The following is a 57,671-nucleotide window of genomic DNA, read 5'->3' as shown; positions in this document are numbered from 1 at the left end:
TCATACGTTTTGGCAATATCTGCAATTGTTTCCTGTCTAAATAAACTTGTAGCGTACGTAAAATCGATTGCGTTTTCTCTATGCATCATTGAAAAATCAAATTTAGTACTATCCAAATCTAACGCTTCATTGATTTCAAGATACACATCTTTATAGGACAATACGTCAGAGACATCTTGGAAACCGAACATAATTTGAAAAATTGGATTTTTTGATAAATCTGTTGAAATATTCAACTCATTTACTATATTTTCAAATGGTAGATCTTGATATTTTTGTGCATTAATTACTTGTTCACTATTCAAACGAATGAATTCATTAATTGTCAATTCAGGGGCTACATTTGCGCTCAAAGCTAGCGTGTTAACAAAAAAACCAATCAACTCTTCCGTACCTTTTATATGGCGGTTGGCAATTGGTGTACCAACAACTACATTTTTTTGATTGCTATATGTTGAGAGTAAGATCATAAATGCACTTAAAGTTACAGAAAATAAACTTGTTTTTTCCGTTTGAGCAAGTTCTTTTAATTTAGTAATTAGTGCTTCGTCTAGCTCATACGTGTATTCTTTCCCTTTATAGTCAAATTCTCTAGGCCGAGCAAAATCAGTAGGAAAATCTAATTCTTCATAATCAGCTAACTGATCGATCCAATAAGCTTTTTGTTCTTTTAATGTTTCATTCGTTTGCACTTTCCGTTGCCAAGTTGCAAAATCTTTATATTGTAAGTCCATATCTGGTAATTTTTCGCCATGATATAACTTAGCTATCTCACCTAATAATAGATTAGTAGACCAGCCATCAAAAGCGATATGATGAATATTAAAAGTTAGAACATGTTGATAGATATTCACTCTTATTGGTATTTCTCTATCTAACTCAAATTCATACGAAAAATAGTCGCTATTTTTAATTGGTTGATGCGTAATTTCGACTTGTGTGTTAAGTACTTTTTGATGAAAATCAACAATAACTGTTCTCAAAATTTCATGTCGTTGAACTACTTCCTGAATAGCTTTTTCTAATTTTTTCAAATCTACCTTTGGATTTAAAACAATAACTATCGGCACATTATAAGCTTGCGTGCCTTCTTCTAATTGATCAATATAAAAAAGTCGTTCCTGCGCATAAGATAACAGTTGGGCTTCTTCATTAGGAAAATTCTGTTTCTCAATTTTTAGGCTTTTAGCTGTAACTCTCGAAAGGTTACGAATCGTCTTCTGTTCAAAAATTTCTTTCACAGGTAAATCAATTAAGTTCGCTAATGAAATAGCTGCAATCGAATTCCCGCCCATTCTAAAAAAGTCAGTACATACGGAAGCTCTTGGTATCTCTAATACTTCACAAAACGCTTGAGCAATCTCGGCTTCTCTGGCTGTCTTAGGTTCAATATATTCTTCTTCATACTTTGGAACTGGTAGTTTACTACTATCTATTTTTCCATTAATTGTTAAAGGTATGTCAGAAATTCGAATATAAGCTGCCGGTACCATATAATCTGGAAGCTTTTCACTAACTTTTCTTCTCAACAGCATTGCGTCCAATACTTCATCAGCAGTATAGTAAGCAATCAAATTATCTTTGCTTACTACTATTGCAACTTGTTTGATTTTTTTTACTTCTTTTAGCTGCTTTTCAATTTCTGGCAACTCAATTCTGAATCCTCTAATCTTGATTTGTTGGTCTTTTCTACCATAGTATTGATATGACCCATCTTCCAATTGACGAACAAGGTCTCCAGTATTATATAAAATTCCTGTTCCAAAAGGATTCATAATATATCGCTGATTCGTTTCGTCTAATTGATTAATGTAGCCTCTAGTTACCTGATTTCCCCCTATATAGAGATTACCTACAGCACCAGCTGGAAGTAGTTTTTGATTATCATCTAATACATAAGGTTTTACCCCGCCTATCGGCTTACCAATAGAAAGGTCCTTTGTATCATTATTTACAAAACTCAAAACAGTCGTTTCCGTTGGTCCATAACAATTATTTATTTGTATGCCTGTTTTGGCATACTTTTCAATCACTTCTAAGGTAATGGACTCACCACCACAATGAATAACTTTCATACTTGGAACTAAATTAAGATCAATCTTGCCAGCTAACGATGGTGTCATACCGATTGCCTCTACATGATAATGATTCAAGGTTTTAATAAAGCGATCAATATCATAAATTAGATTCGTATCAAGCATCACGACACTTTCACCCATTGTAAATGGACGTATCAAATCATGAATAGATGCATCAAACACATATTCAAAGAAAGCGCCATTAATCATTCCTGATTTCATTCCTGAATGTTCCATTTTTGGAACTTCTACCACAAAATTACTTAGGTTTCCATGTTCGACCATTACTCCTTTAGGCTTTCCTGTAGTTCCAGAGGTAAAAATAATATAAGCTAAATCATTTGCATTTATACGTTGATTTGGACGAGCTGTGTTATTAGGAAAGTCTTGATGCATAAATTGATCATCAATAATGAAGCTTGATTTACAGGTTTCAATAATGTAATCAATCCGCTCTTGTGGATATTTTGGACTAATTGGAACATAAGCAGCTCCTGTTTTTAAAACAGCTAAAATAGCAATAATCATTTTTTCAGATCGTTGAAGCAATAAAGGAATTTTTTGCTCCGAACCAACTTGATACTCACTGAGCAAGTAGTTCGCTACTCGGTTCACTTCATTATCTAATTCTAGATAGGTCAATGATTTGTTCTCAAACCGCAGTCCAATACTATCTGGATGGATATCGACTTGTTCTTCTATCAAATGAATGACATTTGGTTTAGGCGAAACCTGGATATGTTGAATTAGTTTTTCTTGCTCTTCTTTGGAAACAAGAGTCACATCTTTTAATCGTTTATTTTCAGAATGTAAGTACGATTCTAATAATCTGAAAAATTGATTACCTAATCTAGCAATCGTAGATTTCTTGAAAAGAGAAGTATCGTAATTCAAGTATAAAGACATTGCCGATCCATAATCTTCTACTTCAAAAGTTAAATGAAATTTAGGCGCTGAAGTTTTGTATGGATTTCTTTTGGCTTCACCAGAAAAATATTCTTGAGAATCTCTTTGCTGGTAAACGTACATACAGTCAAAAAATGGATTTCTCCCATCAGTTGCTACATTTAAATCTTTCGCAATTTCTTCAAATTGATAATTTTGATTCGAAACTGCAGACAAAATATTTTCATTCATCTTTTGTAAAAATTCAACTGTACTTTGATTCTGATCAATACTTACTCTAATTGGTAACGTATTAACAAACATTCCTAACATATCTTCTGTTTTCTCATGCACTCTGCCATTAGCAACTGTGCCTAGAATAAAGTCTTTTGAATAATATATTTTAGATAGTAAGAAGCAAATAGTCGTACATAAAACAACATATTCACTTACTTTATTTTTTTTCGAGAATGCTCTCAATTCACTCAATAATTTTTCATCAAATGTAAATATTTCTGTTTGTCCAATTGATAAGAGATTCTTCTGGTATTGATAATCAGTTGCCAACTCTAATCTTTGATATCCTTCTAAATAGTTTCTCCACCATTCAGCTTCGTTGACTACATCTTGTTGATTAAACCAATTACTGTAATCTTTATAATGATATGCAGGCATTGATAGGCTTTCATTTTCATAAGCTTCTGATAATTCTTTATAAAAAATTTCTTCACTGGTTCCATCTGTAATAATATGATGCTTATCTATAAATAAAGAATCATTGTTATCTCCTCTTAACAAGCGAACACGCATCGTATGTCCTTCTTCTAAGTTGAAAGGTATAACCAATGACTCGAAATCCGAGACAAAAGGAATAATTTTAAAATCAAGTATCCCTTCTTGCATAATTTCTTGGATATACTTTCCATCTTTTGTAAGAAATCGAGTTCTTAGTGTTTCATGCTTATCCATTAATGAAGATAGCGCTTTCTTTAATTTGTTAATGTTTACATATCCATTAAAATCTAAAATTGTTTGTTCATTATACTTCGTTTGTTTTTTATTTAGTTGATAGAAAACAAACATCCTTCTTTGAGCTGGGCTCATGAATGTTTCTGTAGTATTAATTTGTACTAGTGGGATTTCTTTCACTGAATTTTGAGCAGCAATAGTAGCCGCTAACTCTTGAATACTATCCGTACTTAAAATTAATTTTGTAGATATTTTTTTATTTGTTTGATTCATTAGTTGATTAGACAACTTGATTGCTTGCAATGAAGTACCACCAAGCTCAAAAAAGTTATCTAATACACTGACTTTTTCAACTTTTAATAATTTTTCAATTAAGCTAACTAAGATTTTTTCATGCTGACTTATTGGCGCTACAAAATTTTTTCTGGCAATAGTTACTTCCGGTAATTTTTTCCTATCTAGTTTTCCATTATCATTTAAAGGTAGCTTTTCAAGCCAGACATAAGCATGAGGTTGCATATATTCAGGTACACCCATATTAACGACTTTTTTTATTTGTTGTTCATCAAGTCGTTCATCACTTACATAATAGGCAAGAATAAATTGGTTTTTATAACCTACTACTACCGAATTACTGATTCCTTCTACTTTATTGATTTGAGCTTCGATTTCCCCCGGTTCAGTTCTAATTCCATTAATATTTAATTGAAAATCATTTCTCCCCACAAATTCATATTCATGGTTAGTCAATTTTTTCACTAAATCACCAGTTTTACACAATCTTCCTTCACCAAACGGATTCACTACAAAATGCTTTTTCGTTTCTTCATCTAAATTTAAATATTCTTTGGCTAATTGATCACCTGCAACACAAATTTCACCAATTTCGCCAACTTCTACTTCGTTAAACGACTCATCTAATACATAAGTAGTCATATTCGTTAACGTAGCGCCAATATTATTGATGTCTTTTAGCGAATCAATAACCTTAGCAGTCACAGAATGAAATTCTGATTGCCCGTATACATTAATAAGCTTCACTTTATTTATTTTCGCGTTTTTGACAAGACTGGGTGGTAGTTTTTCGCCTGCCACGGCTACAGCTTTTAGTTGAGATAATTTTGAAAAGTCTAAGCTATCTGCGAGTGATGGTGTACTTTGAAAATAATTAATTCTTTTTTTCTCAATATATTGTGAAAATGTATCAATATCTTCCAAACAGTTTGGCTCAGAGATAACCAGTTTATGTCCATTGAACAATGCTGTATAAATCTGAGTTGTTGCAACTGAAAAAACATAGTTGACCAAAAAGAGCATATTAAGTGGTGCAGCAGTTTTGATAGCTAAAAACTCAGCATACGCCTTGATATGATTTAAAACACTCTTATGCGTGTGAACTACTCCTTTTGGATTTCCTGTAGTTCCTGAAGTATAAACCAAATACGCTTTTTCATTTTCATTGACTAGAATATCCAGATTAGTTGAATTTTGTTCAAATTTTTGATTCATAAATTCATCATCAATCAGCAGTTTGGCCTTCGTTTGTTTTCGTACAAAATCAATTCTAGCTTCTGGATACTGTTTAGATAGTGCTGTGTATGCTGCACCCGCTTTCAAAACTGCTAACATTGCGACAATAATATTCTCATTTCTTTCCAACAATAAAGGAATAATGTCGCCAACTTTGATCTTTTTTTCTGTCACTAAGTAATGAGCTACAATATTTGCTTTCTCATTTAACTCTTTGTAGCTCATTGATTCATTCTTAAATTCAACAGCTATTGCATTCGGACTTTTCACAACTTGTTTTTCAAACATTTTAACTAAACTATCGGTCATAATAACGCTACCTCCCTAAAAAAAATAGTCTGAAGCTCAAAATGAGCTCAGACTATCTGATTATAATTTTTACATCAATCCGATTAAGTGGAAGACAATACCAACCACGAATAATCCAAGGATAATGATGATAGGTGATACTTTTTTCTTAAGTAACCACATACAGAACAATGTTAAACATAGTGCAGCAAGACCAGGGATCAAGCTGTCTAAGTTGTCTTGTAATGTAGTAACTTTAGAAGAAGTTAAAGATAAACCTGCTGCTTGTTGTTCCAAAGCAGATTTAATTCCTTCAGCACCAGCAGGTAATTTGTCCCACTCGATGTATGCACCTTTATCAAGTTTTACTGTAGATACTGTAGGCGCAAAGCTGATTGATACCCAACGGTTAACTAATGAACCCAAGATAAACATCCCCAGAATTGAAGCACCTTTAGTGATGTCTTGTAGTAATCCACCAGATAAATCTTCCGTGATTTTTGAACCAGCTTTGTAGCCGAATTCCTGTGTGTACCACATGAAAGCCATACGAATAATATTCCAACCTAAGAAATAGATGATTGGACCTAAGATATTACCACTCATTGCAAGAGAAGCTGCTAATGCGCCAAGGATTGGTTTCACTGTGAACCAGAAAACTGGATCTCCGATACCAGCTAAAGGTCCCATCATACCAACCTTAACCCCTTGAATTGTTACATCGTCAACAGGTGCACCATTTGCACGTTCTTCTTCAAGTGCCAATGTAACCCCTAGAATTGGTGAAGCTACATATGGGTGAGTATTAAAGAACTCCAAGTGACGTTCTAGTGCAGCTGCACGGTCTTCTTTTGTTTTATATAATTTTTTGATTGCTGGAATCATTGAGAAAGCCCAGCCACCATTTTGCATACGTTCGTAGTTCCATGATCCTTGGATGAAAGTTGAACGCCACCAAACAGAAATACGATCTTTTTTCGATAATTGAATTCTTTCTTCTGCCATTTTCGTGTACGCCTCCTTTAGTAGTTATCTATGATATCGCCTAGTGGGTCACCAGTATTTGAGCCACCGCCGTTACCTGAACCGCCGCCTTGTTTAGAAAGGGCTAAGTAGATAAGAGCAAGAGCTACACCGATTGCACCAAGTCCGATAAGAGTAATTTCAGAAACAGTTGCCAATACGAAACCAATTGCAAAGAATGGCCATACTTCTTTTGTAGCCATCATGTTGATAACCATTGCATAACCTACAGCTACAACCATACCACCACCGATTGCTAAACCGTCTGTTAACCAAACTGGCATAGATTCAAGTAAGCCTTTCACAGGACCTTCACCGATTGCCAAGATCAAAGCAGCTGGAATCGCAATACGAATACCTTGCATACAAATTGCTACAATATGCCATAATTCAACTTTTCTGAAGTTACCTTCTTTAGCAGCAGCATCCATCAAGTGAACGAAAGCCGTTGCGATTGTACGACAGATAATTGTTAATAATAGACCAGCTACAGCTAGAGGTACAGCGATCGCGATAGCTGAAGAAACCCCAGCTCTTCCTTGACCACCTAATACTAAAATAATTGCAGATGCAACAGATGCTAAAGCAGCATCGGGAGCTACAGCAGCGCCGATATTTGCCCAACCAAGAGCGATCATTTGTAAAGTACCACCTAAAATAAGGCAAGGTATTAAGTTCCCAGTAACTAAGCCGATTAACGTACATGCGATTACTGGTTGATGGAAATGAAATTCATCAAGAATTCCTTCCATACCAGCCAAAAATGCTACGATAACGACTAATATCATTTGAATAAAGTTTAATTCCATGATGTTAAGCCTCCATTTTTCTCTGATAGTTAAAACTATGCTTGTTTATTATTTTTTGTTTAGTTCTTCTTGTGCTTTTTTCAAGATTTCATCCATGTTTCCTTTTGAATCATTTGGTACTTTACGTACATCAAATTTGACGCCAGCGTCTTCAAGTTTACGGAAAGTATCAATATCATCTTGACTAAATGCCAATACTTTATTTGGTTGCACTTTACCTGGTGAATGAGCCATAGAACCAACGTTAACTGTTTCTAATGGTACGCCACCTTCAACCGCTCTTAAAACATCTTGTGGGTTTTCGAATAAAAGTAAAGCACGTTGTCCACCAAAGTGTTGGTCATCTTTAGCTAACTTGATCATTTGTTCAATTGGAACAACATGAGCTTTTACACCTGGAGGAGCAGCTTGTTGAATCAATTTTTTACGAAGTTCGTCTTTAGCTACTGCATCAGAAACAACAATAATACGAGTTGGGTTTGTTGTCTTTGTCCAAGCTGTTGCAACTTGTCCATGAAGTAAACGTGAATCAACACGAGCTAAAACATAACTAAACTTACCTGGAGTTCCAGATGCAGATTGCTGTACTTCAGCTTTTGGTGCTTCTTCTGGTTCCAACTCTTCAGGTTTAACCTTCACACCTTCTTTTGCAGTTTCAATGATATGTGCTGCAATTTCTTGCGCAGATTCCATTGAAAAACGAGAAGCATATGCTTCAATTAACATTGGCAAGTTCAAACCACTGACGATTGCCCATTTGTCTTTGTGTTCTTCAAACAATGTATTTGCTTGATTGAATGGAGTACCACCCCATAAATCAACTAAGAATAACACTTCGTCTTGATTGTCAAAAGAAGCAACAGCCTCTTCTAACTTGGCTCTCAAGTCATCTGGACCTTCGCTTGGTTTCAAAATAACTGCTTTAACGTTTTCTTGTTCGCCAAAGATCATTGAACCAGACTGTAAGATTCCTTCAGCAAACTGTCCGTGACTTGCTAGGATAATTCCTACCATACTTATACCTCCTATTTCTTTTTGTTGTAACAAAAATCAAAATTAAAAATAATTGCTAACCATTACAACAGATTGTTTGACTGACCACAACATCCAACTATGCCTTTTTTGCTTTTGCTAGTAGCTCCATCAAAAGAACTTTTCTGTCTGCAGGTACTTTGCGAATCTCTAACTCTACTTTTTGACTATCCAAATAGTTAAAAGCTTCTATATCGCGCTGATTTACTGAAACAAAATTAGTAATCATTGTTTTACCATCAGTAAAACTCATACCGCCAATATTTAATGAGCTGAGCTGTACACCACAGCGAACAATTGCTTCTACATCCTGAGGGTTGGTGAACAACAGCATTACTTTCGCATTTGCTAATAATCCACTTTGATAAACTTGAATCATCTTTTGAACGGTTATAACGTTCGCATGAATTCCTGGCGGTGCAGCCTCTTTTAACAGAAACTTTCTCAAATCATCTTTTGCCACCATATCGCTGACCACAATGATTCGTTCAACACCAGTCGATTTTGACCAAGCCGTCGCAACTTGTCCGTGGATTAAACGATCATCTATACGCGCTAATCGAATATCCATCTTCAAAACTCCTTTTTTCAAACTACTTCACAGAAACCCCTATCATTTCTGTGAAAGCAACCAATTCCTAGCACACTTATATAAAAGCAAGAAGCGTGCCAACTTTTAAACAATACACTACTGGTTCTTTAAGCTTTTTTAAACAATACACAAAAAGGATACACTTTTTTAGTGTATCCTTTTTGTGTATTGTTTATTTAGTGTGTTACACCTTGGCCAACTGATTATGAATCAAGCGCAAAATATAATAGCTTTCAACTAAAGGAATCTTGAGATTCACTCTTTCTTCCAATGGAACAATTAAATTTTGAAGCATCCTATAAAATGGGTCTTGAACTGTTTCATCCAGCTCTTCTTTCTCAGCAGTTAGCGGTTCATTTAATACGATTCGTTCGATCATTCCTGCGGTGTGCATGACCAAATTGATTTTAAAACCGTATTCCCTACTAGCCAGTCCAATACTTTCTGTCACATGCTTAGCAAAGTCCCAAATAGGATCAATCAGCTTTCTTCCATTAATAAACGTAAAGTTATCTGATATAAATTCCACGCAGGTTTCTTTCGCTGTTTCCTCGGTTAAAGAAACATCTGGTGTTTCTTCTAAATCTGCTTCAAGCAACAGTTGATCTAAAATCAATTCGATATTTTGATCAATGAATCGTTCTAGTGGAATAAATGGCGCTGCAATTTTAGGATCAGTGATTCCCGTTGTAGCAATCACTTGATAATCTGCTTGAATACGTGGTAGTTCTTTTTCTAATTCAACGATGGACAAAGCTAAAACCGTCAGTTCTGCTTCTTGTCGCTTACTTACCGCACGTTCGATCAATTCTTTGATTCTTTTTGCCGTACCTTCACCCGAAGCACAAATAGCTAAAATTGCTTTTTGCTCTTGGACTGGCTTCTCAATAACTGGTGCAGGAGAAACGGCCGCGTAACCACGAAAGTTTTTTAAGGAGTCATAAAGCGTATCTAAGTCTGTGCCTAGGACAGAAACTTTTCGAACAGTTTCTAAGACTAATGAGGTCGTCACCATGTCGACTGTTCGAATGGGAACCCCTGTATCTCGTTGAATTTGGGTATTGAATGAAGCCAACGACCCCATATCAACCAACAACACAACCCCACTTCCCTCATCAACTTCTTGAACATTTCGTTCAATGCGACTAAGTGCAGTTTTAGGATCCATGTCCAACGGCATATCGACTGCTCGAACATTATCAACATCTAAAAGTTGTTTCACCACTTGAACCATGCTACTAGCTGTGCTATTCCCGTGAGCTGCAACGACCACTCCGATTCGGCCAGTAGCTTGATTGGCTCTTAAAGAAACTAACAAGACCGTCAAATAATAATCTTCACTTTCCGGAATACGAACTTGAAAATATTCTTCAATGTATTTACGCACTTCTTTTGCAACAGCATACTCTTCTGGAAAATCAAATGTCATTTCTCGAATATTATCATTGGTATGTCGTTCTTCACCTAAATTGATTTTTTTCAAAAATGAACTGATGTGCAAACTCATTGCATAAATAAAATTCTGTTGAAATTCATAAGGTAAAGAGTTCTTAACCATACTATAAATTTGATGTGTCACTTCGATTACTTTAGGATCAACAAATTCAGCTAACTTATTGTCAGCATTGAAAGAAAAACCATGATCTTTATAGAAAGATTTCAAATGAATATTGATATCTGTCGAAATAAAATGGTTGATTGCTTCTTGATCTAAGCCATCAGATTTCAACAAAGCCGCTTTATCTCCAATAATATCGTATAAGTTATAAGGTAATTCATACGAATCTGATTGAATTTTCATCACATCATCGTTTGGTACGATTGTTAGCTTCGGTTCTAAAATTTTTGATAGCTCTGCCATTGCTACTCGGTTGCTAGCTAATTGGATCAGACCGCTTCGAATTCCTTCAGTTAAATCACTAACCGTAATCGAAATTTCGGGTGAGTTCATATGATTCAGGAATCCACGCGCACAAATCAATTGGATATTTGATTTCAATTGTCCAATATTCCCATAAGTAACGCTACCAATCAAGGCTTTGGCAACATCTTCTGTCAGAGAAATTTTTCGTTGGATTCGATTCGCTTCGTGAGCAATCATGATTTTTACCAAATCGACTTTTTCATTAGCAGGTCGCTTTTCAAAAGACGGCAACTGAATGTTGATTGGAATTCGTCTCACAAAAGTTTCTAATAAAGAAGAACCCGGGTCTTCTGTTGTTGCGCCAACGATCCGGACATTTGCTTCATGTGATTTTGTCGTCTCACCCAATCGGCTATAAGTTCCATGATCCATAAAATAAAAGATCATTTCTTGTCCTTCTGGTGGTAAGCGATGAATTTCATCTAAAAAGAGCATCCCGCCATCTGCCTGGTCGATAATCCCCATTTTTTCTTCAGCCGCGCCAGTAAATGCTCCTTTGGTATAACCAAAAAGATGACTCATCAATAATTCTGGATTATTCGCATAATCGGCACAATTAAACACAATCAATTCATTTTCTTCATCAATGACATGATTTGCTTTGGCAAAATGAAACATTGCATGTGCAAAATAGGTTTTTCCAGAACCAGTTGGTCCCGTAATTAAACAATTTAATCCTCTAGGTGGATATAAAATAGCAGCTTTCGCCTGTTCAACAGCATTTTTCATACTACCATTTTCACCGATAATTTTGGAAAAAATATCTTTTGTATCAATATGAACGATTGGTTCTTCAACTGGTAGAACATCTTCTTTGTAACTAACCACGTGCTTGCTTACAGGTTTTTGATATTCGTCTGCCTTTTGATATATGTAACGGACTGGTCTGCCATCGGACTTGACTAATTTTCCTTCACGAACTAGCTGGTTTAAATCTTTACTGCTATTTGTTCGTTGAATTCCTAATATTTCAGCAATTTCTTGAGTAGTTACTCCTTGATCTGCTTCTACTTTTGTTAAATGAGCGGTTTTTTCTTTGACATAGAGATAAATTCGGTCAATACGCTTTGTCAATTGATACGCCCCTTCCTGTGTTTCCAAATTTCCTGCTACACTATTTTCCTTACTATTATAGAACAAACATAACTAAAAATAGCTAACTACAAAACATAATACTATGGATTTCTAGAGGATTCGTCAACTATTTACCTCATGCTTTTTCAAAATAAACGAAACATTTGTTAAACAAGTATTTACTTTTATACACTATTGTTCTTTTTTCATTAAAAAAACTTTCTTTAAAAGTAACTAAAACTATCATTTTTTACAGTCAATTCACTTGTATTATTTAGTACCGCACTTGGAACTTTTTCACCAATCAGTGATGCGAATAAACATGTGCCCAGCAAGAACAAACAACCAAAATTTTTAATTTCTTTTTATATTTACTATTCACATAGTGAAAATAAAAAAATTATTTATTCAGTCACTTTCCCTATATTTATTCTATTTCTTTTATTAAGTTGAATTTTATCAAAATTGTCATTTAGAATAGCTGAATACATAATGCAAACTACAGAAGACTTCAATTGATGATGTTTTCATCAGAATCGTTGGCAACGTTTCTCTTTCATCGTCTTAGTTTATAACAAAAAACTGTAGGACAAAGAATTTTTCCTTTGTCCTACAGTCTGAGAAACCTGACGTCTGTCAAATTTCTTTTTATTCAATGATACTTGTCATACACACAATATTTTTTAACATAGATCTTACATTACAATGTTTTACCAACCCGCAAAATAACCAATAATTACTTGCATCAACCGCCCAAACCAAACACTTACCAACAGGCAGGCAACCAGCCCCAATAAAACTTCAGCTACAAACAACAACACTTGAAGCAACGGATGCCCATTTAGGTTCACTGATTTTACCTTCATCAAAAGCCCTTCTTTTGTCCTGTGACTTATTCACTCCCCCAACTTTCCTTCACCATACAATGTATCTAAAATATTTACCATAGACAAAATTTACAAACTGTTTGGTTCCGTTTTCTTTCCGCCTGTTCTTTCAATTATTTTTTCCTTCTTGGCTCTGGCAACTTCTTTGAAAAATCCGTGCGCCCTAACAAAAAATCTAAATTTGTCTCAAAAAAATCAGCGAGTGCAATCAAAATATATAGCGGAACTTCCCGTTCACCACGCTCATATTTTGAATAGACAGAATAATCACAGTGAAGATGTTCAGCTAATTTTCGAATCGTTAGCTGATGCTGCTTACGTAAATAATATAGTTTCTTCATAATGAAATCCTTTTTTGCTAATTATATAATGCGCTTTTCTCAATCGGTCAATTGTGGACAAAAAGACCACTTGTTTCAGTAAACCAGACTACACAACACGATGAATGGCTTGCTCTAACTTCCCTTCTTTCTTCATTTTATTTTGACAACCGCAAATTTGTTCTTTCTATTATTCCCTTTATTGCGAAAGAAAAATGAACATGCTATTCTTAAAGTTGATAACACTACACCAACATTTCGGAAAAAGGTGATTTTATGATTCCAAAGTATGAGCAAATCAAACAAGATTTACTAACTGAAATCAAAACAAATAAATTTGTTCCAGGTGATAAATTTTATTCAGAAGCTGCGATTAAGCAAAAGTATGCCGTCAGCTCAATCACAGCGGTTAAAGCACTCAATGAGCTAACGAATGCCGGCTACCTTTATCGAGTACAGGGAAAAGGCACTTTTATTTCACGATCAAAAGTAGCAGAAACTGTCAAATTCTCAGATCTTGAACGGAATTCATTTGATAAAGAACACGTCACTGTATTATCCATCGAAGAAAAAAATGATGCCACGATTTTGCATGAATTAAAATTACCTAGCGATGAAACCTATTACAAAATCAAACGCGTTCGTTACTTTGATGAAACGCCTTTCTTGGTTCACCTTACTCACTTACCCAAAAAGCTAATGAAGCAACCACTTGCAGATGACTTATCAACCTACACAAGTGTCTACGAACGAATCCGTTTAGATTTCGGTATCGATCTTTTTTCCCTAGCATCTGTTGAAACAAATGAAATTGTCTTTCCTGATGATCCCGAGTTGCTTCGTTTGTTGAATCTAAGTTTTAGAGAGCCTGCTGTCAAACAGGTCAAACATTCTTACCTACCAGATAAAAGTGTTGCGGAGTATATCGTTAGTTACAAACATTGGAAATATTTCAAAACAAAAATTGAAGTAGAAGCAAAATAAATTAGCGACATTCTTTAGGTACTTTTTATTTAAAAATTACTTAGCTAATAGGTCATCAAAAAATTATACAAACTTGCTTAAAAACAAAAAAGCTCCATCCCTCGCCAAGCGAGGGATGGAGCTAACTGTTTATTAAGCTTCTTGAGCTACTGGATAAACAGAGTTATTGTTTAAATACATTTTATCCGCTATCAAATAAGTTATTCGACAAGCTTTTCTTTCGTCTTGTTACTCATTAAATATTATTAGATTTAAAACATATAGCATTCAATTCGGCATTCAACAATAATAATATACGTGGGGCGTTTTAGTATGTTAACATTGCCTAATCTATAGTCCTAAATTTTTATAAACACTATCATTGTATACATACGGTCCATTTTCATTCGATTTTTTATAATCTTTATGACTTAGTGGCCAATTTTCTAAAGCATACTGTAATATTTTAGATTTAAACGATATATGAATCGCTAATGTCTCCTTAGCTTTCTTTGGACATCGTTCTCTATCCATTTTTCTTTTACCTTCACCGCCAATTGATTCTGGCAAGTTAACTACAATAATAGGTAAATCTAATTTTATAGCTTGCTCAATTTCCCAGCTAACAAATTTGTGAAGATATCGTGTTTTTTCGCCAACCAATAGTACAAAAACTTTAGAATTAGACATTCTTTCACGAAGTTTCCGCTTAATAGTTTCCTCACTACTAGTATCTAACGCATTATTTAAATCATGAGCATCATAAAAATTAAAAGTGCTACTATCATTTTGTTTCCACATTTGCATGGTTCTATAATACTTCATATCATTATCCCCATCAAATGCAACATAAGTCTTATTACGATAAGCCATTATTCTTCTTCCTCCTTCAAACTAAAAATATCTATTTTATCTATTTTATCCGGATGGATAATAATAGATAAGTCTGCTGGATATTCAAATTTGATTTTGCTGACCTTAAAGGTCCAAATCATGATTCTAAGGAGTTCATTTTCATTTATATCTCCCATACCATTCTTAAATCTAGTAATTCCAGAGCCAAATATTGGAACTACTACTTTCTTTTGAGCATAAATTGAATTTATCCGATTCCAAAATTGAATTAAAAAATCCAAGTAATCATTAACTGTTAATTGAGCATCATTGTCCTTATTAAATTTAGAGAAGGCTGTCAATACGTACTCATCATCAATAACTATCAAACTACCTAGTCGATACTTGGTAGGCTTCCCTTCCCTTTCTACATCATTTTCAATTACGCTTTCTTTTAATCTTTTATTTTCAAATATAAGTTTATCTAATTGTGCAATAGGCTTATTCCAATACTTATCAATATATTGACCATTTAGTGAGTAATGATTAATAATTTTATCATCAACTTGGGTATCATAGTATTCATTAAAAGGTATAACTTTAAGCCCTTCTTGTTCGAATAAATTTCCAGATTTTATCCATATAGAAGTACCGCTAATATCAAGTTTAATTTTTGTTCTTTTATTAGCAATCATCCAAACCGATACGTAAATAATTACACAAAGTATAATAAAAATTATTCCGCACCATAATCTCCAACCATTGGGAATTTCTATAAAAATTACGCCAAAAGAAATAACCGCAGATAATATTGCAATATATTTAGACGATTCCGCCCTAACAAGTTTATTGGAGAAACTTACCTTTTTAGTCATCTACTCACTCCTCAAAAGTACTTAATGTAAGTTTAACACAAGCGTATTCTGAATATAATATTATTTTTTATTGTGGCATCTAATTAACACATTTTTTCACAACCATATTTTAATATCAAAAAAGAGCTGCATTACACAGCTCTAATATACATTTATTTATTTTCCTGTGATAAAAGTAAAATAGCATCTGCTTTATAATACATTGGGTTTCCTGACATGGAAACTGATAAATTAGTAAAGCGACATTTGACAGAGTCCTTTTTCCTGATTTCTTCATTGGTTATTACTTGTTTTAAGCCATCTACTGTTACTTGAGTAGATTTCTTTCTAAAATCTCCGTCTAGGATAGTAACAGAATATTTGTATCCTACAATTTCTCCTGTACTAAATTTACGGGGACGTCCTTCACTATCTAAAATCATATTCCCTGTACTGTCTTTACGCTCTTCTGTCGCAAATTTTGGCATTACTTCGTCTACTTCAAACAACGTGCCAATCGCTGCTAAGTCAAAATCTCTTACTGATAACATTTTCGCCATTCTTATTTCCTCATTTCTCTTCATTTTCTTTTGGACGTTTTGTTAATTGCTTTATTTCATCTATTAGATCGGTTCGCCCTTTTTCTGTCGCACGTTTAATTAACTCACTTGCTAGTTGAGGGGAAAAAATCCCCTGCGTTTCATTGCTATTTATCAATCGTTCAAATTCTTCCAGTTCATCTTCATTCAATAACTGATTTTTTAGACAATAGAGATACGCATGATAGACAGGATATGCTCCTTGAAAAAAATACCATTTAAATTTTTGTGTCAGTTCAGAATTCATTTTCGGAGTACTAATTGTTATTGGAGCTGACTTTCCTAAAAATCGTTCCCATTTTCGCAAAGGTTGCTTCATTTGAGTATCTGAAAAAAATTTTACTTTTTCTTTTAAATAACCTTTGACTAAATCAATTAACTCTATTTCACTTGAGAGATAATAATTAACAAATTTTTGTGCTTTTTCTCTTCGGAAAGCTATCTCCACTCGTATCCAAGGAGGCATATCTTTTTTCCTAATCCCTTGTGCTTTAGCACGTTCAGCTTGTTTGTCATAAATCTTGATACGATCATCAGCACTAGGTGGTTTTAGGTAAAGCGTCATTCCCTTTTCTTTATTTTCCTGACCATAAACATCATAAGTAGTACTTTTCCCATAGAAAAATTGCTTTTTTTCACAAATTTTCAATAGTTGATTAGGTGTAAAGTAAGGAACCTCATTGAAATCATCAATGGTAGCATCAATTCTAGTCACCTTTAGCTTCCATTTCTCCTTAGAAAAAATTTGATTTAAAAATTCCTTCAATGTTATATTTTTTTCTGGCAAAAAGTGGGTGCTAAGAAAAGTCATGGCCGTTCCATCAAGTACAATCATACAATCTCCGCCTTCAATCTCTTTACCGTTCTCCGAACGGAAATATATTCGGACATTTGCATACTCTATCAACATATTGTAATCGTAATAAACTAATTTTCCCTTTCGTTCTACAAAATAATCGAAATGCATTCCTAGCAAATCCTCTACTACTTCCCTCAGCTTATTTGTATTTAACACTTGAATCTGTAGCCAATCAATCAGCGCATGTAGTTTATTTTGTACAGCCATGTTTGCACCTTTTTCTCAAGAAAAAACAGTGGGTATTTTTGCTAAAATCAAACCGATTAAAACATTGATTTGGCGGTGTCCACACATATAATTTCTCTATACTAGAGGGTGGTGTTACTATACACCCTTTTTTCACTTTCAATTTTAGAAATTTCGTCGCCAGCACCTTGCCTTAATTTTGAGCTACTCTGCTAAGGCAGTCGCTCAAAATTAAGGGGTTTGTCGCCTACAATTTCTATTAGAAAAACTTTCGTTTCTTTTTTGTGTATAATTTTTGATTTAATTCCATATTTTTTTGCTCCAATTGTTTAATTTCTACATCATGATGTTTAGACATTTTAATCAATAAACGTACAGCTTCTTTTAAATCATCAATCTCTCGTTCAATTTCAATAATTGTTTTCTGTTTTTTTGATGAAAATATCTGCAAGATTGCTCTTGTTAAACCAAGTTTATCTTTCAGATTAGCAACTTGCTGAATTTTCAAAATATCTTCTTCATTAAAAAGATATACTTTTGCTGTACTATTTCTTCCAATTCTTTTCGTCGAGACTTCAAATTTTGTCTCTGTTTGCTCCTCTATAAGCTTTCTCCAACGTTTTAAAGTAGATACACTCCCTAAACCTGAAACTTTTTCTACAACTTCTCTATACTCGTAATAATCCATACTTTCATTCTTTTCGATCTGTTCAGAAAAATACCTTATACCTGAACAAATAATTTTTTTTCCTGATTAAATAAATAATGCTTCATTTTTTTCGTATTCAAATTACACACACTTACAAGATTATCCCTTACACAAGCAAGCACTGTAATGCTATCCCTATTAATAAAAGAATAAATTGGTAGACCATTATATTCAGTAAAGGTATAGATATACTCAGTTACATCCAATTGGTTTAACTCCATAAATTTCATAAGTAACTGTTTTCCATCAAGCTTCATATTTTGACCTCCTAGTTTATATAGAAAAACTTAGCCAAATATGCTATACTTATTTCACTAAAATCATATTTAGCACTTGAGCATTCTTTCCCTACCACGGTTAGAATGCTTTTTTTATTCAATGATTTTCCTGCACCCCACATAAGTTTATTTTTGATAAATTAATAACCATTCTCTGATTGCTTTCTTACTGTATAGAACCATTCCAGAATCTAAACGTATTTCTGGACAACCGTGCAAAACCCAATCTTTCAATGTATTTACACTTATTTGGAAATGTTCCGCACAGTATTTTTGTTTAACAATGTCCCTATCACCTTTTGCAGTGTCTACAGCTTCTTTAACCATGAAATAGACTGTGTTAAAAACATCGTTCTCCTCTCGTAGTAAACTTTTTTCAAACTCTATCACTTTGTCACCTCTTCTCTAAAGAATATAAATAGTTCTAAAATTATTTTTTATATAACTTAAAGAACTACAAATAAACTTTAACAAATATATTTATTGATGTCAAATAGTTTTTTTAGATATATAAAACAACTATTTAGTGTATGAAGGTTGAATTATATTGAATATAAAGTTAAACTTTTCAAGAGGTGATATTTATGATAGAAAATTTTGGCAACAATGTTGCTCGTTTAAGAAAAGAACACGGATATTCTCAAGAAGAATTAGCTCAAAAAATAGGATTAAAAAAACAAAGTATCTCTAACATCGAAAGAGGCGTGCGATATCCTACTTTTGAAACATTAGAAAAAATCGCTCAACTGTTTAACGCCACACCTATACAATTATTCGGTACACAAAAAGAAATTGCCGTTTCAGACACTCCTGTAATATTGGATAAAATTGATGAGTATAATAGCAAGATACAAGCTGTTCTTCAAGTCCCATCAATTATTGAGAATTACGGTGAAGATATTCAGAATATATCCAATCAAATTCAATTTATCCAACGTTTCATTTACAATGAATTCAAGGTCGATGAAAATGGTGGTCTGTACTATGATGAGAATGGTCAGCCTACAGTACGTCGCAAACTTCAAACAATAAGCCAGCTCGCTTCCGAAACTAATGTTATCAACAACTTTTTTGAACGCTACATTAAATATGATGACGGCGAACCAATGTTTGATAGGAACGGAAATCCTGAGTATAATAAAAGTCTATACGAAACAGTGCCTGCTGAGGAAATTCATAAATTAGCTCAAGACATCAAGTTTATTAAAGAAAATAAAGATATTCTCTAACTATCTGTGCGCCCCACGTAATAGATAAGGAGAAAATTATGGCTACATTTAAGCAATACGAAAAAAAGGACGGTACCAAGCTTTGGCAATTTCAAACATATCTCGGTACTAATCCATTAACTGGAAGACCAATAAAAACTACTAGAAGAAACTTTAAAACAAAAAAAGAGGCCCAATTAGCATTATCCCGTTTAAAACTGGAATTTGAGACGAATAATGGATTAAAAAAAGAAGTTAACGATACTTTTACGGATGTGTATATTTTATGGTACGAAAATTATCGCAAAACTGTTAAGGAATCGACAAGTATAGCTACTGAGCGTTATATAAAAATCCATGTGTTGCCACTTTTAGGAAACTATAAAATAAAGAAAATTACTCCTAAAATGGCTCAAGAATCTGTAAATATTTGGGCTAAAAAATTGCAAGTATATAGAATAGTCCTTCAATATACTTCTAAAATATTCGACTATGCTATTAATCTAGAATTGATTGATAAAAATCCGTTCTCTAAAGTCATTCGCCCTAAAATAAAGAAAACTAGACCAGAAAAAGAAATTAAGTTCTACACTAGCGAACAAGTGGGTTTTATATTAAACTATCTTGAAAAAAAAGTAACTCAAGTAAATAATAGCAATTTTCTTTACAAGTATTTTGCTGAATGGGATTTAACGTTATATCGTATACTCGCTTTTACTGGTGTACGTGGCGGAGAAGCTTTAGCATTATTATGGGACGATATTAATTTTTATGAAAGAACATTAGATATAAACAAGACTCTTTCACAAACCAGAACTGGTTATGCAGTATTACCACCAAAGACAAAAAAATCTAACAGAATTATTTCACTTGATTCTAAAACAATTAAAATTTTAAAAAAGTGGCAATTACATCAAAAAGAATACCTGTTTCAAAACGGTACAGTAAATAACAATATTATTTTTTCTAACTTCGAAGGAAAATATTCAAATAGACAATCTTTATATATGCGATCGTCTAGAATAGCAGAATTTACGCATATGCCTAACATAGGTACGCATGGTTGGCGACACACACATGCATCTATGCTTTATGAAGCTGGTATACCCATGAGAGAAGCACAAGAACGTCTAGGACACTCAAGTCTCGAAATGACTAATTCTATCTATACACATTTAAATGAAAAACAAAAAAATGGTACTGCTGAAAAACTAGCGAAGTTTGCAAATTTTTAATATCAGCATTCAAAATGGCATTCAATTTTTATTTTTAAGTAAACAAAAAAAGCCTTACTCCTTTAATTAAAAAGGAATAAGGCTAACTGTTTATTAAGCTTCTTGAGCTGCTGGATAAACAGACACTTGTTTTTTGTCGCGGCCTTTACGTTCGAAACGTACTACGCCATCAACTTTAGCAAATAAAGTGTCGTCTCCACCAATACCCACGTTTACACCTGGATAGATTTTTGTACCGCGTTGACGGTAAAGAATTGATCCACCTGTAACAGTTTGTCCATCAGCACGTTTAGCACCTAAACGTTTTGATTCTGAGTCACGGCCGTTAGATGTAGAACCGCCACCTTTTTTGTGGGCAAATAATTGAAGATTCATAGATAATAACATGGTCTGCACCTCCTATTTATCAGTAATTGTTTTAATTTGGATATATTCTGAATTCTCAGCTTCTATGGATTGTAAACCTAATAAAAGATTTTCCAGTAGAATTTCGGCAATATTCGTTTGTTCCTGTGTCATGATTGAACTAACTTCGGTATAAAGATATCCGCCGTCTTCTTCATTCACGTCAACAATCGGATCAAAACCAGCTAATGAAGCAATCCCATTGACTGTGCTGATTGCTAATGCAGAAACACCTGCACATACAATGTCACTTCCATAGGGACCCGCATCAGCATGCCCTGTCAAAGTAAATGAAACGATTTGACCTGCGTCATTTCGCTTAAATGTTCCTTTGATCATCATTCAGGCCTTCTTTCTCAAACACTAATTAAGCGTTGATTGCGTCGATAACCACTTTTGTGTATGGTTGACGGTGACCTTGTTTGCGGTGTGAATGTTTTTTAGGTTTGTATTTGAAAGTAACGACTTTCTTTTGTTTGCCGTGTTTTTCAACAGTTCCTTCAACAGTTGCACCGTTGACTGTTGGAGCGCCTACTTTTGTAGATTCGCCACCTACTAAAATAACTTCGTCAAAGACAACTTTTTCACCTGCTTCAACGTCAAGTTTTTCGATGTAGATTGCTTGACCAACTTCAACTTTTACTTGTTTACCACCAGTTTTAATAATTGCGTACATGCTATAAAGCACCTCCTTATTTTATACTTAGACTCGCCATCCTAAGTGACAGCCAGGCTGTGCTTACTACTTATTCTGTGCGGTTGTAGCTGTGGAGTCCACAATTACAACGTTACTAGCTTAACAAAATAAACACTATCCGTCAACTAAAATTTCTGATCTTTCTGACCTCTTTAGTCGCATTTTTTTCTCTATCCTTTTATACTAAAAAAGAGTCAAACGAAAAATGAAAGTAGATGAACGCATGAACTACCCTACTACATTAGTGAAAGAAGTAAAACAACGAATGAATAATCGACCTGTCGAAGGTTTTGTCGCAGGGCAAGGTTCTCTTAAACCAAAAATAATGTTTGTTGGTGAAGCTCCAGGAAAAAACGAAGTTGAAAACCATATCCCTTTCAGCGGACAAGCAGGGAAAGAATTGATGGCCTGCCTTGAAGGACTGAAGTTAACCAGGGCAGATGTCTACATTACTAGTGCAGTTCGCAGTCGACCTTATCGTGTCGTTGAACGAATAAATAAGCGAACCCATGAAAAAGAAATCGTTTATCCAAACAGAACCCCGACTAAAGCTGAAGTGTTTGCACACGCCCCCATTCTCGACTATGAAATTGCCAAAATCAAACCTGATTTAATTGCTACTTTAGGAAATATCGGCCTACAACGTTTACTAGGAAAAGACCACACTGTTTCAAAAAATCATGGGCAATTATATGTGGGACCCGTTTTAGAATTGAACAAACAGAAAACACACTACGAATGGTCAAAGAAAACTTATCGCATTGTTCCCCTGTTTCATCCTGCTGCTATTTTTTACAATCGTTCTTTAGCTCCACTTATTAAGCAAGACTGGGAAATACTGGATACGCTCATCAACGATACAAGAAAAGGAAGCTCTGAATAATCTCAGGCTTCCTTTTTTTAGTTTAGTTATTTCTTTTATTAATTTGTTTCATATCGTGCATGTAATGCAGACAATGCATGTGCTACGGTTTGATGTTGTTCCGTGCTTTCTCCTTGCCACAAGTGTTTCATATATTTTTCTACTTCTGGTTGGAGGGAAGTATAGATAACTAGTTGGCCTCTTTCGTCTGCATTCGTTTGAAATTCGTCAAAGACAGACAGCGCCGTCAGGTCAATACTCGGAACACCACGCATCGAAAAGATAATGCCATCTTGGTCACTCAATTCAGCTAATTTTGATTTTAATTTTTCTGATGACATGAAAAACAAAGGGCCACTGATATAAACAACTGTCCAGTCTTTTAATTTTTCAGTTTCAGGTAAATCCATTCGTTTCCAATCAATTGTTTCAAGCGAAATCGTAATCGCCGCACTTTTCATGACAAAGAAAATGCACCCGCCAATGATTCCGATGACGATTGCAATACTTAAATCAAAAACAACCGTACAAATCATTGTTAGGAAAAATAGAAGAATAGAAGTCCAATATTTTTTTGAAAACAACTCGCGGATGGTTTCCCACTCATTCATTCGCCAAGCAGTAACAATCAAAACACCCGCCAATGCAGGCATCGGAATTTGAGACATCACTGGTGCGAAAACGAGCATAGATAGGAATAGAACACCGGCATGAATGATTCCAGCTAGACGTGTCTGAGCACCTGATTTAATCGCAACACTCGTTCGAGCAATTGCGGCTGTCGCAGGAATCCCACCAAAGAAAGGTAATAACAAGTTACCGATTCCTTGCGCCACTAATTCTTGATTACTATCTAATGGTCTGTTTGCCATTCTTCCAGCTGACGCCCCGCATAATAAACTCTCGACCATTCCTAAAAGTGCAATGCTGACTGCCGGAACTGCTACTTGTTGTAAATCGGCAATCTGAAAATCACTTAAAACTAAACGATTGCTACTAATTATTGTCTGTGGAATTTTACCTACCGTCGCCACAGGCAAATGAAAAATCAACATAGCACCTGTCGCAAGAATAATTGCTAAAAGCGAGCTTGGCATTTTTTGTGCCCAGCTTTTCGGATAAAAAGCCATTCCCAGAATCACTAAACTTCCCATGAACAAGGCGCTCCAATTAACTGTAAACCCTAACGTCTGATAACTGCTTAATTTTTCAATCACATTCGCGCCTTGTGAATGAACACCAAATAAATTATCCACTTGGCCCAAACCAATAATGATTGCGATTCCTGACGTAAAACCGGTAATTACCGGTGCCGGAATAAAAGAGGTTAATGTTCCCAACCGAAAAATTCCGGCAATCAACAAGAAAATCCCAGCTAAGAAAGTCGCCAGCAACACACCATGGATTCCTTGCGTTGCTACAATGGACATTAAGATTGCTGCCATTGCCCCAGTTGGTCCAGAAATTTGATAAAAACCACCTGACAAACCACCAATAATGACACCAGCTAAAATAGCAGTAATCAATCCTGCCGCCGCATCAGCACCACTTGAAACCCCGAACGCTAACGCAAGAGGCAAAGCAACTGCTGCAACAGTTACACCTGCCAACAAATCTTTTTGAAACTTTGCTAAATCATACCCTGAAAATTCTTTTTTTAACAACAAACGATAATTTTTGAACAACCTACAAACTCCTTTTCATGAAAATTTCTTAAATACACAATCATTAGGATAGCATAATTTTAGTCTAAAAGTAAGAACATTCACAAAGTCCTGTTATCATTAATCAGCTTTGCTACTACTGAACTAAAAAACGTGAGAAAATATATTAAAATAAATAGAACAAGAGGTAGACCAAAAAAATCTCTTCTTGATCTGCCTCTTGTCGTGTTCAATTATTCTTTTCTTTAGTTGTTTGCTTTTTATCGTAAAAAAGTCAGCTAGTCAATAATTCACTGATTTTATTTAAGGTTTTTCGATTGCGAACAGTAAAAGAATCATCGAGTTTTGTCAATTTATTTCCCAGTTTAGAATTCCGAATACTCTGCGCACTCAAGAAATAAATTTCTCTTTTTCCAACAAAAACCTTGTCTTGCCCTACAAATTCTTCAGCCAGCTTTGCTACAGCAGACGCATCGATTTCTTGATTGCCGAGATAAAAATACACGTGCTCGACCTCTGGCAAATGATCATTCATTTTCTGGATTTCAGCTTCTGTAAATGGAAACTCAGCTAAGATAGTTGCAAATTCCTCAGCTGTTCGTAAAACAATTTTGCTCTCAAAACCAAATCGTTCAACAAATGCTCTGACAAGTTCAGACATAATCATTGTTTCTGGTCTATTTGACTCAAAAATGACATTCCCACTTTGAATATACGTTTTGACATTTTGATAACCTAAATCACTAAATAATACTCTTAAATCAGCCATCTTAATGCGATTTTTACTTCCAACATTGATTCCCCGAAAAAATGCGATATAGTTCATTTATATACTCCTTCTTTCTCGTTCTCGCTCTGCTTAACTAAATGAAGGATGGGATAATTTTTCCCAAAACCATCTATTTGGTCCTCTGAATCAATTGTAAATCCATGTTTCAAATAAAATGCTTTAGCGTTTTTATTTTGCGCGTTGACATCTATTTTTTGAATGTTTTTATTTTCTAATAACCAAACTAAAATTTTACTGCCATATTTTTTCCCATAAACTCTGGGTTAAGAAATAGCATTGCTAACTCTTCATCCTGTGTACCACTAAATCCTAGCAACTGTTCATCATCGTACCATAACAAGAGTTCAACAGCATTGAAGTAGTTTGGTATAGCTTCTTGATAAAACACAAAATCTTTTTGTGATAAAAAGTTATGTGTTTCTTTAACTGATTTCCCCCAAACTTCTAGTACTTTAGGGTAATCATCCAGTACAGCTTTTTTATGCGTCAACATATGCTTTCTCCCTAACTTTAATAATAAATTTTTCTGGTGCTGAATGGATTATTTTTGTATCTATTTTCTCAAATGCATCTAGTTATTTGTTGATGATACGAACTATTTTTCGATAAATTCTATCTATTTTGAAGTGTCAAATAGACGCATTTAAAAGACCTAGCTAACCCAACTGCTTCTAACTTTAACTGAGTAAAAACTTTTACCACAAGTTTGACACAAAAACAAAAAACCGTTAGAAACAAACGTTTCTAACGGTTTTTATACGTCACAGGAGGGATTCGAACCCCCGACCGTCCGCTTAGAAGGCGGATGCTCTATCCAGCTGAGCTACTATGACCTCACATGTTTATCACATGAATTAGCGCAACAAGGTAATTATAGAGAAACAAAAAGATTCTGTCAATAAGAATTTAGTTATTTAATTGCAAAAAGTTTTCAAAAAAATCATAGAATTCAAAATAAAAGCTTTTTTTCTACGTATCTTTTTGTGAAGGCTTAGATTAGACAATTTACTAAATTAATTTCACAAAAAAGACTGGGATCTCTCCTTCCCAGCCAGATAACTATTTTTATTTTCTTTTTAGAATCAGTGATTGCTTAGTTCTGATTGTTTATTGAACTTCAGCTAATGAAACATCATCAGCTTCTTTAGTAATCATAATCACGCCATCACCCAACGGCAAGATGCTTGATGTTAGTCCAGGATGATTCATGACAACTCTTAGAAATTCATTTAATTTACGATGAATTGCTCGTTTTCCTCTGGGAATTTCTTCATCTGGTAATAAAATTGTGCCGCCTTGAAAAATATCATCTACCATCAGCACCCCGCCTTTTCTTAATAAACGTAAACATTCTGGAAGGAACTCAATATATTTTGACTTCGCACTATCCATAAAAATAAAATCGTATGGGCCTATCAATGTTGGCAAAATTTCAGCTGCTTGTCCTTCAAGTAACGTTACTTTATCTGTTAAACCAAGACGTTCATAATTTTTTTTCGCTTTTTCAATCATTACATCAAAACGATCAATCGTTGTAACGTGGCCTACCTCACTAATTGAAGTTGCCATCAAGCTAGACGAGAAGCCTATGGCAGCGCCAATTTCTAATATATTTTCTGGTTTCATTTGACCAAGGAAAAATTTCAAAAAGAGTGCCGTTTCATGAGGAATGACAGGAACTCCTGCCTCATGCGCCTCTTCTTCAAGAAGCCCTAGCTCACCAGGTAATTTTTTTTGTTGTGTTCGCATAAAATCCAGTAATTCTTCCTTTATAACTGGACGATGCATCATTTCATTGCGCATACTTCTCCTCCTCTTTCCAACATTATACTTAGAACAAATTTATTGTACAAGTTACTAAAAGTTTTTCTTAGCAAAAAAAGTTCGACAGAAATTCTGTCGAACTAAGTATTTGATCAAATCATTCTACAATTTTTCTTTTTCCGAAATTCATCTACCGTGTTCCACGTCGTGACAGCAGTTAAACAAAATGCCATACCCCAAAACAAGATATTCATTTTCGAAAAGCTATCTTTAGCCAGTAGCGCACCTACATAGGGAATTTGAAAAACTGGTTTTCCAATTACACTTCGTGGTTTTATCATGCCTGATTCAACTTGTGTCTGCGTATCTGCTTTCGTATAAAAATATTCTTGGTTCTCACCTGCAGCGACCACACGTCGGGTTTTCACTCGCTCACCAGAATTTTCATAATAAGTAATGACGTCACCAACTAAAATATCTTCCGCTTTTTGTGGTCGAACATAAACCACACTTCCGTTTGAATACAATGGAGCCATATCTTTATCAGTAACAATTTGTGGTGTTAGGCCAAGCAAGTGTGGCAATAAAACAATACATAAGATAATGGCTAAAAATAGAATCAATACAATTGAGCCAATAAGAGTTATTTTTTTGTTAAAAGGCACCGTTTTCCACCTCAATTCCCTAATTTACTAAAGTAACAATATAATAACACAAATTTTTATCTATATTTCTTTTTTATTAGAAAACTGATATTTAAAACTTGAAAATCTCCTTATTTTCTTAATTAAATAGCTAATTAAGTGTTATAAAGGCATTGACTACAAATAAAAAAAAGTTTAACCTAAATGTACTCCAATTGGAAAGGACCGTTACATATGACTCCTTTAAATAACACACATAATAAAAAAGATTTTTTTTCAACAAAAATGAAATGGTTTTCTATAATAACATTATCCTTGTTATTTTTATTTGGCATTAGCTATTTCTTCTATTTTATCCTTTCTCCAGTCGATAGTGATGAAACAAAAGAAATTCAACAAGCTTGGGATTTTTATTCAAAGGATGATCCTGAGACTCGCTACAACAGTGAGTATTTAGAAAAAGTGCCCCAAGTTTCAAAAAATGAAACTTTCGTGATGGAAACCACTTTAACAAAAAAGCTTGACCAAGCCAGTATCTTGTTGAAAGGAAATCATCAATGGATCAAAGTTCGATTAGATCAACAAATTCTTTACGAACGAACAGGTGACGCAAATACCAAAAATCCTGGGTTATCACTAGCAGTCATTGATTTACCTGACAATTATGTTGGAAAAAAATTATCAATTGAAGTTGCCTCTCCTTACATAACTTTTGCGGGGATCCCACCAAAAGTTTATATTGGCACTGCCTCTTCAATGGTCACGTTTATCTTCTCTAAATCAGTACCACAGTTTTTGACTATGATTATCGCAATTCTATTAGCGGTTGGAACATTGATTATGGCAATCTATATTATGTATAAACAACAACGGCTGGATCTCTCATTGATTTTTTTAAGCTGTTTTGCATTAATCGTCGGCTTTAGCGCAATGTCTGAAGATATTTTGAGTGGATTGTTATTTGATCCAATCGTTCATTCTACTCTGTCGCATCTTTTTACCGTTTTAAGTGCATTATTCCTAATTTCTTATTATGCGTTACGCATGGAACGTTATCGACGGCTTTTTGGAATCTGGTGTCTTATTCAAGTTTTCTTATCTTGCTTACCCATTTTATATGCTCTTTTCACACCAGAAGAGCTTCCTGAAATGATGCAATTGATTAGTATCATTCGAGTTTTCAGTACACTGGTGACTTCCCTTGCCTGTATTGGTGAAGCCTATCATGGAAATCGTTTTTTCGTTTCCTGTACGCCTTGGATCATTCTGATTGCAATTAGCCACTGCTACTTGTTTATCCAAAGCACCCTAGGAAATTACGCTAGCACACTCAACTGGTCAACTATTCTTTATATGATTATTTTGCTAGTAATTGTCATTTATAGTATTTCTGAACATATCCATGCCGTAGATCAAAATATTCGAGAAGCTAATTTTTTAAAAACTAAAACTGAGCTGCTTGAGGCGCATTATGAATCCTTACGTGCACATATGAAGGAAATCAGCACACTTCGTTTAGACTTTTTAGATCGAATGACAACAATTCAAGCAATGTTGCAAACTAGTCAACCAGAGCAAGCAGAAAACTACCTGAATGAACTTCTTGATGAAGCACAAAATTTTGAGCTTATGACTTCTTTATCTGGTCATTCATTGACAAATTTGATTTTGGCACGTTATCAAGAAATTGCGAATAAGCAAAGTATTGAAATTCATTTTAATGCCGACCTTCCAGGAACGTTATTTGTTCACGATGACGACTTGACCCAATTATTGATTCATATCTTGGAACATTCTTTCAGAGAATCACATGCAATTGAAAACCCATTACAGCGAAAAATTTTCCTTTCAATGCGTGTCAGTGATGATGATTTCATTATTCATTGTGAACACAATGCACATTATGATACAAATATTTTTGACCGTGGAATAACGACCGAATTAGATAGTCAAGAACACTTTGATTTAATGATGATAAAGCTTGTCACTGATAAGTATTCTGGTAAATTAACTCAAGAAAAAGATGAAATTTTTGATCGTGTTACGATTCAACTTTCTCGCATTTAAAAAAATAAAAAAGCTTCCGGAAAAATTTCCCGGAAGCTTTTTTGGTTACTAATCGGTCACTCTTTTTAATAAAGTAATGACAGTAAGTCTTCCGACTCGATTGCACCAAAGTATTTTTTAACGTCGATTGTATCGACCGTTTTCTCTAATGAAGCTTTTTCATATTTTTGACCAATCAACGCTTGTTCAACATCAGCGATATTTCCTAAACCAAAGAAATCACCATAAATTTTTGCATCGTCGATCAATCCATCAGCAACATCTAAATGAACTTCAATCGAGCCAATTGGAAAACGTTTTTGACGAGAAAAATTGAAATCAGGTGATTTTCCATAATTCCAATTCCAATTTCTGTAATAATCTTCAGAAATTTGATTGATTTTTTCCCAATCAGCTTCAGTTAATTGATATTCTTTAATATCAGCCTCTGATTCTACACCAAAGATTTTTAATAAGATTTCTTGACGAAACTCTTCCGTTGTCATCTCTTGTTTATCTTCTGGCAAGAATGGTTTGATATTTGTCACACGTGAACGAATAGACTTGATCCCTTTTGATTCAATCTTGTCTTTTTTCACCTTCAAAGCATTAACAACTTCATTGATATCGGAATCGAACATGATTGTCCCATGGGCAAACATTCTGCCACTTGTCGCATACATTGCATTCCCAGAAAACTTCATTCCATCAATTACTAAGTCATTTCGACCTTTTAACTCGGCACCTGTAACACCTAATTCATGAAGTGCTTGAATAATTGGTTGTGTAACTTTTGCAAAATCACGGAAAGAATTTCCATCATCAGGCATGATAAAACTGAAATTCAAATTACCAAGGTCGTGATAGACAGCTCCGCCACCACTTAGTCGGCGAACCACATGGATTCCTTGCTCTTCAACATAGTCACGATTGATTTCTTCAATCGTATTTTGATTACGTCCGATAATAATCGAAGGCTCATTGATATAAAAAAGTAGAATAGGTTCATCTAAAGGCATTTCTTGTAATAAAAATTGTTCAATTGCTAAATTTACTCTTGGGTCGTGGTTTTCATTCGGTACAAAAATCATGGTCGTCCTCCTAGATTTCAAATACTTTATCGACAGCTGCCAATTCAACAATCACATCTGGACCAGCAGCTTTTTGTGCTTCGTTTCTTAGTTGTTCCAAATCACCAAATTGAGGTAAATGCGTCAAAACAAGTTTTTTCACCTGTGCAGCTTGTGCCAACTCACCAGACTCTTTTGACGTAAAATGCGCACGATGGCGTTCATTTCCTTCAAATAAATAAGTGTCTGCTAAAAATAAATCGGCTTCTCGTGCAAACGGAATAAAACTTTCCAGATAACCAGAGTCACCAGTGAACACAAATACTTTTCCAGTAGCTTCTTCTACGATTCGCATCGCATAGCAAGGAACTGGATGGATCGTCTTCATAAAAGTAATGAGAAACGGCCCCACTTTTAGTTCTTCTGGTTCATAATAAGCAATTCCTTCTGAGACACCGGGCATACTTAATTCAGCAAAATGAAAAGCATCTTCCGTATGACCATAAATCGGTAATACTGCCTCTGGGTCTTTTTCAGGATGAAGTTGCCAATAGTACTGCAACACACCTAAATCCGCAATATGGTCATGGTGATAGTGACTCAAAATCACCGCATCCAAATCCAGTGGTTCAAGATGTTCCTCCAGTTTAACTAACGTTGCACTTCCCGCATCAATTAGTAAATGAAACTTGTCAGATTGTAATAAATAACCGGTTGTTCCTTGATTTTGATAAGGATAGGCACCTAAACAGCCTAAAACCGTTAATTTCATCGTACATTCCTCCTCAAAAACTTATCCTACCACAAAAGTAATCTTTTCGATGAATAAACTGCTTACACTTGTGCAAAATATTCTGCAGGTGCGCCTTTTTCATTCCTTGCATGGTCGTAAAATCCAGCGGCAGTCACGTTAACATATGCAATAACCCATAATAAACCAAAGACTAAAGCCAACGCTCCTAAAATGTACCAGCCAACAAATGACAACTGCAATAAAATATAAGTGAACCAACGATCTTTCATCAAATACCAAGCATAGCGAAGTGCCTGCATTACGGTTAATTCTGGATAATCAAACTTTGCCCAAACAGCAAACTGAAATAAACCACCCACAATGTTCATCAAGATAACTGAGATAAAAAGTAACAATAACATGCCAAAAATGACACCAAAATCAAGAAAACCACCCTCGCTCACACTGACAGCCACTGTCCCAGATGAATTTAAAATCAAACTGGCATATGAACGAACACCAGACATCAAGATTGCTGGTAAAAACACCAATGAATTAATCAACCAATTCACTACAGTGTTCAACAAATGGATCAGCAATAATGGCACAAAATATTCCTTTTGAAAAACAACTAGCAATAGATTCATTTTTGCCTTCCCACCACGCATCACAAATAAAGCAATGTACACTAGCGAATAAGTAAATGCAAATAGTAAAAAGTTATCTAGCAAAAAGTTGAGAATATTTTCTTGCGTGCTATCTGGAGCAAAAGAGGTCATATTTCCAAAAATCATCTCAATGATGCCCGAGATCAAGCCAGCTAAAAAGATTAACCCAGCATTAATACCCCACTGTTCCTTTAACGCCGTACGCGCCTGCGCACGATAGTCTGAAATGCTTACCGTCTTATTCATCAATTAATAGCTCCGAATCTTTTCAACAGTTTCATGGTCTAGACGTTTTACTAACTCCGTCACCAATTTGACTGTATTTAAATAGTCATCTTCATGAATAACCGATGTATGTGAATGTAAGTAACGAACCGGAACAGTGATTGCAACTGAAGGAACACCATCTCTTGTTAAATGCATTTGACCTGCATCTGTTCCTCCACCAGTAATGACTGTATATTGGAAAGGAATCTCCAGTTCTTCTGCTACATCAATCACAAAGTTCAATAATTTTTTATGCGGAATCATTGAAGCGTCAAAAATCAAGATTTGTGGACCTTTTCCTAAAACAGAATCCGCTTCTTTTGGTGTCATTCCTGGTGTATCACCGGCTGTTCCCGTGTCTAATGCAAAAGCAATATCTGGATTTACCAAATGGGTACTTGTTCGTGCACCACGTAAGCCAACTTCTTCTTGAACGTCACTACCTGCAAATAAAACATTCGGATGACCTTCTTTGGCTAAATTTTCTAAAACTCGTAAAGAAACGGCTGTTCCAATTCGATTGTCCCAAGCTTTGGCTAATAAAAATTTGCCACCATTTAATCGTTTATATTCAATATAAGGCGTAACCATATCTCCAGGTCGAATGCCCCACTCTTTAGCTTCCTTGTCACTCGTTGCACCAATATCAATAAACATGTCCTTGATATCATATGGTTTATTTCTAACTGCGGGCGTTAAAACGTGAGGCGGTTTTGAACCAATCACACCATGGATCACATCCCCCGCTTGTGTTTTGATTTCAACTTGTTGTGCAAGCATTACTTGTCCCCACCAGCCACCAAGTGTTTGAAATTCTAAGAAACCTTTTTCTGTAATTTTTGTAACCATGAAACCGACTTCATCCATGTGACCAGAAATAAAAACTTTTGGTCCGCCGCCAGCACCATGCTTTGCAATGACGCTTCCTAACCCATCAAAGAAAATATCATCCGCAAATGATTGCGCATACTCTTTGAAAACTTCGCGCACTTCTTCTTCATTTCCAGGTACACCTTTAGCAGATGTTAATTTGATTAATAATTCTTCTTCCTTTTTATCCAAACTCGTTCCCTCTTTTCTTATTTAGTAAACTAAATTATACCATTTCTCTGCAAGAATGGAGAAAAAGGTTTTCAAGAAAATCATGAAAAAAAGAAAAAGAGGTATGACAAAATTCGTGTCATACCTCTTTTTTTCAGAATAAATGGTATTCCCCAAGCAGCCACTTGGGCAATTAATCTTTTTCCTCTACAAATACGAGTGGCTATTTTTAGGGAAAATCCCGTATGGCTTGCTTGTTGCCGTAACTTTCGACCTACTTAATCGTTAATTTAACTTATCTGGCTCTTTTTGTTGCCACTCTTTACTATAAAAAGCATTATCCAACTTGTAATGAACAGGTGCTTGCTTTTCTGCTAAAAAAGGTGCAATTTTTTGATCGGCGGCTAACCAACCTTGCCAACCTAAATGAATTGTGTCTTCCATAAAATAGGGTGTATTTGCTTGATTTGTTAGATCAACAACTTGTTCAAAGCCTTGACTGGTTAATTGGAATTTCACTTTTTTCGCAAATTGTTGCAACATCTCTTGAGACAATCCAGTGTAATCACTCCATTTTTCATTCACTGGTGGAATGATGAACATCACTTGCATTTTTTGTTTAGCAAATTGTTCCAAAACTAACTGAAAATCTGAAAACTCTGGTGAGCAACGATAGTCCCAGTTTGTCTGTGACTGCTTTAATTTTTCAATTTCTGGACGTACGCGATGCGTATAAAATTCATTTTTTAGTCCATATGGATTATTATTCGTCGATTTTTCACCAATTTTATTTGCTAGTTTTTTCAATTGTGTATCTTGATAAACTTCTGGTAATTGTCCAGTTGCATGATCAATTCGTTTTTGCTTCCCAACTAGCCCAATCTGACTAAATAATTCATCTTCTCTTTTCAATAACTGCCACGCTGGATAGAGTTTCTTACGACTTTTCTCAGTTGGCAACCGACCAGCTTTGATTTGTTGGAGCAACTCAGTCAGCGTTTGGTTTTCTGTTACTTTAGGAAAGCTAAGCAATCGGCGAGCTACATAGCGGTCAGCTGATGTCACTTTTTTCAATCCAAAGAGCCAATCATATGTTTGTAACTCTGAATAATACATATTGAAGTAATCTTTACTTACCCCCTTCTTAACAAACCACTGAGGGGAAATAATAAAGACTGCTTTCTTATCTTTCAAATGACTTCCAGCAGATTGCATCAACATAAATTGACTAAACGATTGGGTACCTGGTGCCCCTAATAAAAAAGGTTCGTAGTCACGCTGATATTTTTTTGCTAAAACACTAGGGTGGAAAGGGCTGATTCGACTTAGTTCACTTGAACCAAAGAAGGGCACATATTTTTCTTCGGCTAACGCTTCGTTTTTGATAGCGTCCCCCTTCAACAAATTACCAGACATTGAACTAGCTGCTTCATGAATAACTTTTGGATCATTTACATTCACACGATAGGGCGAAATAAATAAGAAAACTAATAATCCGATTGCCAAAACAACTGGTCCAAATATGGCAAAAAGCTTCTTTTTCATCATTAATCCTTTAAGTTTTCCGCTTGTGCAATAATTTTATTTGGAGTCGCCCACTCTTCACGTTCAAATTCAGAAACAGGTACTTGAATTCCTAACTCGCCATCTAATTCTACTAATAGTTGAACAGTTGCAAGTGAATCAAGTAGTCCTTCATCAAATAAGTTCATATCGCGATTGTTTCGAACCTCATCCGTTCCAGTAATTTCTGTTAAAATTGTTAAAATTTGTTCTCCCATGTGTATTCTCTCCTTTTAATAAATGTAATTTTCTTTTGTTGAATCAAAGATCAAGCAAAAAGTAAGGTATTTAAAATTCCTGAAAAGATCAACAAACCAAAACAGATTGCCTGAAATGTTAAGAAAACTGCAAATGCGTGTGTCAACTTATTTGTAGGTAACTGACCTTTGTGCTTGCGTTTGAAACGAATCCACGCATCGGTCAGACAAATCAAAGTTGCGTGGTAAATCCCGTAAACAATGTAAAACCAAGTTAACCCATGCCAGACACCCATGATTAGAAATAACACAAAGTAGCCAACATTAGAGGCAACGATTTTGCTTTTAAAAACTTTATTCTTCATCAAGAAAAACATCAGGCGCATATAAATATAATCTCTAAACCAAAAAGATAACGTCATGTGCCAACGATTCCAGAATTCTTTGATGTTCCAAGATAAAAACGGTTTGTTAAAATTGATTGGTGTCTCATAACCCATGAGATAGCTCGTGCCAATCGCAAACAAACTATAGCCAGCAAAGTCAAAGAATAGATACAAACTATAGACATACATATAACCAAGTAATGCCCACGAAATGCCACCATTATGAACCACCATATGTTTCAAAGCTGGTTCTAGAACTTGCCCTAGATAATACCCAATAATAAATTTGTAAAGAAAACCAACAAAAATATTTTGGACACCTTTTCCCAATAACTCAACATATTTCTCAGCACTTGGCGGCTGCAACTCATCCTTTTCAAAACGACGATAGCGGTCGATTGGCCCCGATGAAATTGTTGGGAAAAAGAGTAAAAATTGGATATATCGCAATGGATGATATGCTTTGATCATGCCATCGCGAATCTCCATAATCATCTGAACGGATTTAAAGGTCAGATATGAGATACCTAGAAATCCGATGAATGAAATTGGCTTATCTGTTAGTAATGGCATAATCTTGGTGATTGTCAAAGGTGCAATCGCCAAAAATACTGCCAAGTAAAACCAAACTGTTTCGTTCTTTCTCTGGCGATAACTGAAATAAAGCCAAACTAAGATTACCTGCCAGATAACATAGCCAATTAAAGCAACTCCTTGTTTCCAGTCTGCCCCACCAAAACTAATGAATAAGAAAAAGACAGTGACGATTGCCTGATAAATCGGTAATCGCTTGTTCCGTACGAGTAAGGAAAAAACGATAGGTGCTAACGCAACCAACAATAGCAGAAAGTACAAGGGTTGCGCATAAGGAATCATATGAGGAATCGTCATGTTGGATTCACCTCAGCCAGTAATTTCTTACGATCAATTTTATCGTTTGGTGTTTGTGGTAATTGATCAAGATAGTTGATTCTTTGTGGAATCATGTACTCCATCACTGATTGTCCTAGCTCTTGTTTAATTGCCTTCGTTAACTGAAACGATGGTTCGACCTTTTGTTCTAAGACAATAAACGCAACCAATTGCTGAACTTTCACTCCTTGATATTTAGGTACTACTACTGCTTGTTTAACATTTGGATTCATCCCTAAATAATGTTCGATGTCGCCAAGCTCAATTCGATAACCATGTAACTTGACTTGAAAATCCAAACGACCTTCATACAAAAGCATGCCATCTGTAGTCAAGCTTCCGGCATCACCTGTTCGGTAGCTTGCCTGATTTTCATAATCAAAGAATGCTGCTTCCGTTTTTTCTGGGTTATTCAAATAACCTTTTGAAACACTTGGTCCTGAAATAATGATTTCGCCTGTTTCACCGGCTACACAAGGCTGATTTTCCGCAAAGATTGTTACTTTTGTATCTGATTTCACTTTACCAATTGGAATTCGTTCATACGCATCTAACACAGCTTGCGTAACTTGAACACTAGAAATTGCAACTGTAGCTTCAGTTGGACCATAAGTATTGTAAATTGCCGCATTGGGAAATCGTTTCAATAATTCTTGTGCTGTTTTTTTCGTCAGTTCTTCTCCACAAAAAATAAATTGTTCGAGTTCAGGAACATGCTGTTCATTAAAGTTTGGTTCCATCAAACAAATATCCATAAAGGACGGTGTCGAAACCCATGTTTCCAATTTTAACTGTGGCAAAGTCTGAAATAATTGCTTGAAATCTTGAATAACTGCTTTTGCCAATGGAACAAGTATTCCACCAGAAACCAATGCTGGATAAATAGAGAAGACCGATAAGTCAAATGAAAAAGGTGCCTGTGCTAAAAAACGCATGCCGGGATGGATAGTAAAATCTGTTAATGTCCATTCCACAAAACTTTTTAAGTTGTCGTGACTAATTTGAACGCCCTTTGGTTGTCCTGTTGTTCCCGAAGTAAAGATAATATAAAAGTTTTCCGTCATGTTTACTGGATGACTAGGCTGAAATGAAACTTTCTCTTCAAAAATAGAAACGAATTCTTTTTTTGTTAAAACTGTTTGCTGATTCAATGCTTCTGGCCATTCGCCCACTCCCACAATCAAGGTTGGCTGCGCCACCGTTAAAATGGCTTCGATTCGTTCTTGCGGTGTCTGTTCTTCAATTGGCAAATAGGCGTGTCCCGCTTTGACAGCTCCTAAAAAAGCAACCAGCATTTCAAATTCTAAATTACCAAATACGACGATTGGCTTTTTATCGTCTACATTTGATTCTAAATAATAGGCAAAAGCATCAGATGCTGCTTTCAATTTTCCATATGTGTACTCTTCGTTCGCCGTGCGGTAAGCCACGCGTTCTGGCTCAGTTACGCCCCAGCGATCGATTGCTTCAATGATTGTGCTAAATTTCATGATGTCCCTCCTAAAACTCATTGTAGATAAAGGATCCTCCCTGGATATTTTTATAGTGATACAAATAAATCAGCGCAAGGAATATCAAACTATAAAAAAGGGTGCGAATGAAAAATTTTCCCCAATAATTAACTTGAGGTTGTGCCCACCATTTCTTCATCAAAACACCTCCATATCAAACTTCTACAGAAATTTTAACGATTTTTCGTCTAAGGGGACATCTATCTAGCTTACGATAAGCGATTTCAGGCTAACACTTTTGTCACAAGGTTGAGAAATAAGGATTATGTCAAAAAATAAAAATAAAAATTAACAGAAATTTTTCTAATTCCTTCAAAAAAATTTAAACTTTTTTCCAACCTATTTTTAGTAATTCTCCCTGCAAGCATTACTCCTTCACTTTCTCCTATTCAACGCACAAAAAAACAACACTCCTATCGACTGTCCATCGATAAAAGTGTTGTGGGTTTCATTTTATTTATTCTTTGATAATTCGATAGTACCAACGACAAGTAATCACATAAAGCAGCACATAGACAACCACAAGTAGTCCACAGACTAAGTATGCAAGCCAGTAATCAGCAGTCTTAATGTATTGAGCAAAGACATTAATTGCAAAAACGGCATGCAAAATACCTAAAATCATTGACGGGAAAAAGGTAATCGCATTTTGCCCATAAATCATCAAACTTACTCTTCTTTGTGGGATACCTAGTTTCGTAAGTAAATGATAATTTCCTTTTTCTTCTTCTGCTTCTGCTAACTGCCGTACCATTAAGATACTACCAGTCGTAATGACAACAATCATCCCAACGAATAACGAAACAAACGTGTAACTCCCCGTTTGGCGATAAACCGAACGCATCTGTGGGTACCTTGCTGTAAAATTCAAGCGTGCGGACTGCCCTGTTTCTTTACTCGTATCAGCAAAATCTTTCGTTGAACTATCTTCAAATGCCTCATCGTCTTCTGTAACTTTTGCAACGATTTTCCCAGTCAATTGCTGCTGATTGATTTCATATTGATACGCAACAGAATGATTCCAGTTGATTTCAACTTTTCGATCCAAAATCTCATTAATAGCTTCATTATTTCCACCAGTTACATTCCAATGAACAACTTGATACGCCGCTCCTGGTGTTGCGTGATAAATTTTCTCACTGACAATCAATGTTGGGCCACTGTAACGCATCGCGCTCTCACCTAAGACATCAGGATGGATGGATTGAATTTTCAAAGCTGTTTGATTCGGCAGATAGATTCCCTTTCCATAAATCGAAATATTTCTCACTAATGACTGGACTTCATCCAACAATACCGTGTGCTTATCCGACTTCAATCGAATTTTTGGCAATCGAGGATTCATTTTTCGGAAGTCTTGATATTCTTTCTCTGTAATTAAATTCACCAGTTGAAACTCTTGTCCATCTTCTACTTGTCCAAGACGAAAATCATGTACACTTCCAACTACTTTATAGTTCAATATCATTTCTTGTGTAATTTTTTGCTTTTCTTTAGCTAAAATCGGTGCAATAAACTCAGCTGTTTGGGCATCTAATTGATAATCCGTTGCGTTTTCAATATCCGTTGTATGCGTCAATAAGGTAGATAAGGAAGTCACCCCACCAATCGTGGCTAAAGAAACACCTAAGATCAACGTAATCAAGGAACTTGTTCGCCAGCCTTTCATCAGATGGATCTGAGTATTGCCAATCATCAACAGATTAATTCCACGGTAACTAACTTTCCATTTACTAAAACTATTGAGCAAGAAGCGTAAAGAAAAACAGAAAAACAGATACGTACCAATCACGCATAGGATAAAAATCAAGAAGGGATAACTAAAAATCAACCCAAATTGAGCACCATTTTCAACTAACCAAGTCAAGTACTCTCGAAAATGAATTGCCCCAAAATAACCACTTGTCAGCAGAAATAAGCCGATAATACCCAACAAACGATGTCTGGTTCGCAAACGCATTTTTTTACTAACCACTCGCTCTGTATTACCAAAGCTTTGAATCATCGGGTAACGCCAAATCTTCCAAGTCGAGTGTACCGACACAATCAAAATAATCAGAAAAAATGCAACCAACGTATCGACAATGGACGACCAAGAGACAAAAAATGGACTAGTAATTTGCATTCGCATCATTCGGACTAAAATCATTTGAAAGAGTTTTGAAAAAATAATTCCTAACAGAATTCCTGTTATACAAGAAAATAAGCCAATCACCATCGTTTCAATCAGATAGATAGAAGAAATCTGAAACTTACTTACACCAAACAATTGATAGATACCGATTTCTTTTTCACGACGGTTTAGAAAAAAACGATTCGCACTAAAAACAAAAAACAGTAATACCAAGGTAATCATGAACGTTCCAAAACCGAGTGCACCGTCAATAGAACCATCTTGACTGGCACGGCGAACTAACGATTGATCGTACGTCATCGAATTGAAGGAATAATAAATCATAACTGAAAAGGTCAGACTAAAAAAATAAATCAAGTACCCTCGCGACTGTCTAAGTAAACTTCTGGCAGCCAACTTATAAAGCATTGATTTTGCCACCTCCCCCGATTGTCGCTTGCATATCGATCACTTTTTCAAAAAATTCACTTCGCGAGCCACGACGAACAACTTCAGAAAAAATCACACCGTCTTTGATAAATAAAATGCGATTACAATAACTTGCGGTGTAAGGATCATGGGTCACCATCAAAACAGTTGCTTTTTCTTTTTGATTCATCAACGTTAAATAATTTAATAATTCTGTTGCTGATTTTGAATCAAGAGATCCTGTTGGTTCATCTGCAAAAATAACTTTTGGATGAACAACCAAGGCACGCGCCGCCGCAATTCGCTGGCGTTGTCCAACCGATAATTCATCTGGGTAGCGTTTCATGATTTCTTCAATATCGAGTAGCTGTGCCACATGTAAGACACGACGCTCCATTTCTTCTTTCGGTATTCGTTCCACTGCTAAAGGCAACAAAATATTATCTTTTGCATTCAAGGTATCTACTAAATTAAATTCCTGAAAAATAAAGCCTAATTGCTTTCGTCTAAAATCACTAAGCTGACTACTCTTCATTTTAGTGATTTCTTTTCCTTCAATCGTGACACTTCCCATAGTTGGCAAACTGATCGTCGATAAAATATTCATCAAAGTTGTTTTCCCTGCACCACTTGGACCCATGATTCCTACGAATTCTCCTTCGTCCACAGTGAAAGAAAGATTGTCTAGTACTTTGACGGGTGCTAATTTATTTCCATAAATTTTACTGAGATGTTTCACCTCAATCATTCGTTCCATGTGTTTGCCCTCCTAAAATATTCCTCACTACTTTTATTATACTTGCATCGTAGCATAGTCTTTTGTTTTTTTCTCTTTAGTTTTTGTCACTTGGAGCAAAAAAAATGTTTTTTTATTTTTTTAATTTTTTTTATTCATTTTATAAATCCTGTACTTTCACGTTTTCACTTTTTTTCACAAGGAAATATACACCATATATGGTATATTCACTTATTTATACATCGACAAACCCACTACATATAGTTGCCCGTTTCACTGATTTGTTTTATGATAGACAAGAACAATTTAGTAGGAGTTGAGAAGATGAAGGTAAACTATAAAGAAATTCCAGCCAATGAAGTACAAGCATCAACAATCAAAATCATCAAACGTGATGGTCGTCACGTCGACTTTGATGAACAGAAAATTAATGAAGCACTAGTGAAAGCTGAAAAGAAAGTTCATGGCTCTTTATCTCCACTTGCCTATGAACGTATTCAGACAATCGTTGATTTAGTCGTTACTGAAATCAATAGTCGTTTTGTTGAAAATGTTAAAATCTATGAAGTTCAAAATATCGTTGAACACATTCTACTTGAAAAAAATGAATATGAACTTGCTGAAGAATATATCAATTATCGGACACGCCGTGATTTTGAACGTAGCAAAGCAACTGATATTAACTTTTCCATCGAAAAATTGATTAACAAGGATCAAACAGTCGTCAATGAAAATGCGAACAAAGACAGCAATGTTTTTAACACGCAACGTGATTTGACTGCCGGAATCGTTGGTAAGTCAATTGGCTTGAAGATGTTACCTCCTCACATTGCCAATGCACATCAAAAAGGCGATATCCATTATCACGATTTGGACTATCATCCATATACACCAATGACTAATTGCTGTTTGATCGACTTTAAAGGCATGTTAAATAATGGGTTTAAAATTGGAAATGCTGAAGTTGAATCACCAAAATCAATTCAAACAGCAACTGCCCAAATCTCACAAATCATCGCCAACGTAGCTTCTAGCCAATATGGTGGCTGCTCGGCAGACCGTACAGATGAATTACTTGCCCCATTTGCTGAATTAAATTACCAAAAACATTTAAAAGATGCAAAAGAATGGGTCGAAACAACTGAGCGACAAGAAGCTTATGCCAAATCAAAAACGAAAAAAGATATTTTTGATGCGATGCAAAGTTTAGAATATGAAATCAATACGCTGTTTACCTCTAACGGACAAACACCTTTTACTTCTCTTGGCTTTGGTCTTGGTGAAAATTGGTTTGAACGTGAAATTCAAAAAGCCATTCTACAAATTCGAATCAACGGACTTGGAAGCGAAAAGCGGACTGCTATTTTTCCAAAACTTATTTTTACCCTCAAAGCTGGCGTGAATCTTGCTCCAACTGATCCAAACTATGATATCAAAGAATTAGCTTTGGAATGTGCAACTAAACGGATGTATCCAGATATTTTAAATTACGATAAAATCGTTGAACTAACTGGTAGCTTCAAAGTCCCAATGGGTTGTCGCTCATTTTTACAAGGCTGGAAAGACGAAAATGGAACAGAAATCAATGTAGGACGCATGAATCTAGGTGTTGTCACACTAAACTTGCCTCGAATTGCAATTGAAGCAAAAGGAAATCAAGAAAAGTTTTGGCAATTATTATCTGACCGTCTTGAAATCATGAAAGACGCACTTGTTTATCGTGTAGAACGTTGTAAAGAAGCTATTCCTGCGAATGCGCCTATTCTATATATGTATGGTGCTTTTGGCAAACGTCTGTCACGTACAGATGCCGTTGATGAATTATTCAAAAACCGTCGGGCAACTGTCTCTCTTGGTTATATTGGTTTATACGAAGTCGCCTCTGCTTTTTATGGTGGTGAGTGGGAATCAGATCCGGAAGCAAAAGAATTTACCTTAGCTATTCTTAAAAAATTAAAAGCCAATGCAGATAATTGGGGTGATGAATATGGCTATCACTTTAGTGTATATTCAACACCAAGTGAAAGTTTAACTGATCGTTTCTGTCGTTTAGATACTGAAAAGTTTGGCATCATTGATAACATTACAGACAAAGAATACTATACAAACAGTTTCCATTACGATGTTCGTAAAAATCCAACACCTTTTGAAAAACTTGATTTTGAAAAAGATTACCCACAATATTGTTCTGGTGGTTTCATCCACTATTGTGAGTATCCAATGTTGCAACAGAACCCAAAAGCATTGGAAGCTGTTTGGGACTATGCTTACGACAAAGTTGGTTACCTTGGAACAAATACACCAATCGACCACTGCTATGAATGTGGTTTTGAAGGTGATTTCACTCCAACAGAACGTGGTTTTGAATGTCCTGAATGTGGCAACCACGATCCAAAAACTTGTGACGTTGTTAAACGTACTTGTGGTTATTTAGGTAATCCACAAGCTCGCCCAATGGTTCATGGACGTCATAAAGAAATTTCTTCTCGTGTAAAACACATGAAATAGTCCATTACCCGATTGTAAAACTGAAAGTTGTGATAAAAATCAAATTGCTTTTTGTCACAACTTTTTTGATAAGCACTTTTCCACTAATTTAGATTACTTTGGTAGCTAAACTGCAAGAACTTATACTATAGAAAGAAGTGTTTTGATGAGAAATCCAAAACCAAAAGAATGGTTAGCTGAAGATTATAGTCAAAATTATATTGCTGACTATAAAGCATTTAATTTTGTCGATGGCGAAGGTGTCCGCAATAGCTTATACGTCAGTGGTTGCCTGTTTGCTTGCGAAGGTTGTTTCAATAAAGCAGCTCAAAATTTTCGCTATGGAAAACCATTCACTCAAGAACTAGAGGAGCAAGTAATCGAAGACCTTCGCCATGAGTATGTCCAAGGTTTGACCTTACTTGGTGGGGAGCCCTTTTTGAATACAGATGTTTGTTTGCAAGTTGTTCGTCGAATCCGTCAAGAGTTTGGTCATACTAAAGACATCTGGTCGTGGACTGGTTATACTTTTGATGAATTGTTGCAAGACTCCGAAGATAAGCTAGCTTTACTAGCAGAAATCGATATCTTAGTTGATGGTCGTTTTGATCTTTCCAAACGTGATTTGAAACTACAATTTCGTGGAAGCAGCAACCAACGAATTGTCGATGTTCAAAAATCTTTAGAACAAAATAAAGTCGTTATCTGGGAAAAATGCTTCGACGCTACTCAAACATACGAGCAAATCAAAAAACAAGATTTGATTTGATAACAAGCACAACCAGCTACCAGAGTTGATTATTCAGTCAACTTTGGTAGCTGGTTGTTTGTTTTCCTATTTTAAATTTATTATTTAAACATTCGGTTGCTTTGGCCACGCCTCTTGATAAGGATGTCCGGTTAATTCTTCTACTACATCTTTTGCTTCTGGTGTCACCATTGCTTTCAAGCCACCATCTTCCAAACGATCAATTTCATGTTTCAACACTTCATGCGTTTCACGATTCAATTTAAACGTCAGAGCCATCACTAAAGCACAAGAAATCAGAACGACGGGTGCAATAAAGAAAATCAAAGCGATGCCCGTTTGAATATGGTGAGGGGTATTCGTAAAATTCGTCATTGTTTTTGAATCAAAACCAATCGCTGCTAGTAAAATCCCGGCAATCCAAGAAGCTAATGCACCAGTTGATTTTCTAAAGAACGTCATCACTGCTGCATAAATTCCGGCACGATCGCCTCGAGTCATCATGCGGTCAACATCTGGAATAAAGGGAAAAACATTCCAAGGTGTAAATTCTAAAATTGCACGCGCACATTGATAAAATACGGAAATAATTACTAAGACCCAAAAAGCATTTTGGACGTGCAGTGCCCAAGTTAAGAGGTACCCAACCATCGTAACAATAATCGTAACGTAGCTTAGCATAAATAAGTAACGAGGGCCACGAGTTAACATCAGGCGTGTAGCCACCAATGTTGCAATGATTCCAAAAATGGAAAGTGCTTGAAGTGTCCACGGTGTATCCTCTTTTACGCCATGAATACAACAAATAATAAAAGTTGGTAACAACGTAGAATAAAAATCTTTCCCAGTAAATGATAATAAGTAAATACCTAAATGTTGACGAAATGCTCGATTTTTGAAGGTTGAAAAATAATCTTGGACTGTTTTCTTCATAAATTCGCCTAAAGATAATTTGGGTTGACTTTCTAACTCTGCTAAAAATTCAGGCGTCAACGGACGTTCCCACGTTGTTCGGTAAGAAATAAAAATCGCAACAACAAAAATCACCGTCCAAATAATGCCCGTAATCAGATAAGCATTTGGGTTTTTCATATGCTGCAACGCTGCTAATACTAAGAAAACAAGTGCTGTCCCCGTTGCAGAAATAAACATACGCGAGCTAGATAAAATCGTACGCAGATTATAATCATCGGTCATTTCTGTTGGTAAAGTTTCCCACGGAATCAAAATCATGGCAATTGCAAGTTCGATTGCTACATAAATAACTAGATAATAGATCCAACTATCTGCCTGAACCCAGAACAACGGAAAGAGAATCGTAAACAAAACTCCGCCTAATAAAATAAAGAAATGACGACGTCCGAAACGTTGACCTAATTTTGTCCGATAAAAGCCATCCGTAATCGCACCAAAAAATAACGAAAACATGGCGTCAATGATCCGACCAATCCCTGTGATTGCTCCGGCAAACGCTGGATTGATTCCTTGACTCAACACGAAAGCGAAAATAACACCTGAAACGATATTATTCCAACCACCACCCATTAAATCAGTTAATCCATAGGCAACTCCTCGACCAATTGTAATTTTTTTCGGTTGATAAACCCACTGCTTATTTTTGTCCATTTCTCTTCATCCACCCTCCGTCAACTTTCAAAAAAGCCAAAATATTCATGTGCATTGCCATAACAAATATCTTTGACGATCTGTCCCAAATATTCATCTTCCTCAGACAATCGGCCTTGATCGACCCATTCACCTAAGAGCTGACATAATACGCGACGGAAATATTCATGACGTGGATAACTCAAGAAACTTCGAGAATCAGTCAACATCCCAGTAAAGTTAGCCAACAAACTTTGTTGTGCCATAATCGTTAGTTGATTGCGCATTCCTTCACAAGTGTCGTTAAACCACCACGCACAACCCAGTTGAAGTTTCTGAACAATTTCTCCTTGAAAACTTTGCATCGCTGTTGCTAATGGTAACCAGTCATTTGGATTCAACGAATATAAGATTGTTTTTGGTAACTTATTTGCCTCTTCTACCTCAGCAAATAAGTTTACGATATTTTTTGTCAGTTCACTTTGATCCCCCATTGAATCACCACCAACATTGATTCCGATTTCTCGTTTCATTTTCGTTGAGTCGTTGCGAAATGCGTTCATGTGCATCTGCATCGTCCATTGACGCTGATGATATTCTCCCATCAAATGCTTTTGGATTGCTGTTGTAAATTGAGCCACTTCCGTTGTTGTAAAGCTCGTTTCTCCAGTTAGTGCACGTGCTAAAATTGCATCTAATTCTTCATTGGTTGCCGGCGCATACACAAACGTATTCAATCCTTGATCCGCTAAACGTCCACCCATTTCGTGGAAAAATGCTACACGATTTGATAAAGCAGTTGTTAAACCTGCAAACGTTTGAATTGATTGTTGTGCGCTCTCACCTAGTTTTTCTAAGTATTCACGATATTCTTCTGTAGTAATTGCCCAAGTGTTATCTGGACGAAAAGTTGGCAATACTTTAAAGGAATTATGTTCTTGTGCTAATACTGCATGATACCCTAAGTCATCAGTAGGATCATCGGTTGTGCAGATTGCTTTAACTTTCATCATTTCTAATAATTTTTTTGGTCGATACGCATCGGTTTGAATTTTTTCATTGGCTTGTCGCCAAATCTCTGGTGCATTTTTTTGATTAATGATTAAATCAATAGCAAAGTAACGACGCAACTCTAAATGAGACCATTCATAAATTGGATTTCCCGGAGCTTTTTCCATTGTTCGAACAAAGGCCAAAAACTTTTCATAATCATCACCATCGCCACTAATTAGTTCTTCAGCGACACCATTAGCTCGCATCAAACGCCATTTATAATGATCGCCTGCTCCGCGATCGTTGAGCCAAACTTGAGTTAGGTTCTCATACTGTTGATTTTCAAAAATGACTTTTGGCTCTAAGTGACAGTGGTAATCAATAATTGGTTCATCTTTGGCATACTGATGGAATAACTTGCGTCCTACTTCATTGGTTAATAAAAAATTTTCATCTAAAAACATAGTTAAGCGCTTCCTTCTTTTTGATTTTTATTCAGAGGCTGAACTTAAAAATTGCTCAGCCTCATTCCTTTTCTGTTGACGTTAAAGATGATTCCTTTCAATTATTTTTGATTTTCTTTTTCTAATGCTTCCCAAAGACCATTCAAATACACCGCCCCAAGTGCGCGATCATATAAGCCATAACCCGGGCGTCCTGTTTCCCCCCAGATCATTCGTCCATGGTCAGGACGGATATAACCATTAAACCCATTGTCATACATTGCTTTTAAAATTCGATACATATCTAATGAACCGTATTCTGATTTGTGTGGTGCTTCATAGAAATCTTTTTCTTGGATAAATTTGATGTTACGAACATGGGCAAACGGAATCCGATCTCGTTGACAAAATTCTGCCATGATTTCATAAACATTATTTGCTGGGTCTTCCGCAATGCTACCTGTACACAACGTAATTCCATTTGCAGGACTATCAACTACTTGACAAATCCAGTCCAAGTCTTCTCGATTTTTCACGATTCGTGGCAAGCCAAAAATCGAATACGGTGGATCATCTGGATGGACCGCCATTTTTATACCAACTTCTTCACAAGTCGGAATAATCGCCTTCAGAAAATAAGCAAAGTTTTCGCGTAACTTAGCTTCATCCACCTCTTTATAGGCTTGAAGTAATTCTTTTACTTGTGCCAAACGTTCTGGTTCCCAGCCCGGTAACTCAAAGTCATTGCTGGAATTTTCAACTTTTTTAATAATCTCTTCTGGATCTTCCGGAATATCTGCTGCAATATACGCTAATGTTGAGGAACCGTCTGACAAGCGATAATCGAGATCGGATTTTACCCAGTCAAAAACAGGCATGAAATTATAACAGATTACTTCAATACCAAATGCTGCCAAATTTCGAATCGTTTGTTGATAATTTGCAATATATCGGTCCCTACTTGGCAAGCCAATCTTGATATCATCATGAACGTTAACACTTTCTATAACTTTTAACGTTAAGCCTGCTGCTTCAATTTCTTCTTTCAGTGATTTGATTCGTTCTTTCGGCCACACTTCTCCAACGGGGATATCCATAAGTGTTCCCACAATCCCCTTCATCGCTGGAATTTGTCGAATTTCTTCTAAAGTAATCTTTTCTTCTTGTGAACCGTACCATCTAAAAGTCATTTCCATGATTATTTTCCTCCGAAATTTGTTAAGTAGGTACGAATCGTTTGTCTAACTGCTCCTGGACCTACTAACATTTCTGTTACTATTTGTTCAATTTTTTCGCCAAGGCCTACTTCATATAAATTTGAACCAAAAATTGTTTCATTGGCTAAAATACTTGCAACACTTTGATGAATTACCTCTGGCGATTGTTCACCTAAATGAAGACTTGCCAGCTGCTCCTGTAATTCAGCTAACAATGGATCAGGGCTTGGTACAAATTCATTTCCTTCATCATCAACTGCCAACAAGTAACGTAACCAAGCTGCAATTGCCACTGGAATAAATACGAGAGATTGCGCAGCTGACTTTTCTGTATATTTTTTAATGGTTTCACCAAAACGAATTGCCACTTTTTGCGAAGTATCGCTCGCAATTCGTTGCGGTGTATCAGGTATGTTGGGATTAGGCAATCGTTTCTTAATCACCTCATCAATGAATTGTTTAGGATCAATTATTTGGGGATCTTCTACTACTGGTAGGCCTTCTTGATACCCAATTGCTTTAATCAATCCCACAATCTCTTCGTCTTCCATCTCAGCTGCAATCGATTGATAACCAAGCAAACAACCAGTAATTGCCATTGCCGTATGAAGTGGATTCAAACATGTTGTTACTTTCATCACATCTGCTTTATCAACAATTTCCTGGCTCGTAAGGACGACACCTGCCTTTTCCAACGCAGGGCGCCCATTTGGAAAATGATCTTCGATAATCAAATAATGAACAACTTGTGCAAAACTTTCTTTCTCACTAGGATGACAAAAGAAAGCATCTGCTGTTGCAGCTAAAAGCTTTTTATCTAACATTCCATCATCATGCATCACTACTTCCACTACATCACTATGAAATGGTTTGTAAGCCTTCTCAATTATTTCTTTGTCTAAAGTTTCACATACAACTATACCAGCAGCTAATTCTTTTTTATCAGCTAACCGTTGTGCAATCTCTGCGTGAAACCCACGATATAAATTTCCACCACCAAAATGAAGCCACACAGGTACTTCTTTTCCCTTTTCCTTGACTGAAGCAACATCATAGTTAGGAATAGTAATTCCTGCCTGTTTTAACTCAGTTAGTGATTTTTGCCAATCTTTTAAGTCAATCACAAAATCCCCTCCAAACTGATATATCAGTTGTTTTGATACTTGCATTATATTCGCCCATTTAGGCTTTGTCAATACGTCGATTTCATTTATTTTTATCTTATAATTAAAAAAACAGCAAATACTAATATATCAGAAAACCCAAAAAAGGGTGTGGCATAAGTCTTGCCACACCCTCTTTTTAAGAGTAAACGGTGTTCCCCAAGCAGCTTCTCGCACTAATTCATAACTGTCCAAAAATATGAAATGCTATTTTTGTCAGTTGCTCATTATTTTTTCGAAGCTGAACGCTTGGCGTCACAACCTTATTCACGGTGTTCCCAAACCAACTCCTCGAGATAGCCTGCATTCACTTCAAAATATAAAGAGCTATTTTGAGTGCTTGATCGCTATCTGTTCGGAGCTAAGCGGTTTGCGCCACAACCTTATCCACGGTGTTCCCAAACCAACTCCTCGAGATAGCTTGCATTCACTCCAAAATATAAAGAGCTATTTTGAGTGCTTGCTCGCTATCTGTTCGGAGCTAAGCAGTTTGCGCCACAGCCTTATCCACGGTGTTCAAGAAGTAACTTCCTCAAAATAAGTCTAAATTACTCAAAAATTTGAGAAAGATTTCTGGTAATTTATTCTTATTTATTGGAGCTAGGCACTTCTTTTACAACCTCTCCTAATCAATCCTTCAAATCCCATAAAGGTAAAACAATATTTTCATAGGTCATAGGATCTAAGTTCGTAAGTGTGATTCCTAACAATCGAACACCCTTCTCTACGCCCAAAACTTCTTCCCAAATCAAACTAGCTTGATAATATAGAGCTTCTTTTTTGTAAATATATTCAGGTAACGTTACCCGCTTCGTAATTGTTGAATAGTCCGTATAGCGAACTTTTAATACGACTGTTTTTCCGTGCTTTTGAACTTTTCGTAGTGCTTCTTCTACCTTTTCTGCCAACTGTCGAAGCTGTGCCAAAACAGCTTCTTCTGTTTGCAATGGCTGACCATAGGTATGCTCTTTACCAACTGATTTTCGCTCTCGAGTTACGTTGACTGGAGAATCATGAATCCCGCGAACTTTTCGATAAAGTGAATAGCCCATTTTTCCAAAGTTTTGAATCAGCTGCATTTCACTCATTTCATATAAATCTGCACCTGTAAAAATTCCTAGCTCATTCATTTTAGGAACTGTTTTTTTACCAACACCATGAAATTTTTCAATTGGTAATTTTTTCAAAAAAGACACCGCTTCTTGAGGAGTCACCACAGTAATCCCTCTTGGCTTTTGATAATCAGAAGCCAGTTTTGCCAAAAATTTATTGTAGCTGACTCCTGCCGAGCAAGTTAAATGAACAGCTTCCCAAATATCTGCTTGGATCATTCGAGCAATTTTAATTGCTGATTTACACCCCACTTTGTTTTCTGTCACATCCAGATACGCTTCGTCAATACTGACAGGTTCAACGATATCCGTGTACCGGTGAAAAACTTCTCGAACGATTTGGGATACTTCAGAATACTTTTGATGATCGCCAGGTTTAAAAATAGCTGTTGGACACAATTCAAATGCTTTTTGCGCACTCATCGCTGAGTGAATTCCATATTGTCTGGCTTCATAATTTGCTGTTGTCACGACACCCCGACCACCAGTATCACTTGGATGGCGAGCAATAACCAACGGATGTCCTCTGAATTCTGGATGATCTCGTTCTTCAACCGAGGCGAAAAAAGCATCCATGTCGATATGGATGATTTTTCTAGATGTATCATTATGTAAAGGAAACTGTAGTTCCATATTTATTCACCTCGACCTTACTCTCTTTGTTATTATAGTCGAACTTTTGTTCCCTATCAAGCAATTGTGATTTAAATCTTATGTTTTGAAACATGCGTGATTATTGATAAAGAGCGTTACTTTTTTTGTTGCTTAATCATGAAATGGTTCCCTTTACTCGGTGCAAAATCATTCATTCGGTTCGCTTCATGCAAAAAAGAAGTAAAAACGATAGACTACTTACCATTCCAGCTAGTATACGCTAAATTTTTATCATCATTAGATATGAAAAAACTTTCAATCTAAAATTTGGTTAACAGCCCTTTATTAGTCTATGGAAAGGACTTTTTTATCGTTGAAACTATTTCGTCCACATGTAGAAACACCTAGCTTTTGTTTCGCACGTAAAACAGATGAAACCGACTAAAGTCATTAATAAACAAGCGTACACATTTCTGAAATTCAACACTCCTCTTCCCACTTATTTTGAGTAACATGTATTAAATTAGCTTTTAGACAAAAAGTCGGGAACAAAACACAAATCTGCTTTGTTCCCGACTTTTTGTCTATTACGTTGAAATTTTGTTCTCATTCATCTAATTCATGAAATTGTCGATAGACTTCTTGCTTTTTCAGATGATTCATTGCAGCCACTTTTTTAATAGCAGCATTTGGTTTCTCACCAGCTGTAATCAACGCCTCTACTTGCTCCTTCAAAGAAACTTGATTGACTTCCTCTGCTTCGATCAGGCGACCATCATCGCCCGCAACCATCAAGCAACATTCACCTTTGATTTGATTTTCTTTTAGATACATTAATAGTTCGTCTACGTCTCCACGTAGATATTCTTCATGGATCTTCGTTAGTTCTCGACATAGAACCACTTGGCGATTTCCAAATACCACGCGTATGTTTTCGAGTGTAGCACTTACACGGTATGGTGATTCATAAAAAATAAGTGTTGCTGTTTGGGTCTTTAATTGCGCCAAAGTTTCTTTTTGTTCTTTCTTTTTCCTTGGTAAAAATCCATAAAATAAAAATGGTTGTGGTACGAGACCTGAAGCAATCAAAGCCGTGATACCTGCCGTAGGTCCGGGTACCGAAACGACTGGGATTCCTTCTTCGATACATGCGACGACTAATTCGTGACCAGGATCGCTAATAGAAGGCATTCCCGCATCACTCACTTGGGCAATCGATTGTCCTATTTTCAATTGCTCGAGTAAGTACGGAATTCGTTCTTTATAGTTATGTTCATGCAAACTTTTTTGTGGTGTCTCCACTTCAAAGTGGTTTAATAATTTTTGTGTATTACGTGTATCTTCACTTGCAATCAAATCTGCTTCATGTAACAGACGAACACTCCGGTAAGTCATATCTTCAAGGTTACCAATCGGCGTAGGAACAAGATACAAAGTTCCTATGCCTGAATGATCCTTAAAACTTTTTTGATTATACATTTCCTGCCTCCTTAATAAAAAAAGAGCGAAGACACAAGTCGAACGACTCACGTCTTTGCCCCTAGCATAGACAACTTTTTAGTATTAGCGTCCACTTTCACGATAAATGACTTCTAAACAAAACGCGCAAGGCTCATCATTTTCGCGACGTGAACCATAGAGGTCATAACAAACATGAAATCCTTCTTCGTAAATTTTTTCTAAATTCATTCGGGATTTTGACAGTTCTTGTTTGACGCTTTCAGCAGGTGCTTCTGCCACTTGATTCAACTCACGCAAATGTTCACGCAGGCGTTGGTTTTCCATCTCAAGCGTAGTATTTTTTTCGACGATTTCATGAAGTGCGTGCTTCATTTCTACTAATTCAGTTAAGGTATTTCGTAATTCTGATTCTAGCTGGTTTAAGCCGTCATATAAAGATCGCTTATCCATTCATCTCACCTACTTGAATGAAGTCTTTTAATTCATCCCATTCATACTCCACTGGATTTTCTCGTCCTGTCAGCCGAACTTTTACAATTCGGCTAAGCAGGTTTAATCCTACGACTTTCCCTTTACCATCAGGTGTTTCAATCATTTTTCCAAAGTCAGGGAGTTCTTTTTTTGCCGCCTCATATTCTGCGCTCTCATATTGCAGACAACACATCAACCGTCCACATAAGCCAGAAATTTTTGTTGGATTCAAAGAAAGCCCTTGATCTTTTGCCATTTTGATTGAAACCGGTACAAAATCTCCTAAAAATGTCGAACAGCATAATGGTCGACCACAGGGGCCTATTCCACCAATAATTTTCGCTTCATCACGAACGCCAATTTGACGTAACTCGATCCTAGTCCTAAAAATACTTGCTAACTCTTTCACCAATTCCCGAAAGTCAATTCGTCCATCAGCAGTAAAAGAAAAAATCATTTTACTTCGATCAAACGTGTACTCCACCTTCACGATTTTCATTTCTAATTCGTGTTCGCGCGCTTTTTGTTTGGCGATTTTTAACGCTTCGGTAGCATCTTGTTGATTTTTTTGTTCTTTTGCTAACTCGGTAGCCGAGGCTTTATGCAAAATGGGTTTGACTTCTTCTGGTAAATCTTGGGAATCAAGTTCTCGTTTGGGAATGGCAACTGTTGCAATATGTAAGGTTTGTTGAGATTCGACTAACACCTTATCATTATAAAAATATTCAGAATCCCCTGGCGCAAAATAATAGATATGCCCAGCATCTCTATAACGGACGCCTACTACTTCTACCATTTCCAACCTCCTTGGTTACTCAGCTATAATTAAAAAATCGTTTGTAAAACGAACTGTTCAGCTACTGCTTGAAAACTCACATTACTGCGTAGTTTTTGTTCAGCAACTAAAATATGTTCAATGATTTGATTGGCTTTTTTTGTCTTGTTTGATTCTTCAGCAAAAATTGCTTGTTTTTGTGCTTCTTGGAAATAAAATAACAGAATTGAAAGTGCCATAAACTGTTGACTTTTTTCCTTAAATACTTTGGTCAATTTCTTTTGGACATAGATAAATGCTTGTGGGTCTTGCTTTTGTAGATAGGTGAACCACTGATAAATCGAGTCCTTAGCCTCATTAAACCATTCATCTTCTGAGATTTCAACTGCTTTTCGTAAACTGTTGGTTAAGAATGCCAAAAGTTTCGCTTTTTCCAATGGAATTTGTTCTTCTTGTAGCTTGTAGATTAAAACTTCTTTTGAAAGTTCTTGAAAATGCAAAACTTGGCAACGTGATTGAATCGTTGGTAAAATTCGGCCAATCGCATCTGTTTCTAAAATCGCTAGAAAATCACCCGGTGGCTCTTCTAAGAACTTGAGTAGACTATTTGCCGCACTCACATTCATTTTCTCTGCTTCCTTGATTATGAAAACTTTCTTTTTTGATTCATATCCACTTCGACTAAATTCTGTTTGTAAACGACGAATTTGATCTACCTTGATTGTTTGCCCTTCAGGTTCGACCACTAATACGTCTGGATGTTCGTTATTTTGAATCCGCTGGCAGTTATTGCAAACACCACAAGGCTGGTTATCTGTTAATTGTGTACAAAATAAATGCTGAGCCAACCAAATACCCATTTCATGTTTACCCGTTCCTTTTTCGCCCTCAAAAAGATAAGCATGAGCGAGGCGCCCATGCTCAAAACTTCGTTGAAGCTGTTGATAAACGAAATGTTGCATTTGAGCCAGTTTCACTAACTCTTCTTGTTTCATAGCTCCTCCTAAAAATGATGGAATCCTTCGACAGGTAAAACAAAGACTGTTGCTCCGCCAACTTCCACCTCTACTGGGTAAGGAACGCCGCCATCCATAGAAATATCCAACGTAACTGGTGTTGAAACAAATTGTTTACGAGATTCACAAGTCTTCTTGATAATTTCAAGCGCTTCATCTACTCGTTCATCTTCAATCCCTACAATAAATGTGCTATTGCCGGCTTTTAAAAAGCCACCAGTTGAAGATAATTTTGTTGCTCGGATATTGGCATCAATCAATTCATTAGATAAACGGTTACTATCTTTGTCTTGGATAATAGCTAAAATAATTTTCATACACAGTCACCTTCCTAATTTTCAAAAAATTGTGGATATTTCTCAATAATAGCATAATAACTAGCCTGAAGAACTTCTTCAAAACTCAATCTTGCATCAATTTTATGAATACGTTCTGGGTATTCTTCCGCAAGTTTTAGATATGCATGACGAACCCGTTGATGAAACTCAAGTCCCTCAGAATCTAAGCGATCAATTTGATTCTGGCGATTTTTTTGGATACGATGCAACCCAGTATCAGAATCAACATCCAGATATAAAGTAAAATCAGGCGTCAATCCTTCCGTTGCAAACTCATTCAATCGAGCGATTTCACGCATGCCAATACGTCGTCCAGCACCTTGATAGGCAAGTGAACTATCCACAAAACGATCACAAAGAACAATACTTCCTTCTCTTAATGCAGGCAAAATCTTTTCAACTAAATGTTGTCTTCTAGCAGCTGCATAAAGAAGTGCTTCTGTTCGTTCATCCATCCGTTCGTTTTTAGGATCAAGAATGACTTGGCGAATTTCTTCCGCAATTGGAATACCACCAGGTTCTCTTGTTTGAATCATTTCTGTTTTTGCGACTTTTTTCAATAGAGGAAATAATTCCTTCAGGATGCTCGTTTTTCCAGCACCATCCGGCCCCTCAATTGTGATAAATAGTCCGTTCACACTTTTGCCTCCATCTCTTGCACTACATCTTCATTGTAGCTGAAATTCAAATTATTTCAAAAAATTACAGCTCACGCCGTCCTTCAACTGCTTTTAACAACGTAACTTCATCCGCATACTCGATATCTGAACCGACAGATAAACCATGTGCTAGTCGAGTGACTTTGATGCCAGCAGGTTTGATTAAACGAGATAGATACATCGCAGTTGCTTCACCTTCCGTTGTTGCGTTTGTTGCTATGATGACTTCTTTTACCTCATCGTTATGCAGTCGTTGCAATAAAGAGGAAATATTGATATCTTCTGGTCCAGTTCCTTCAGTTGGCGATAACACGCCATGAAGAACATGGTATAAGCCATGGTACTCGCGCATTTTTTCCATTGCCATCACATCTTTGGGTTCCTCGACTACTAAAATAATACTGCGGTCGCGTGACGGATCTTTACAAATTTCGCAAGGGTCTTCTTCAGTAATGTTTCCGCAAATGCTACAAAAGTGCAAATCACGCTTGACACTCAACAACGATTTGGCAAATTCATTAACTACTTCATCTTTCATATCGATTGTAAAAAATGCTAAACGTGTAGCCGTTTTTTGACCAATCCCAGGAAGTTTCATATAGCTGTCGATCAGTTTGGCAATTGGTTCTGGATATTGCATAATCATTACTCCTTCACGAAAAAATTAGAATCCAGGCATTCCTTTGGTATATTTACCCATTGTTTTTTCAGTTTCTGTGTCAATTTTTGTTAACGCATCATTGACAGCCATAACTAACAAGTCTTGCAACATTTCTGGATCTTCTGGATCTAGTACTTCTGGTTTGATCTCAACGTCTTTCATGCGACGATCCCCAGTGAACGCTACTTTTACTAAATCATTGGTTGCTGCCCCTGTAAATTCTTTCTCATTCAACGCATCTTGTGCCTGAACCATTTCTTTTTGCATTTTTTGTACTTGTTTCATCATTCCTTG

54 protein-coding genes, 1 tRNA gene and 1 other annotated feature (2 of these 56 cut by a window edge) are annotated in these 57,671 nt (G+C 35.9%); of the genes, 7 read left to right on the top strand and 48 right to left on the bottom strand.

Annotation, left to right across the window (positions count from 1 at the left end):
* The 8 genes from AB3I20_RS03085 to AB3I20_RS03050 form a co-directional block, all read right to left on the bottom strand.
* A protein-coding gene (locus AB3I20_RS03085) for an amino acid adenylation domain-containing protein (RefSeq protein WP_368026926.1) crosses the window boundary here: on the bottom strand, positions 1–5,771 show its 5' portion. 10,117 nt of this gene lie to the left of the window's left edge; only the first 5,771 of its 15,888 coding nucleotides appear in the window; its start codon is at positions 5,769–5,771; its stop codon lies off the left edge, out of view.
* 69 nt (positions 5,772–5,840) lie between these two features.
* Complete coding sequence (locus AB3I20_RS03080) at positions 5,841–6,755, bottom strand: PTS system mannose/fructose/sorbose family transporter subunit IID (RefSeq protein WP_067480490.1); 915 nt, start codon at positions 6,753–6,755, stop codon at positions 5,841–5,843.
* A 17-nt stretch (positions 6,756–6,772) separates the two neighbouring features.
* Positions 6,773–7,582, bottom strand: coding sequence for a PTS mannose/fructose/sorbose transporter subunit IIC (locus tag AB3I20_RS03075; protein ID WP_067480487.1), 810 nt, complete (start codon positions 7,580–7,582; stop codon positions 6,773–6,775).
* A gap of 48 nt (positions 7,583–7,630) precedes the next feature.
* The gene (locus AB3I20_RS03070; RefSeq protein WP_067480484.1) at positions 7,631–8,596 is read right to left on the bottom strand and encodes a mannose/fructose/sorbose PTS transporter subunit IIA; all 966 of its coding nucleotides are present in this window, start codon (positions 8,594–8,596) and stop codon (positions 7,631–7,633) included.
* 97 nt (positions 8,597–8,693) lie between these two features.
* Positions 8,694–9,185, bottom strand: coding sequence for a mannose/fructose/sorbose PTS transporter subunit IIB (locus AB3I20_RS03065; RefSeq protein ID WP_067480482.1), 492 nt, complete (start codon positions 9,183–9,185; stop codon positions 8,694–8,696).
* 205 nt (positions 9,186–9,390) lie between these two features.
* Positions 9,391–12,204, bottom strand: coding sequence for a sigma 54-interacting transcriptional regulator (locus AB3I20_RS03060; protein WP_368026925.1), 2,814 nt, complete (start codon positions 12,202–12,204; stop codon positions 9,391–9,393).
* A gap of 710 nt (positions 12,205–12,914) precedes the next feature.
* Positions 12,915–13,070, bottom strand: coding sequence for a hypothetical protein (locus AB3I20_RS03055; RefSeq protein WP_176694898.1), 156 nt, complete (start codon positions 13,068–13,070; stop codon positions 12,915–12,917).
* A 134-nt stretch (positions 13,071–13,204) separates the two neighbouring features.
* On the bottom strand, positions 13,205–13,432 hold the full coding sequence (locus tag AB3I20_RS03050) for a helix-turn-helix domain-containing protein (RefSeq protein ID WP_067480478.1): 228 nt from the start codon (positions 13,430–13,432) through the stop codon (positions 13,205–13,207).
* Between the two features lie 255 nt (positions 13,433–13,687).
* Between AB3I20_RS03050 and AB3I20_RS03045 the strand changes: the two genes are divergently transcribed.
* Positions 13,688–14,395 (top strand): GntR family transcriptional regulator, encoded by a 708-nt coding sequence (locus AB3I20_RS03045; protein ID WP_071868197.1) that lies wholly within the window; start codon positions 13,688–13,690, stop codon positions 14,393–14,395.
* Positions 14,396–14,725: 330 nt separating this feature from the next.
* On the opposite strand, the gene AB3I20_RS03040 is transcribed toward AB3I20_RS03045, so the two are convergent.
* The 7 genes from AB3I20_RS03040 to AB3I20_RS03010 all read right to left on the bottom strand — a co-directional run bounded on the left by AB3I20_RS03040 (position 14,726) and on the right by AB3I20_RS03010 (position 19,083).
* Positions 14,726–15,247: a TIR domain-containing protein gene (locus AB3I20_RS03040; protein WP_368026924.1), complete on the bottom strand. Its 522-nt coding sequence runs from the start codon at positions 15,245–15,247 to the stop codon at positions 14,726–14,728.
* Complete coding sequence (locus AB3I20_RS03035; RefSeq protein ID WP_368026923.1) at positions 15,247–16,083, bottom strand: macro domain-containing protein; 837 nt, start codon at positions 16,081–16,083, stop codon at positions 15,247–15,249. The genes AB3I20_RS03040 and AB3I20_RS03035 overlap by 1 nt, the downstream gene beginning before the upstream one ends.
* A 152-nt stretch (positions 16,084–16,235) precedes the next feature.
* Positions 16,236–16,622, bottom strand: a complete 387-nt coding sequence (locus tag AB3I20_RS03030; protein WP_271026847.1) for a hypothetical protein — start codon at positions 16,620–16,622, stop codon at positions 16,236–16,238.
* Between the two features lie 10 nt (positions 16,623–16,632).
* Positions 16,633–17,727, bottom strand: coding sequence for a replication initiation factor domain-containing protein (locus AB3I20_RS03025; RefSeq protein ID WP_368026922.1), 1,095 nt, complete (start codon positions 17,725–17,727; stop codon positions 16,633–16,635).
* A gap of 238 nt (positions 17,728–17,965) precedes the next feature.
* On the bottom strand, positions 17,966–18,394 hold the full coding sequence (locus AB3I20_RS03020) for a hypothetical protein (RefSeq protein ID WP_271026849.1): 429 nt from the start codon (positions 18,392–18,394) through the stop codon (positions 17,966–17,968).
* Positions 18,395–18,429: 35 nt separating this feature from the next.
* A complete protein-coding gene (locus AB3I20_RS03015) occupies positions 18,430–18,672 on the bottom strand; it encodes a hypothetical protein (RefSeq protein ID WP_271026850.1) in 243 nt (80 codons plus the stop codon).
* Between the two features lie 147 nt (positions 18,673–18,819).
* A complete protein-coding gene (locus AB3I20_RS03010; protein WP_271026851.1) occupies positions 18,820–19,083 on the bottom strand; it encodes a DNA-binding protein in 264 nt (87 codons plus the stop codon).
* Positions 19,084–19,277: 194 nt separating this feature from the next.
* Between AB3I20_RS03010 and AB3I20_RS03005 the strand changes: the two genes are divergently transcribed.
* Both AB3I20_RS03005 and AB3I20_RS03000 read left to right on the top strand, forming a co-directional pair.
* Positions 19,278–19,922: a helix-turn-helix domain-containing protein gene (locus tag AB3I20_RS03005; protein WP_271026852.1), complete on the top strand. Its 645-nt coding sequence runs from the start codon at positions 19,278–19,280 to the stop codon at positions 19,920–19,922.
* A gap of 38 nt (positions 19,923–19,960) precedes the next feature.
* Positions 19,961–21,136: a site-specific integrase gene (locus tag AB3I20_RS03000; protein WP_271026853.1), complete on the top strand. Its 1,176-nt coding sequence runs from the start codon at positions 19,961–19,963 to the stop codon at positions 21,134–21,136.
* A 93-nt stretch (positions 21,137–21,229) separates the two neighbouring features.
* Here AB3I20_RS03000 and rpmA read toward each other — a convergent pair whose 3' ends face one another.
* From rpmA to rplU, 3 genes are read right to left on the bottom strand one after another with little or no spacing between them, the layout of a single operon-like run.
* Positions 21,230–21,523, bottom strand: a complete 294-nt coding sequence (gene rpmA / locus AB3I20_RS02995) for a 50S ribosomal protein L27 (RefSeq protein WP_368026921.1) — start codon at positions 21,521–21,523, stop codon at positions 21,230–21,232.
* A gap of 12 nt (positions 21,524–21,535) precedes the next feature.
* Positions 21,536–21,880 (bottom strand): ribosomal-processing cysteine protease Prp, encoded by a 345-nt coding sequence (locus tag AB3I20_RS02990; protein WP_067480472.1) that lies wholly within the window; start codon positions 21,878–21,880, stop codon positions 21,536–21,538.
* A 28-nt stretch (positions 21,881–21,908) separates the two neighbouring features.
* Positions 21,909–22,217, bottom strand: a complete 309-nt coding sequence (rplU, locus tag AB3I20_RS02985) for a 50S ribosomal protein L21 (protein ID WP_067480469.1) — start codon at positions 22,215–22,217, stop codon at positions 21,909–21,911.
* A 19-nt stretch (positions 22,218–22,236) separates the two neighbouring features.
* Positions 22,237–22,312, bottom strand: a sequence feature (ribosomal protein L21 leader region).
* A gap of 149 nt (positions 22,313–22,461) precedes the next feature.
* Between rplU and AB3I20_RS02980 the strand changes: the two genes are divergently transcribed.
* A complete protein-coding gene (locus tag AB3I20_RS02980) occupies positions 22,462–23,121 on the top strand; it encodes a uracil-DNA glycosylase (protein WP_067481322.1) in 660 nt (219 codons plus the stop codon).
* Positions 23,122–23,159: 38 nt separating this feature from the next.
* On the opposite strand, the gene AB3I20_RS02975 is transcribed toward AB3I20_RS02980, so the two are convergent.
* The 6 genes from AB3I20_RS02975 to AB3I20_RS02950 all read right to left on the bottom strand — a co-directional run bounded on the left by AB3I20_RS02975 (position 23,160) and on the right by AB3I20_RS02950 (position 27,983).
* Complete coding sequence (locus tag AB3I20_RS02975) at positions 23,160–24,785, bottom strand: SulP family inorganic anion transporter (RefSeq protein WP_368026920.1); 1,626 nt, start codon at positions 24,783–24,785, stop codon at positions 23,160–23,162.
* A 253-nt stretch (positions 24,786–25,038) separates the two neighbouring features.
* Positions 25,039–25,590, bottom strand: coding sequence for a DUF1697 domain-containing protein (locus AB3I20_RS02970; RefSeq protein WP_368026919.1), 552 nt, complete (start codon positions 25,588–25,590; stop codon positions 25,039–25,041).
* Between the two features lie 187 nt (positions 25,591–25,777).
* A complete protein-coding gene (locus AB3I20_RS02965; RefSeq protein ID WP_368026918.1) occupies positions 25,778–26,047 on the bottom strand; it encodes a hypothetical protein in 270 nt (89 codons plus the stop codon).
* A 266-nt stretch (positions 26,048–26,313) separates the two neighbouring features.
* Positions 26,314–26,387, bottom strand: a tRNA-Arg gene (locus AB3I20_RS02960).
* A 274-nt stretch (positions 26,388–26,661) separates the two neighbouring features.
* Positions 26,662–27,357, bottom strand: coding sequence for an O-methyltransferase (locus AB3I20_RS02955; RefSeq protein ID WP_067480457.1), 696 nt, complete (start codon positions 27,355–27,357; stop codon positions 26,662–26,664).
* Positions 27,358–27,470: 113 nt separating this feature from the next.
* Positions 27,471–27,983 carry a signal peptidase I gene (locus tag AB3I20_RS02950; RefSeq protein ID WP_067480455.1) on the bottom strand — a complete coding sequence of 171 codons (513 nt, stop codon included), beginning with the start codon at positions 27,981–27,983 and terminating at the stop codon, positions 27,471–27,473.
* Positions 27,984–28,196: 213 nt separating this feature from the next.
* On the opposite strand from AB3I20_RS02950, the gene AB3I20_RS02945 reads away from it, so the two are divergent.
* Positions 28,197–30,029 (top strand): hypothetical protein, encoded by a 1,833-nt coding sequence (locus tag AB3I20_RS02945; RefSeq protein ID WP_368026917.1) that lies wholly within the window; start codon positions 28,197–28,199, stop codon positions 30,027–30,029.
* Between the two features lie 65 nt (positions 30,030–30,094).
* Here AB3I20_RS02945 and AB3I20_RS02940 read toward each other — a convergent pair whose 3' ends face one another.
* From AB3I20_RS02940 to AB3I20_RS02890, 11 genes are all read right to left on the bottom strand, one after another.
* On the bottom strand, positions 30,095–31,099 hold the full coding sequence (locus AB3I20_RS02940) for a lipoate--protein ligase (RefSeq protein WP_067480448.1): 1,005 nt from the start codon (positions 31,097–31,099) through the stop codon (positions 30,095–30,097).
* Between the two features lie 10 nt (positions 31,100–31,109).
* Positions 31,110–31,850, bottom strand: a complete 741-nt coding sequence (locus tag AB3I20_RS02935; protein WP_067480445.1) for an MBL fold metallo-hydrolase — start codon at positions 31,848–31,850, stop codon at positions 31,110–31,112.
* 62 nt (positions 31,851–31,912) lie between these two features.
* Positions 31,913–32,725, bottom strand: coding sequence for a DUF975 family protein (locus AB3I20_RS02930; protein ID WP_067480442.1), 813 nt, complete (start codon positions 32,723–32,725; stop codon positions 31,913–31,915).
* Positions 32,726–32,728: 3 nt separating this feature from the next.
* A complete protein-coding gene (locus tag AB3I20_RS02925; protein ID WP_067480439.1) occupies positions 32,729–33,808 on the bottom strand; it encodes a M42 family metallopeptidase in 1,080 nt (359 codons plus the stop codon).
* A gap of 264 nt (positions 33,809–34,072) precedes the next feature.
* Positions 34,073–35,332, bottom strand: a complete 1,260-nt coding sequence (dltD, locus tag AB3I20_RS02920; RefSeq protein WP_218657891.1) for a D-alanyl-lipoteichoic acid biosynthesis protein DltD — start codon at positions 35,330–35,332, stop codon at positions 34,073–34,075.
* A 2-nt stretch (positions 35,333–35,334) separates the two neighbouring features.
* On the bottom strand, positions 35,335–35,568 hold the full coding sequence (gene dltC, locus AB3I20_RS02915; protein ID WP_067480435.1) for a D-alanine--poly(phosphoribitol) ligase subunit DltC: 234 nt from the start codon (positions 35,566–35,568) through the stop codon (positions 35,335–35,337).
* Positions 35,569–35,618: 50 nt separating this feature from the next.
* Positions 35,619–36,824 carry a D-alanyl-lipoteichoic acid biosynthesis protein DltB gene (gene dltB, locus AB3I20_RS02910; RefSeq protein ID WP_368026916.1) on the bottom strand — a complete coding sequence of 402 codons (1,206 nt, stop codon included), beginning with the start codon at positions 36,822–36,824 and terminating at the stop codon, positions 35,619–35,621.
* Positions 36,821–38,335: a D-alanine--poly(phosphoribitol) ligase subunit DltA gene (gene dltA / locus AB3I20_RS02905; protein ID WP_311798180.1), complete on the bottom strand. Its 1,515-nt coding sequence runs from the start codon at positions 38,333–38,335 to the stop codon at positions 36,821–36,823. The genes dltB and dltA overlap by 4 nt, the downstream gene beginning before the upstream one ends.
* Positions 38,336–38,345: 10 nt before the next feature.
* Complete coding sequence (locus AB3I20_RS02900) at positions 38,346–38,495, bottom strand: teichoic acid D-Ala incorporation-associated protein DltX (RefSeq protein ID WP_067480430.1); 150 nt, start codon at positions 38,493–38,495, stop codon at positions 38,346–38,348.
* A gap of 318 nt (positions 38,496–38,813) precedes the next feature.
* The gene (locus tag AB3I20_RS02895) at positions 38,814–40,898 is read right to left on the bottom strand and encodes an ABC transporter permease (protein ID WP_368026915.1); all 2,085 of its coding nucleotides are present in this window, start codon (positions 40,896–40,898) and stop codon (positions 38,814–38,816) included.
* Positions 40,888–41,655: an ABC transporter ATP-binding protein gene (locus tag AB3I20_RS02890; protein ID WP_071868189.1), complete on the bottom strand. Its 768-nt coding sequence runs from the start codon at positions 41,653–41,655 to the stop codon at positions 40,888–40,890. The genes AB3I20_RS02895 and AB3I20_RS02890 overlap by 11 nt, the downstream gene beginning before the upstream one ends.
* 303 nt (positions 41,656–41,958) lie before the next feature.
* Here AB3I20_RS02890 and nrdD point away from each other — a divergent pair, with 303 nt between their 5' ends.
* Positions 41,959–44,142: an anaerobic ribonucleoside-triphosphate reductase gene (gene nrdD, locus AB3I20_RS02885; protein WP_067480422.1), complete on the top strand. Its 2,184-nt coding sequence runs from the start codon at positions 41,959–41,961 to the stop codon at positions 44,140–44,142.
* Positions 44,143–44,287: 145 nt separating this feature from the next.
* The gene (gene nrdG, locus AB3I20_RS02880) at positions 44,288–44,890 is read left to right on the top strand and encodes an anaerobic ribonucleoside-triphosphate reductase activating protein (RefSeq protein ID WP_368026914.1); all 603 of its coding nucleotides are present in this window, start codon (positions 44,288–44,290) and stop codon (positions 44,888–44,890) included.
* Positions 44,891–44,974: 84 nt separating this feature from the next.
* On the opposite strand, the gene AB3I20_RS02875 is transcribed toward nrdG, so the two are convergent.
* The 13 genes from AB3I20_RS02875 to AB3I20_RS02815 form a co-directional block, all read right to left on the bottom strand.
* Positions 44,975–46,495 carry an MFS transporter gene (locus tag AB3I20_RS02875; RefSeq protein ID WP_368026912.1) on the bottom strand — a complete coding sequence of 507 codons (1,521 nt, stop codon included), beginning with the start codon at positions 46,493–46,495 and terminating at the stop codon, positions 44,975–44,977.
* A gap of 20 nt (positions 46,496–46,515) precedes the next feature.
* The gene (gene uxaC, locus AB3I20_RS02870) at positions 46,516–47,931 is read right to left on the bottom strand and encodes a glucuronate isomerase (RefSeq protein WP_368026911.1); all 1,416 of its coding nucleotides are present in this window, start codon (positions 47,929–47,931) and stop codon (positions 46,516–46,518) included.
* 101 nt (positions 47,932–48,032) lie between these two features.
* A complete protein-coding gene (gene uxuA, locus AB3I20_RS02865) occupies positions 48,033–49,106 on the bottom strand; it encodes a mannonate dehydratase (protein WP_075491632.1) in 1,074 nt (357 codons plus the stop codon).
* Positions 49,107–49,108: 2 nt separating this feature from the next.
* Positions 49,109–50,251 carry a hypothetical protein gene (locus AB3I20_RS02860; protein ID WP_368026910.1) on the bottom strand — a complete coding sequence of 381 codons (1,143 nt, stop codon included), beginning with the start codon at positions 50,249–50,251 and terminating at the stop codon, positions 49,109–49,111.
* Between the two features lie 668 nt (positions 50,252–50,919).
* Positions 50,920–52,035, bottom strand: coding sequence for a DNA polymerase IV (gene dinB / locus AB3I20_RS02855; protein ID WP_071868185.1), 1,116 nt, complete (start codon positions 52,033–52,035; stop codon positions 50,920–50,922).
* 567 nt (positions 52,036–52,602) lie between these two features.
* Positions 52,603–53,475: a 16S rRNA (cytidine(1402)-2'-O)-methyltransferase gene (gene rsmI / locus AB3I20_RS02850; protein ID WP_270659599.1), complete on the bottom strand. Its 873-nt coding sequence runs from the start codon at positions 53,473–53,475 to the stop codon at positions 52,603–52,605.
* An 84-nt stretch (positions 53,476–53,559) separates the two neighbouring features.
* Complete coding sequence (locus tag AB3I20_RS02845; RefSeq protein ID WP_067480400.1) at positions 53,560–53,907, bottom strand: DNA replication initiation control protein YabA; 348 nt, start codon at positions 53,905–53,907, stop codon at positions 53,560–53,562.
* Entirely contained in the window at positions 53,900–54,724 is an 825-nt protein-coding gene (locus tag AB3I20_RS02840; RefSeq protein ID WP_067480397.1) for a stage 0 sporulation family protein, read from the bottom strand. The genes AB3I20_RS02845 and AB3I20_RS02840 overlap by 8 nt, the downstream gene beginning before the upstream one ends.
* A gap of 29 nt (positions 54,725–54,753) precedes the next feature.
* Positions 54,754–55,698: a DNA polymerase III subunit delta' gene (gene holB, locus AB3I20_RS02835; protein ID WP_071868184.1), complete on the bottom strand. Its 945-nt coding sequence runs from the start codon at positions 55,696–55,698 to the stop codon at positions 54,754–54,756.
* An 8-nt stretch (positions 55,699–55,706) separates the two neighbouring features.
* Positions 55,707–56,036, bottom strand: coding sequence for a cyclic-di-AMP receptor (locus tag AB3I20_RS02830; RefSeq protein WP_067480388.1), 330 nt, complete (start codon positions 56,034–56,036; stop codon positions 55,707–55,709).
* Between the two features lie 14 nt (positions 56,037–56,050).
* Entirely contained in the window at positions 56,051–56,695 is a 645-nt protein-coding gene (tmk, locus tag AB3I20_RS02825; protein WP_368026909.1) for a dTMP kinase, read from the bottom strand.
* Between the two features lie 64 nt (positions 56,696–56,759).
* Positions 56,760–57,356, bottom strand: a complete 597-nt coding sequence (recR, locus tag AB3I20_RS02820) for a recombination mediator RecR (protein WP_067480382.1) — start codon at positions 57,354–57,356, stop codon at positions 56,760–56,762.
* A 24-nt stretch (positions 57,357–57,380) separates the two neighbouring features.
* Positions 57,381–57,671, bottom strand: the 3' portion of a protein-coding gene (locus AB3I20_RS02815) for a YbaB/EbfC family nucleoid-associated protein (RefSeq protein WP_067480379.1). The gene runs 24 nt beyond the window's last position; the window shows 291 of its 315 coding nt (coding positions 25–315); its start codon lies off the right edge, out of view; it ends in the stop codon at positions 57,381–57,383.

The organism is Enterococcus sp. C50, assembly GCF_040887505.1.
In the GTDB taxonomy this organism is placed as follows: Bacteria; Bacillota; Bacilli; order Lactobacillales; family Enterococcaceae; genus Enterococcus_B; species Enterococcus_B thailandicus.
The sequence above is the reverse complement of the archived record's forward strand: the minus strand, read 5'-3'. Positions and strand labels throughout refer to the sequence as shown.

Coding starts and splice junctions, on each gene's coding strand:
- AB3I20_RS03080 (WP_067480490.1), bottom strand. CDS start 6,755: ATGGCAGAAGAAAGAATTCAATTATCGAAAAAAGATCGTATTTCTGTT.
- AB3I20_RS03075 (WP_067480487.1), bottom strand. CDS start 7,582: ATGGAATTAAACTTTATTCAAATGATATTAGTCGTTATCGTAGCATTT.
- AB3I20_RS03070 (WP_067480484.1), bottom strand. CDS start 8,596: ATGGTAGGAATTATCCTAGCAAGTCACGGACAGTTTGCTGAAGGAATC.
- AB3I20_RS03065 (WP_067480482.1), bottom strand. CDS start 9,185: ATGGATATTCGATTAGCGCGTATAGATGATCGTTTAATCCACGGACAA.
- AB3I20_RS03055 (WP_176694898.1), bottom strand. CDS start 13,070: ATGAAGGTAAAATCAGTGAACCTAAATGGGCATCCGTTGCTTCAAGTG.
- AB3I20_RS03050 (WP_067480478.1), bottom strand. CDS start 13,432: ATGAAGAAACTATATTATTTACGTAAGCAGCATCAGCTAACGATTCGA.
- AB3I20_RS03045 (WP_071868197.1), top strand. CDS start 13,688: ATGATTCCAAAGTATGAGCAAATCAAACAAGATTTACTAACTGAAATC.
- AB3I20_RS03040 (WP_368026924.1), bottom strand. CDS start 15,247: ATGGCTTATCGTAATAAGACTTATGTTGCATTTGATGGGGATAATGAT.
- AB3I20_RS03035 (WP_368026923.1), bottom strand. CDS start 16,083: ATGACTAAAAAGGTAAGTTTCTCCAATAAACTTGTTAGGGCGGAATCG.
- AB3I20_RS03030 (WP_271026847.1), bottom strand. CDS start 16,622: ATGGCGAAAATGTTATCAGTAAGAGATTTTGACTTAGCAGCGATTGGC.
- AB3I20_RS03025 (WP_368026922.1), bottom strand. CDS start 17,727: ATGGCTGTACAAAATAAACTACATGCGCTGATTGATTGGCTACAGATT.
- AB3I20_RS03020 (WP_271026849.1), bottom strand. CDS start 18,394: ATGGATTATTACGAGTATAGAGAAGTTGTAGAAAAAGTTTCAGGTTTA.
- AB3I20_RS03015 (WP_271026850.1), bottom strand. CDS start 18,672: ATGAAGCTTGATGGAAAACAGTTACTTATGAAATTTATGGAGTTAAAC.
- AB3I20_RS03005 (WP_271026852.1), top strand. CDS start 19,278: ATGATAGAAAATTTTGGCAACAATGTTGCTCGTTTAAGAAAAGAACAC.
- AB3I20_RS03000 (WP_271026853.1), top strand. CDS start 19,961: ATGGCTACATTTAAGCAATACGAAAAAAAGGACGGTACCAAGCTTTGG.
- rpmA (WP_368026921.1), bottom strand. CDS start 21,523: ATGTTATTATCTATGAATCTTCAATTATTTGCCCACAAAAAAGGTGGC.
- AB3I20_RS02990 (WP_067480472.1), bottom strand. CDS start 21,880: ATGATCAAAGGAACATTTAAGCGAAATGACGCAGGTCAAATCGTTTCA.
- rplU (WP_067480469.1), bottom strand. CDS start 22,217: ATGTACGCAATTATTAAAACTGGTGGTAAACAAGTAAAAGTTGAAGTT.
- AB3I20_RS02980 (WP_067481322.1), top strand. CDS start 22,462: ATGAACTACCCTACTACATTAGTGAAAGAAGTAAAACAACGAATGAAT.
- AB3I20_RS02970 (WP_368026919.1), bottom strand. CDS start 25,590: ATGAACTATATCGCATTTTTTCGGGGAATCAATGTTGGAAGTAAAAAT.
- AB3I20_RS02965 (WP_368026918.1), bottom strand. CDS start 26,047: ATGTTGACGCATAAAAAAGCTGTACTGGATGATTACCCTAAAGTACTA.
- AB3I20_RS02955 (WP_067480457.1), bottom strand. CDS start 27,357: ATGCGCAATGAAATGATGCATCGTCCAGTTATAAAGGAAGAATTACTG.
- AB3I20_RS02945 (WP_368026917.1), top strand. CDS start 28,197: ATGACTCCTTTAAATAACACACATAATAAAAAAGATTTTTTTTCAACA.
- AB3I20_RS02940 (WP_067480448.1), bottom strand. CDS start 31,099: ATGATTTTTGTACCGAATGAAAACCACGACCCAAGAGTAAATTTAGCA.
- AB3I20_RS02935 (WP_067480445.1), bottom strand. CDS start 31,850: ATGAAATTAACGGTTTTAGGCTGTTTAGGTGCCTATCCTTATCAAAAT.
- AB3I20_RS02930 (WP_067480442.1), bottom strand. CDS start 32,725: ATGAATAAGACGGTAAGCATTTCAGACTATCGTGCGCAGGCGCGTACG.
- dltD (WP_218657891.1), bottom strand. CDS start 35,332: ATGAAAAAGAAGCTTTTTGCCATATTTGGACCAGTTGTTTTGGCAATC.
- dltC (WP_067480435.1), bottom strand. CDS start 35,568: ATGGGAGAACAAATTTTAACAATTTTAACAGAAATTACTGGAACGGAT.
- dltB (WP_368026916.1), bottom strand. CDS start 36,824: ATGACGATTCCTCATATGATTCCTTATGCGCAACCCTTGTACTTTCTG.
- dltA (WP_311798180.1), bottom strand. CDS start 38,335: ATGAAATTTAGCACAATCATTGAAGCAATCGATCGCTGGGGCGTAACT.
- AB3I20_RS02900 (WP_067480430.1), bottom strand. CDS start 38,495: ATGAAGAAATGGTGGGCACAACCTCAAGTTAATTATTGGGGAAAATTT.
- AB3I20_RS02895 (WP_368026915.1), bottom strand. CDS start 40,898: ATGCTTTATAAGTTGGCTGCCAGAAGTTTACTTAGACAGTCGCGAGGG.
- AB3I20_RS02890 (WP_071868189.1), bottom strand. CDS start 41,655: ATGGAACGAATGATTGAGGTGAAACATCTCAGTAAAATTTATGGAAAT.
- nrdD (WP_067480422.1), top strand. CDS start 41,959: ATGAAGGTAAACTATAAAGAAATTCCAGCCAATGAAGTACAAGCATCA.
- nrdG (WP_368026914.1), top strand. CDS start 44,288: ATGAGAAATCCAAAACCAAAAGAATGGTTAGCTGAAGATTATAGTCAA.
- AB3I20_RS02875 (WP_368026912.1), bottom strand. CDS start 46,495: ATGGACAAAAATAAGCAGTGGGTTTATCAACCGAAAAAAATTACAATT.
- uxaC (WP_368026911.1), bottom strand. CDS start 47,931: ATGTTTTTAGATGAAAATTTTTTATTAACCAATGAAGTAGGACGCAAG.
- uxuA (WP_075491632.1), bottom strand. CDS start 49,106: ATGGAAATGACTTTTAGATGGTACGGTTCACAAGAAGAAAAGATTACT.
- dinB (WP_071868185.1), bottom strand. CDS start 52,035: ATGGAACTACAGTTTCCTTTACATAATGATACATCTAGAAAAATCATC.
- rsmI (WP_270659599.1), bottom strand. CDS start 53,475: ATGTATAATCAAAAAAGTTTTAAGGATCATTCAGGCATAGGAACTTTG.
- AB3I20_RS02845 (WP_067480400.1), bottom strand. CDS start 53,907: ATGGATAAGCGATCTTTATATGACGGCTTAAACCAGCTAGAATCAGAA.
- AB3I20_RS02840 (WP_067480397.1), bottom strand. CDS start 54,724: ATGGTAGAAGTAGTAGGCGTCCGTTATAGAGATGCTGGGCATATCTAT.
- holB (WP_071868184.1), bottom strand. CDS start 55,698: ATGAAACAAGAAGAGTTAGTGAAACTGGCTCAAATGCAACATTTCGTT.
- AB3I20_RS02830 (WP_067480388.1), bottom strand. CDS start 56,036: ATGAAAATTATTTTAGCTATTATCCAAGACAAAGATAGTAACCGTTTA.
- recR (WP_067480382.1), bottom strand. CDS start 57,356: ATGCAATATCCAGAACCAATTGCCAAACTGATCGACAGCTATATGAAA.